The organism is Ketobacter alkanivorans, assembly GCF_002863865.1.
Taxonomy (GTDB): domain Bacteria; phylum Pseudomonadota; class Gammaproteobacteria; order Pseudomonadales; family Ketobacteraceae; genus Ketobacter; species Ketobacter alkanivorans.
In genome coordinates, this window is the sequence record NZ_CP022684.1 from 403700 (window position 1) to 461370 (window position 57671).

Annotated in this window: 52 protein-coding genes (2 of these 52 running past the window's edge); 15 read left to right on the plus strand and 37 right to left on the minus strand. The window is 48.6% G+C overall.

Translation table 11 applies throughout. The features are described from left to right. Positions 1-301, plus strand: the final stretch of a protein-coding gene (locus Kalk_RS01845) for a LutC/YkgG family protein (protein ID WP_101892586.1). The gene continues 323 nt to the left of window position 1, outside the view; the window shows 301 of its 624 coding nt (coding positions 324-624); the start codon falls outside the window, past its left edge; the stop codon is at positions 299-301. Here Kalk_RS01845 and Kalk_RS01850 read toward each other — a convergent pair. From Kalk_RS01850 to Kalk_RS01865, 4 genes are all read right to left on the minus strand, one after another. Further along, complete coding sequence (locus Kalk_RS01850) at positions 291-1583, minus strand: hypothetical protein (protein WP_101892587.1); 1293 nt, start codon at positions 1581-1583, stop codon at positions 291-293. The genes Kalk_RS01845 and Kalk_RS01850 overlap by 11 nt on opposite strands. Before the next feature lie 117 nt (positions 1584-1700). After that, a complete protein-coding gene (locus Kalk_RS01855; RefSeq protein WP_101892588.1) occupies positions 1701-2132 on the minus strand; it encodes a PaaI family thioesterase in 432 nt (143 codons plus the stop codon). Further along, positions 2129-2545 carry a PaaI family thioesterase gene (locus Kalk_RS01860; protein WP_101896173.1) on the minus strand — a complete coding sequence of 139 codons (417 nt, stop codon included), beginning with the start codon at positions 2543-2545 and terminating at the stop codon, positions 2129-2131. Before Kalk_RS01860 ends, Kalk_RS01855 begins: the two co-directional genes overlap by 4 nt. A 77-nt stretch (positions 2546-2622) precedes the next feature. After that, on the minus strand, positions 2623-3342 hold the full coding sequence (locus Kalk_RS01865; RefSeq protein ID WP_101896174.1) for a DUF599 domain-containing protein: 720 nt from the start codon (positions 3340-3342) through the stop codon (positions 2623-2625). 81 nt (positions 3343-3423) lie between these two features. Here Kalk_RS01865 and Kalk_RS01870 point away from each other — a divergent pair, with 81 nt between their 5' ends. The 7 genes from Kalk_RS01870 (at position 3424) to Kalk_RS01900 (ending at position 10196) form a co-directional block, all read left to right on the plus strand. Further along, positions 3424-4296: a DMT family transporter gene (locus Kalk_RS01870; protein WP_233716787.1), complete on the plus strand. Its 873-nt coding sequence runs from the start codon at positions 3424-3426 to the stop codon at positions 4294-4296. 62 nt (positions 4297-4358) lie between these two features. Continuing rightward, on the plus strand, positions 4359-5549 hold the full coding sequence (locus Kalk_RS01875; RefSeq protein WP_101892589.1) for an alanine racemase: 1191 nt from the start codon (positions 4359-4361) through the stop codon (positions 5547-5549). Positions 5550-5573: 24 nt separating this feature from the next. Continuing rightward, a complete protein-coding gene (locus Kalk_RS01880) occupies positions 5574-7004 on the plus strand; it encodes a GMC family oxidoreductase N-terminal domain-containing protein (RefSeq protein ID WP_101892590.1) in 1431 nt (476 codons plus the stop codon). After that, positions 7001-7414, plus strand: a complete 414-nt coding sequence (locus tag Kalk_RS01885) for a hypothetical protein (protein ID WP_101892591.1) — start codon at positions 7001-7003, stop codon at positions 7412-7414. The genes Kalk_RS01880 and Kalk_RS01885 overlap by 4 nt, the downstream gene beginning before the upstream one ends. Before the next feature lie 3 nt (positions 7415-7417). After that, on the plus strand, positions 7418-8962 hold the full coding sequence (locus tag Kalk_RS01890; protein ID WP_101892592.1) for an aldehyde dehydrogenase family protein: 1545 nt from the start codon (positions 7418-7420) through the stop codon (positions 8960-8962). 77 nt (positions 8963-9039) lie between these two features. Then, positions 9040-9462: an MbcA/ParS/Xre antitoxin family protein gene (locus Kalk_RS01895; protein ID WP_101892593.1), complete on the plus strand. Its 423-nt coding sequence runs from the start codon at positions 9040-9042 to the stop codon at positions 9460-9462. Next, positions 9462-10196, plus strand: coding sequence for an RES family NAD+ phosphorylase (locus Kalk_RS01900; RefSeq protein WP_101892594.1), 735 nt, complete (start codon positions 9462-9464; stop codon positions 10194-10196). The genes Kalk_RS01895 and Kalk_RS01900 overlap by 1 nt, the downstream gene beginning before the upstream one ends. 10 nt (positions 10197-10206) lie before the next feature. Here Kalk_RS01900 and Kalk_RS01905 read toward each other — a convergent pair whose 3' ends face one another. Next, positions 10207-11553 carry a cytochrome P450 gene (locus Kalk_RS01905; protein ID WP_101892595.1) on the minus strand — a complete coding sequence of 449 codons (1347 nt, stop codon included), beginning with the start codon at positions 11551-11553 and terminating at the stop codon, positions 10207-10209. A gap of 128 nt (positions 11554-11681) precedes the next feature. Here Kalk_RS01905 and Kalk_RS01910 point away from each other — a divergent pair, with 128 nt between their 5' ends. From Kalk_RS01910 to Kalk_RS01920, 3 genes are all read left to right on the plus strand, one after another. Next, positions 11682-12227, plus strand: coding sequence for a TetR/AcrR family transcriptional regulator (locus Kalk_RS01910; protein WP_101892596.1), 546 nt, complete (start codon positions 11682-11684; stop codon positions 12225-12227). 237 nt (positions 12228-12464) lie between these two features. Further along, positions 12465-12968 (plus strand): YfiR family protein, encoded by a 504-nt coding sequence (locus tag Kalk_RS01915; RefSeq protein WP_233716927.1) that lies wholly within the window; start codon positions 12465-12467, stop codon positions 12966-12968. Continuing rightward, complete coding sequence (locus Kalk_RS01920; RefSeq protein ID WP_101892598.1) at positions 12968-15382, plus strand: bifunctional diguanylate cyclase/phosphodiesterase; 2415 nt, start codon at positions 12968-12970, stop codon at positions 15380-15382. The genes Kalk_RS01915 and Kalk_RS01920 overlap by 1 nt, the downstream gene beginning before the upstream one ends. Here Kalk_RS01920 and Kalk_RS01925 read toward each other — a convergent pair. The 10 genes from Kalk_RS01925 to sdhC form a co-directional block, all read right to left on the minus strand. Then, entirely contained in the window at positions 15369-16214 is an 846-nt protein-coding gene (locus Kalk_RS01925; protein ID WP_101892599.1) for a lysophospholipid acyltransferase family protein, read from the minus strand. The genes Kalk_RS01920 and Kalk_RS01925 overlap by 14 nt on opposite strands. 155 nt (positions 16215-16369) lie before the next feature. Then, entirely contained in the window at positions 16370-17242 is an 873-nt protein-coding gene (gene sucD, locus Kalk_RS01930; RefSeq protein ID WP_101892600.1) for a succinate--CoA ligase subunit alpha, read from the minus strand. A 10-nt stretch (positions 17243-17252) separates the two neighbouring features. Further along, on the minus strand, positions 17253-18413 hold the full coding sequence (gene sucC, locus Kalk_RS01935; protein ID WP_101892601.1) for an ADP-forming succinate--CoA ligase subunit beta: 1161 nt from the start codon (positions 18411-18413) through the stop codon (positions 17253-17255). Positions 18414-18605: 192 nt separating this feature from the next. Beyond that, on the minus strand, positions 18606-20045 hold the full coding sequence (gene lpdA, locus Kalk_RS01940) for a dihydrolipoyl dehydrogenase (RefSeq protein WP_101892602.1): 1440 nt from the start codon (positions 20043-20045) through the stop codon (positions 18606-18608). Between the two features lie 70 nt (positions 20046-20115). Continuing rightward, positions 20116-21357, minus strand: coding sequence for a 2-oxoglutarate dehydrogenase complex dihydrolipoyllysine-residue succinyltransferase (odhB, locus tag Kalk_RS01945; RefSeq protein ID WP_101892603.1), 1242 nt, complete (start codon positions 21355-21357; stop codon positions 20116-20118). Positions 21358-21422: 65 nt separating this feature from the next. Continuing rightward, positions 21423-24254, minus strand: coding sequence for a 2-oxoglutarate dehydrogenase E1 component (locus Kalk_RS01950; protein WP_101892604.1), 2832 nt, complete (start codon positions 24252-24254; stop codon positions 21423-21425). A 334-nt stretch (positions 24255-24588) separates the two neighbouring features. Further along, positions 24589-25296 carry a succinate dehydrogenase iron-sulfur subunit gene (locus Kalk_RS01955; RefSeq protein ID WP_101892605.1) on the minus strand — a complete coding sequence of 236 codons (708 nt, stop codon included), beginning with the start codon at positions 25294-25296 and terminating at the stop codon, positions 24589-24591. Between the two features lie 11 nt (positions 25297-25307). Next, complete coding sequence (gene sdhA / locus Kalk_RS01960; protein WP_101892606.1) at positions 25308-27080, minus strand: succinate dehydrogenase flavoprotein subunit; 1773 nt, start codon at positions 27078-27080, stop codon at positions 25308-25310. Between the two features lie 3 nt (positions 27081-27083). Continuing rightward, positions 27084-27452, minus strand: a complete 369-nt coding sequence (gene sdhD / locus Kalk_RS01965) for a succinate dehydrogenase, hydrophobic membrane anchor protein (protein ID WP_101892607.1) — start codon at positions 27450-27452, stop codon at positions 27084-27086. Next, positions 27446-27820, minus strand: a complete 375-nt coding sequence (gene sdhC, locus Kalk_RS01970; protein ID WP_101892608.1) for a succinate dehydrogenase, cytochrome b556 subunit — start codon at positions 27818-27820, stop codon at positions 27446-27448. Before sdhC ends, sdhD begins: the two co-directional genes overlap by 7 nt. A gap of 562 nt (positions 27821-28382) precedes the next feature. Here sdhC and gltA point away from each other — a divergent pair. Both gltA and Kalk_RS01980 read left to right on the plus strand, forming a co-directional pair. Beyond that, positions 28383-29663, plus strand: a complete 1281-nt coding sequence (gene gltA / locus Kalk_RS01975) for a citrate synthase (protein ID WP_101892609.1) — start codon at positions 28383-28385, stop codon at positions 29661-29663. 83 nt (positions 29664-29746) lie between these two features. Then, positions 29747-30610: an NAD(P)-dependent oxidoreductase gene (locus tag Kalk_RS01980; RefSeq protein ID WP_101892610.1), complete on the plus strand. Its 864-nt coding sequence runs from the start codon at positions 29747-29749 to the stop codon at positions 30608-30610. Here the strand turns inward: Kalk_RS01980 and Kalk_RS01985 are convergent. The 15 genes from Kalk_RS01985 to Kalk_RS02055 form a co-directional block, all read right to left on the minus strand. Next, the gene (locus tag Kalk_RS01985; protein WP_101892611.1) at positions 30607-31260 is read right to left on the minus strand and encodes a TadE family protein; all 654 of its coding nucleotides are present in this window, start codon (positions 31258-31260) and stop codon (positions 30607-30609) included. The genes Kalk_RS01980 and Kalk_RS01985 overlap by 4 nt on opposite strands. Positions 31261-31281: 21 nt before the next feature. Continuing rightward, on the minus strand, positions 31282-31950 hold the full coding sequence (locus tag Kalk_RS01990; protein WP_101892612.1) for a PP2C family protein-serine/threonine phosphatase: 669 nt from the start codon (positions 31948-31950) through the stop codon (positions 31282-31284). Positions 31951-31955: 5 nt separating this feature from the next. Next, positions 31956-32483 (minus strand): tetratricopeptide repeat protein, encoded by a 528-nt coding sequence (locus Kalk_RS01995; protein WP_101892613.1) that lies wholly within the window; start codon positions 32481-32483, stop codon positions 31956-31958. Further along, complete coding sequence (locus Kalk_RS02000; protein WP_101892614.1) at positions 32483-34024, minus strand: FHA domain-containing protein; 1542 nt, start codon at positions 34022-34024, stop codon at positions 32483-32485. Before Kalk_RS02000 ends, Kalk_RS01995 begins: the two co-directional genes overlap by 1 nt. Before the next feature lie 59 nt (positions 34025-34083). Continuing rightward, the gene (locus Kalk_RS21735) at positions 34084-34449 is read right to left on the minus strand and encodes a DUF192 domain-containing protein (RefSeq protein WP_101892615.1); all 366 of its coding nucleotides are present in this window, start codon (positions 34447-34449) and stop codon (positions 34084-34086) included. Positions 34450-34452: 3 nt separating this feature from the next. Continuing rightward, complete coding sequence (locus Kalk_RS02010; protein WP_101892616.1) at positions 34453-35379, minus strand: type II secretion system F family protein; 927 nt, start codon at positions 35377-35379, stop codon at positions 34453-34455. Beyond that, complete coding sequence (locus Kalk_RS02015) at positions 35380-36255, minus strand: type II secretion system F family protein (protein ID WP_101892617.1); 876 nt, start codon at positions 36253-36255, stop codon at positions 35380-35382. It abuts the gene before it with no gap. Then, positions 36255-37916: an ATPase, T2SS/T4P/T4SS family gene (locus Kalk_RS02020; protein WP_101892618.1), complete on the minus strand. Its 1662-nt coding sequence runs from the start codon at positions 37914-37916 to the stop codon at positions 36255-36257. The genes Kalk_RS02015 and Kalk_RS02020 overlap by 1 nt, the downstream gene beginning before the upstream one ends. Before the next feature lie 21 nt (positions 37917-37937). Continuing rightward, complete coding sequence (locus tag Kalk_RS02025; RefSeq protein WP_101892619.1) at positions 37938-39212, minus strand: type II and III secretion system protein family protein; 1275 nt, start codon at positions 39210-39212, stop codon at positions 37938-37940. Between the two features lie 28 nt (positions 39213-39240). Further along, a complete protein-coding gene (cpaB, locus tag Kalk_RS02030) occupies positions 39241-40053 on the minus strand; it encodes a Flp pilus assembly protein CpaB (protein ID WP_101892620.1) in 813 nt (270 codons plus the stop codon). An 11-nt stretch (positions 40054-40064) separates the two neighbouring features. Further along, positions 40065-40262 carry a hypothetical protein gene (locus tag Kalk_RS02035; protein WP_101892621.1) on the minus strand — a complete coding sequence of 66 codons (198 nt, stop codon included), beginning with the start codon at positions 40260-40262 and terminating at the stop codon, positions 40065-40067. An 18-nt stretch (positions 40263-40280) separates the two neighbouring features. Next, positions 40281-40997 carry a hypothetical protein gene (locus tag Kalk_RS02040; RefSeq protein ID WP_101892622.1) on the minus strand — a complete coding sequence of 239 codons (717 nt, stop codon included), beginning with the start codon at positions 40995-40997 and terminating at the stop codon, positions 40281-40283. 17 nt (positions 40998-41014) lie between these two features. After that, positions 41015-41821 carry a hypothetical protein gene (locus tag Kalk_RS02045; protein ID WP_101892623.1) on the minus strand — a complete coding sequence of 269 codons (807 nt, stop codon included), beginning with the start codon at positions 41819-41821 and terminating at the stop codon, positions 41015-41017. Position 41822: 1 nt separating this feature from the next. Further along, positions 41823-43406: a pilus assembly protein TadG-related protein gene (locus Kalk_RS02050; protein ID WP_199767992.1), complete on the minus strand. Its 1584-nt coding sequence runs from the start codon at positions 43404-43406 to the stop codon at positions 41823-41825. Positions 43407-43563: 157 nt separating this feature from the next. Then, positions 43564-43860: a Flp family type IVb pilin gene (locus Kalk_RS02055; RefSeq protein WP_101892624.1), complete on the minus strand. Its 297-nt coding sequence runs from the start codon at positions 43858-43860 to the stop codon at positions 43564-43566. A gap of 385 nt (positions 43861-44245) precedes the next feature. Between Kalk_RS02055 and Kalk_RS02060 the strand changes: the two genes are divergently transcribed. Then, positions 44246-45229 (plus strand): serine/threonine protein kinase, encoded by a 984-nt coding sequence (locus Kalk_RS02060; protein WP_101892625.1) that lies wholly within the window; start codon positions 44246-44248, stop codon positions 45227-45229. Between the two features lie 3 nt (positions 45230-45232). On the opposite strand, the gene Kalk_RS02065 is transcribed toward Kalk_RS02060, so the two are convergent. The 5 genes from Kalk_RS02065 to Kalk_RS02085 all read right to left on the minus strand — a co-directional run bounded on the left by Kalk_RS02065 (position 45233) and on the right by Kalk_RS02085 (position 54026). After that, complete coding sequence (locus Kalk_RS02065; protein ID WP_158643262.1) at positions 45233-46333, minus strand: MORN repeat-containing protein; 1101 nt, start codon at positions 46331-46333, stop codon at positions 45233-45235. Between the two features lie 37 nt (positions 46334-46370). Beyond that, on the minus strand, positions 46371-49712 hold the full coding sequence (locus Kalk_RS02070) for an efflux RND transporter permease subunit (protein WP_101892627.1): 3342 nt from the start codon (positions 49710-49712) through the stop codon (positions 46371-46373). Continuing rightward, positions 49709-51364, minus strand: a complete 1656-nt coding sequence (locus Kalk_RS02075) for an efflux RND transporter periplasmic adaptor subunit (RefSeq protein ID WP_101892628.1) — start codon at positions 51362-51364, stop codon at positions 49709-49711. Before Kalk_RS02075 ends, Kalk_RS02070 begins: the two co-directional genes overlap by 4 nt. 224 nt (positions 51365-51588) lie before the next feature. Continuing rightward, the gene (locus tag Kalk_RS02080) at positions 51589-52398 is read right to left on the minus strand and encodes a thioesterase II family protein (protein ID WP_199767993.1); all 810 of its coding nucleotides are present in this window, start codon (positions 52396-52398) and stop codon (positions 51589-51591) included. Positions 52399-52733: 335 nt separating this feature from the next. Further along, on the minus strand, positions 52734-54026 hold the full coding sequence (locus Kalk_RS02085; RefSeq protein WP_158643263.1) for an MFS transporter: 1293 nt from the start codon (positions 54024-54026) through the stop codon (positions 52734-52736). A gap of 277 nt (positions 54027-54303) precedes the next feature. Here Kalk_RS02085 and Kalk_RS02090 point away from each other — a divergent pair, with 277 nt between their 5' ends. Beyond that, complete coding sequence (locus Kalk_RS02090) at positions 54304-55335, plus strand: hypothetical protein (RefSeq protein ID WP_158643264.1); 1032 nt, start codon at positions 54304-54306, stop codon at positions 55333-55335. Between the two features lie 18 nt (positions 55336-55353). Here the strand turns inward: Kalk_RS02090 and ectB are convergent, their stop codons facing one another. Together ectB and Kalk_RS02100 are read right to left on the minus strand one after the other, a co-directional pair. After that, on the minus strand, positions 55354-56604 hold the full coding sequence (gene ectB / locus Kalk_RS02095) for a diaminobutyrate--2-oxoglutarate transaminase (RefSeq protein WP_101896178.1): 1251 nt from the start codon (positions 56602-56604) through the stop codon (positions 55354-55356). Positions 56605-56618: 14 nt separating this feature from the next. Then, on the minus strand, positions 56619-57671 hold the 3' end of the coding sequence (locus Kalk_RS02100; RefSeq protein ID WP_158643265.1) for a non-ribosomal peptide synthetase. The gene runs 15390 nt beyond the window's last position; 1053 of the gene's 16443 nt are visible here — the last part of the coding sequence; the start codon falls outside the window, past its right edge; its stop codon occupies positions 56619-56621.

The window sequence follows — 57671 nt, forward strand, 5'->3', positions numbered from 1 at the left end:
GAGCGTAGCGTATTGCGCCATTGCGGATACTGGAACCCTGGTATTAAACTCGTCTACAAACAGCCCCGCCAGTTTGAACTTTTTACCTGAACACCACGTAGTGCTCTTAACGCAAGGCAGAACCGTTATGGGAAAACAAGATGTTTGGCAATTGATGAAACAGGAAAGGATTGAAACGCCGCGGGCAATCAACCTAATCAGCGGCCCCTCTCGAACCGCCGATATTGAGCAAACCATTCAATTGGGCGCACACGGCCCACGCACGCTGACGATCATTCTGATTGATAAAACTAGTCTTTGAGCCGAACTTCTTTAACTTCTCGACGCCTCACCATCATCGCGACTTCCCCACCACCCAAATAGGTCACCAAAGAGACATTATAGCGGTCCACTGAATCTAAAAGGCCCTCTCGAGTCTTGCCATCGCGGGTCACAATAGTCACATTTAGCCCCACTAGCTCATCAACCTCATCTGCCGAGAAAGTACGGGTTTGCACCAACACAGGCTTGGATGATATGGCAGCCGGTGGTTGTTCCTGAATGGTCTGTAACGCACTAATCAAATCCCGCACTGGTGATCGCTCCACCACCCAGCCTTGATCATTTTTAAACAGCTCAATCGCAATATTATGGGTGCTACCATCCACCATAGAAATCCGCACGTTGGTGTGGCCGGTTGAGTTTTCAAGATTGGTTTGGAAAAAGGTGCCGTTAAAATCCACGACCTCATCTAAAGATGATCCCAAATTATTCACAAGATACTGCTCGGTAATATATTCAATTGTGTCGTTAGAGTCGTATGAACGCTTAACTTCATCGAATTCCCACATCAAATCCTTGTCGGTCGCCGAGAACATGCCCGCCAGATAACTCTTCCTGCCATCGGGCAGCTTCAATTTCACCTGCCCTTCGTAACGACCGGTACCAATCCGGTCCACGATCAACTCCAACCAATAGCCGCGATCATAAGATTCAACCACCGGAACCGCTGAATTGTTTTGGAAAGTCATGACATGAACCACTGGGACAACCTGGGAATCTGGAGTGACATCCATGCCTAAACCACCGGCTTGCTCAATATCGTAATGACTTAGATCGATCACCAACTCCACAGGCTCCTGCGTTTCAAGCTGTTTGAAACGCAACACGCCATTGCTCAACACCACTTGTTGAAATTGAAGATCTTTGCCCGAATAACGCCCATAGCTGTACCGGGCATCTGCATCAACTCGCTTAATGTCATAATCCGAAGCGAATACGGGGGCAGAAAACTCCAGCGGAGACTGGCCAAACGCTGGAGCCACCCAATCACGCACCGGAGCCAAGGCATGCCCATCAAAAATAAAAGGATTGGCCCTGATGTATAGAGCACTGAACAGAACAAACGCAGCCAAACTCACTAAGTGCGCAACCCCTTGAACGCGATAGTCTCGCCAATTAAACCCATAGAACGTGAGCCAGGCTGGAGGAAACAGCAAGCACAAAAACCCCCATCCGAGGGATTTTGTAAAGGCCAGATGCAGGCAATTTAATGTCAGCCCTGCAAACAAAAACAGAGCAATGACGAGCAGTAAGGTCTCCATAATGCTTTTCTACACTGTTCCCTTTGGCTATCGATTTATTGGTAATCGATTCATTATTGGTGGCCCAAGCCCTGTGGCGCTGCGCCTTTGTGTCATAGGTTATACATTAACCAACTGTCACGATAGTAGCAAGTGGGTACGCGCTGTGGCCACCGGCTCATCCTTTTTGGCCTGCCATACGGTGACCGATACATTGGCGATGCGCCGCCCCATGCGCAGGACTTTACACTCGGCGAAGCTATCGCGAAACAATCCAGCACTTAGATAATCAATAGATAAATCAATCACTTTTGGAAAGGTTGGTTTCTCCATCAGCATAAGCAGATGTAACTGAGCAGCTTGCTCTATAAAGCCGCCCAACACACCGCCATGTATCGCAGGCAGAGTAGGATTACCGATATTGGATGGGTTGGCCGGTAGAGTAAATATCACCTCGTCGCCTGCTTTTATACAGCCCATACCGATAGTACGTGCGTAAGGTATGGCGTTGACCAGAGTTTCATAATCATTGCTTTCACGACATTGCTGAACGATGGATTCAATGCTCATTGGGCAGCCCCCTCATCCTTTTTGTTAGATTTCCAGGGCACCTTGCTCAAGCCCATTCGCATGAAGTTAGCAACACAGTGCGCGATAGGGTCTTCACGGTTGGTCTGATAGGCGACGCCGCGGGCAAACACCACACTACGGGTTTTACGATAGGCCTCGACATAGGCATATACATCCTTTCCCGGCTCTGCTGGCTTCATATAATCGATGCGTAAATCAATGGTGGGCGTAATGTCAAAATCAGGGGCGATAGCCTGAGCCACGGCCAACCCGCATGACTGATCCATAAGGCTGGTAATGGCTCCTCCGTGGATAACACCCGTGTCCGGGTTGCCCACAATTTTATCGGAATAAGGCAGCCGTACTATCAGCCCTTCTGACGTAATCTCTTCAAGTGTCATGCCCAGTTCCATGCTGTGCTTTACACCTTTTAGAAACAGATTCAGACCTTTCTCCAGGTTGAACGGTCTCTTCGGCTTGTTTTCTTCGCTCACAGACTCTCTCCACCAACTATGGCTTTGTTCGTGTTTAACAACGCTTTCAACGCTTTGGAGTGGAACTCCCTGCGGTACAATACACCAACCACCCAGGCGGTAGTAACCATGAAAATCCAAGGGTTGATAAACCATAACAGAAACGCCAAGCCAAAATAGTAAGATCGCAACCCCAGGTTGAATGCATAGGCTGCCCGCGACACCACGCGCGCGGCACTTTTGGCAAATGCTGCTTTATCCACAACATCCACTTTAGATGCCCCGGGAGCCATACCAATTACCACCGAGGCAAACCCATATTGACGCAGCGCCCAACTGAATTTAAAGAATGCATATACGAATATCGCCATCAATAGAAACAGTTTCAGCTCCCACGCCACTTTTGAAGCCTTATAGGTGAATGGCAATGCCTCGGACAGCGACATCACTCGATCAGTAGCACCCAATACCGTCAGAATACCTGCCAGTATGATGAGTGTAGAGGATGCGAAGAAAGAAACGTTACGCTCCAGATTAGCCAACAAAGAGGCATCAGCCACTCGATTCTCACGATCCAGCATTTCGCGCATCCAACCGCAGCGTTGAATATGCAGCACACTGGACAGGCAGTTTTTGCGGGATGCTGTGCGTTCAGAGTATTGGGTATAACCAATCCAGCACAGCAGAAACCAGGCAAACGCCAGAGAGTCTACTAAAGTCAGATCGAATAGAATGATGGTATGCAAGGAAGTTTGCCCGCTTGATTAAATTATTTGCAATAATAGCAAATGTTTAGATCAGTTTAAGCAAGGATTACCGTGTCAGGCCGCCAGACCAACCTTCGTACCGCTACACTGTTCGCTATCCTGACATCTTTGGTGGCCACCATGGCTGCCGCCGCCACCAAATACCTTACTGGGTACATGGATGCCAGCTTAGTGGTCTGCACCCAGTACTTAATTTGCCTGGTAACACTGCTGCCGTGGGTTAGCCGCACCGGCCTAAAAGGCCTGGCCACCGAGTTTCCAAAAGCACACCTTATTCGCGGCGTGGCAGGCTGGGCTTGTTTTTACACGTTCTATGTGGCGATCGGCAAGATACCCCTGGTAGACGCATCGCTGCTGCGCAACACAGCTCCCATCTGTGTCCCTTTTTTTACGTTCTTTTTATTCGGTAACCGCATCGGGCTACAAGGGGCAATCGGCATATTAGTGGGGTTTGCTGGGGTTCTTTTTATACTCAAACCTGAAGGTCAAAACATCAGCATGTGGCACGGAGTGGGGTTCTTGTCCGGGGTCACATTAGCCATATCTATGATCTACACTCGGGAGCTGGCCGCATCGGAGCCCTCCAATAGAATTCTGTTCTACTACTTTCTTATTTCGCTGGTGCTCAGCACGCCACTAGCCCTTGCCAACTATACCCCCATCCCAATAAAAGCTGTGCCTGCCCTGCTGTTCGTTGGTGTCTCCATATTTATCACCATGAAGCTCTACAACCACGCGTATACTCACGCACCCGCCAACGCCATCGCTCCCCTAACCTATTTTGGAGTTGTGTTCGCCGGACTGCTCGGCTGGATATTTTGGGATCACACACCTGATTCGAAGTCTCTGATGGGAATGGCATTGGTAATCTGTGGGGGTATAGTGGCCATTTTGGCAAAACAGGCAGAAGCCTCACAGAAATAGTGCTTTCTTCTATAAATCATTATGGTACCATCGTTCCATAACAACTATAAAGAACGAAACCAATGAGCCTATATCAGCAGTATTCCAATGCGTTAAACGGCATCACCAAGCCGTTAGCCTGGGTTGACATGGATCGTCTGGACCAAAACATTAAGACCAACCTTAAGCGAGCAAAGAATCGTTCAATCAGGATTGCTTCTAAATCCGTTCGCTGTGTGCACCTTCTGCGCTACATCCTCAACAGCAGTGAGCAATTCAACGGCATCATGTGCTACCACCCTAAAGAAGCGGCCTGGTTGGCAGAGGAAGGTTTTGACGATCTTCTGATTGCCTATCCAAGCCTCTGCGCTGAGAGCATTGTGTCGGCACTTACAGCCACCACAAAGCCCGCCAAAATATACTTTATGGTAGATAAGCTCGAACATGTGACCCTGCTCAACACCCTGGCCGGTGAACGGGGCGTAATCGCCAATGTATGCATTGACCTGGATATGTCGGTGCCCTTCCCTATGCTGAACTTTGGTGTGCACCGCTCCTGTATAAAAACCCCTAATGATGCGCTTAAGCTTTATCATAAAATTGCCGACCTAAAAAACATAAATCTGTGTGGGCTGATGGGCTATGAAGCACAGATCGCAGGCTTAGGTGACAATATCCCAGGTAAACTCATACAAAATCATATCGTACGGTATTTAAAAAAACGCTCATTACCCATTATTGAGGAACGCCGCACCGAAACCATATGGGCTTTGATCAACGCCGGTGCCAATATCACCTTGGTTAACGGCGGTGGAACCGGCAGCGTTGAATCAACTATCGAAGAACCATTGGTGAATGAAGTGACCATTGGTAGTGGTTTCTATTGTTCCCACCTTTTTGACTTTTACACTAATTTTCAACTGCAACCTGCTGCTGGATTTGTTACTACCGTGGCAAGGCAACCCGCCTCTAAAATCGTCACCTGTAATGGTGGAGGTTATGTTGCATCGGGTAATGCCGAAAGGATCAAAATGCCCAGCCCCTATCTGCCTGTCGGTCTAAAGTTGGATAGCAACGAAGGCACTGGTGAAGTTCAGACACCGCTGCATACCGGCCAAACCAAGCAACCACTGAAACTGGGGGATCCGGTATTTTTCAGGCACGCCAAAGCGGGCGAGCTGTGTGAGCATTTCAACACCATGCATTTAATTCGCGCGGGCAAAGTTATTGATGAGGTCAATACTTACCGAGGTAATGGCTGGGTATTCATGTGAATCCACGCCAGCAAAGGAACAACTATGAACAAAATACATGATTTTATCATCATCGGCTCAGGCGCATCTGGCTCTGTAATCGCCCATGAACTGACTCGTGCGGGCGCTGACGTATTGATGCTGGAAGCAGGCAAACGTTTTAGCGCTGCCAGCTTTCCTGATAATGAGCTCGATGCTAACGCAAACCTGATGTGGAACGGAGGAATGGATGCCAGCGCCGATGCATCCACCCTGTTTATTCGAGGTAAGGTTGTCGGTGGTGGCACTGTTATCAATCAGTGTTTATTAGATCGATTTGATGATGATGCGTTGGATAGCTGGCAGACCCAATCAGGTATTAAGTTTTTCAACAGTAAAATCATGGCCAAACATTACGATGCTGTTGAATCCAATCTAACTCTGCACAGCATGGAACAGAAAGATTGGAACAAGAACGCTGAACTTTACGTAAAAGGCTTTGAGAATAAAGGCTTTGAATGGGCCCCATTACGTAGAGGGCAGAGTAACTGCGGTGAAGGTAATGATTGCATGCAGTGTCTTGGCGGGTGTCCTCGACGCTCAAAGCAAAGTATGCTTGAAACCTTTCTGCCAAAAGCGGAGCAGGCAGGGCTCACTATTCAATCGGAATTTCTGGCAAGAGAAGTCATTCATGGCCCTTCTTTTGTAGCGGTTTCCGGCTATCAAGGCAACAAAGCAACCACTTTCTATAGCCGAAAAGTGATATTGGCCAGTGGTGCCTTGGGTACCACCGAGTTGCTGTTACGATCACAGCTCCAAGATAAACTGCCAGCCTTGGGCAAAGGCTTTCATTGCCATCCTCAATGGATGACGGTGGCACTTTTTAATGATGTCATAGATTCGCATAAAGGGGCGTTCCAAACCGTTAAGTCCTCAGATGCTCGTTTTCGCAAAGCCGGGTTTAAATTAGAGAATGTGTTTGCCGGCCCCATCGCCATCGGCTTGTTAAAGCCAGGATACGGATTCGATCATCAACGCTTTATGGCCCAGTACCGCAATATGAGCTGTATTGAAGTAGCTGTGCGAGATCAAGACCCGGGCACGATGACATTAGACAATCGTGATCGCCTTGTAATCAACAAACCGCTATCAGATGCAGACCGACAACGAGCCAGTAATGGTAATGCGCTGGTGCAGGATATATTTGAAGATCTTGGCGCTAAAGAAGTGATGACTTCACCGCTACAGATCGGTTTGCATTTAATGGGGGGCTGCGCAATCGGCACCAATCCAAATCATTGCGTGGTTAACGAAAGCTTTCAGGTACAGGATCACCCCAATCTCTATATAGCTGACTCTTCAATATTTCCTAATGCCCCAGGCATCAACCCTTCCCTGTCAGTCATGGCACTTTCCCATCGAGCAAGCCAATCCATATTAGCTGACTGCGGTATCAATCGGGCCAACGCAAGCCTACAGGAGCAAGCCACGTCATGAGCGATCATATCTCTAAGCTGTTCACTCAAAATCAGCTGCACGGGCTGAGAAAGATTGGTGACATCATGCTACCAGGGGGCAACGGCTTTCCCTCGTTCTCCGAATGTGGATGCATTGCAGCGGTAGACACTGCGATGAGCAGCGCCCATAAGGATGATATTCGAGACTTTGGCTATCTACTCCTTGCTTGCCACTATGCACCAACATCCATTGTTAAATTGATCATCAATATGGCAGACAATGCAGAACGCTTTCCAAGCTATATTGCCCCACTAATGAGAAAGTTGAATATAGGTATAAAAGGCGTCGTCATCAGCCTTTATTATTCTGGCAAACAGGGTTTTAGTAAGAGCGCCAACCCGCTGGATGTGATTGATTTCAACCTGACATGCAACACATCGGATCTTTAAGATATGAACCAAACCAATACAACCCAGCAACAACCCGATCAAACGTTCGCCCTTGTGGATGACATATCCGAATCACAAGCTGCAGATATTTTTGTGCAAGCCAGGCTCGCCAAACAACGATTGGACAAGCTCACACTCGATGTGCGCCTCGACAGTGTTCGAAAACTTATAGATTATATTGTTCAGAATCGGGATGAAATCATTGATGTACTGTGCAGGGAAACACGCAAATCCCGTACTGACGCGCTGGTTTCAGAAGTGTTGGGTGTGCTGGATAATTTTGAGTGGCTTCTGCACAATGCAAAATCTGTCTTAAAAGATAAGAAAGTATCTACACCTATCACCCTGCTGGGCAAAAAATCCAGAATTATCCACGCCCCGCTGGGCACAGTGTTGGTTATCGCCCCTTGGAATTATCCGCTGCATATCGGATTAACCTCCATTCTCGCAGCCTACGTTTGCGGTAACGCAGTTGTATTCAAGCCTTCCGAACTGACCCCCATGCAAGGGCTGTTTGAAAAGCTGTTCAGTATCGATCCAATACTGCAGCAAAGCATTCAGGTTGTGTATGGCACCGGTGTTACTGCCCAACGCCTCATAGACCAAAAGCCAGCGAAAGTGTTCTTCACCGGTAGCGCGCGTACTGGGCGTAAAATATTAAGCCAGTGTGCTAACGCATTGATTGCGGTTGACCTTGAGCTGGGTGGAAAGGATCAGGCCATCGTCTTTGAGGATGTAAATCTACGCAGAGCCGTGAAAGGCGTTATTTGGGGAGCGCTGACCAACGCAGGCCAATCCTGCAGCTCAGTGGAAAGGGTTTATGTACAACAACGGATCTACGATGAATTCGTTGAAATGGCTCAACAGGAAATCGACAGGCTGGTCATCAACAGCGGCGATGCCGGTAACGCAGATATCGGCGGCATGACCGCTGACTTCCAACTGGATATCGTACATGCCCAGGTTCAGGATGCCCGCGCCAAAGGTGCGCATATCCTGACAGGGGGTTCACCATTGGATGAAAATGAACTGTTCTACTTGCCAACATTGATAACGAATGTAGACAGCAGCATGTCGGTGACAAAGGAAGAAACCTTTGGGCCACTCATCCCGATAATGCCGTTTAGCACCGAAGAAGAAGTTATCCGGCTCTCCAATGACACTGAATTTGGACTCAGCGCCAGTGTTTGGAGTGCCGACTTAAAGCGCGCCAATAGAGTGGCACGCATGCTGGAATGTGGTGCGGTGTCCATTAACAATGTCATGCTGACCGAGGGTAATCCAGGTTTACCCTTCGGTGGCACCAAAAACAGCGGCTACGGTCGGCAAAAAGGCGTCGAAGGCCTGCTAGGCTACACCTGCTCCAAATCCATCCTGATTGATACAAATAGCAGCAAAATCGAACCAAATTGGTATCCATACACAAGATCCAAATATGTGCTTTTTGATCGGCTGATTGCCGCCCAGTTCACTAAGAGCCCTTGGAAACTGGTTAAAGCAGCTCTTATTGGTATGAAGCTTGAGGGGCTGGCCAGCAAAGACAGGTAGCCCCAAAATGGAATTTATATTGATATTTTCCCATTATGGACGCTATACTGTGGGCTAACTCCCCTGGAGATGGCCCTATGCATACGAGCACTGCAACCCAACACAGTTACGAAAACCGTGAAGATCGTATCAGCGCAGCCGCTTTACTCAATTTCTTCGGCATTACCGATGAATGGGGCTTGAGCAGCAAAGAACAGATGATACTGCTTGGCAACCCGGCAAAAAGCAGCTTTTATCGTATGAAAGAGTTCGCCGACGGCAAGTCCATGAGGCCAGTAAAATTGCCCCAGGACACCCTTGAGCGAGTCTCTTATATCATGGGCATATATAAAGCCCTCAACATTCTCTTACCTAATAACCAACGTGCAGCCGAATGGGTTAAAAAGCCCAATGTGGCACCGTTATTTGGTGGGCAATCGGCCTTGGATGTCATGCTGAAAGGGCGAGTTACCGATCTTAGTGATGTGCGCCGCTTTCTGGATGGTGAGCGGGGACATTAATGGAAGATCACTACAAGGAAGTCTGGGTTGAAGGGCCTCAATATCGGATCATTCCAACCAAGTTCCCCCCCATCAATTTCTTCGAGCGCTTTACCCCACCAGAACTGATGGAGGAAGCCTTCGAAATTGAATCGCTTACCAATGAACGTTTAATGGATCAAGTGGGAGAGCTCAGTCATGTAGCTCTGCGGGATCGAGTCAGTGGCCCAGGTGCAAGCGTGGTAATGGCTGCATTCACCCATACCGGTTACGCCAGCCGTTTTACCAACGGCAACTACGGAGTCTATTACGCAGCTCGAGATCTGGAAACCGCCATCAGGGAAACCGTCTACCACCGAGAGCGCTTTTTGGAATACACCGCTGAACCAGCATGCGAAGTGGATGTGCGCGTATATAAAGGCACTGTTGAAAAACCGCTTATCGACCTGCGTCACAGCCGATTCGCGCAATACATGCAGCCCGATCCAGAGCAATACGCATCGGCTCAGTTGTTTGGGGCAAAATTAAGAGCCACCGAATGCTACGGCTTGCTCTACCCCTCCGTGCGCAAACCTAACGGTGAGTGCATCGCCGCATTTCGGCCCACCGCGATATCACTGCCAGTGCAGAGCAAGTGGCTGGTGTATCACTGGGATGGCAAACGTATTGCCAAGGTCTATGAGAAGAAAGAAATACTGATCGATCTCGCCACCAGCGAGAAACCAGAGGAAGAACCAACCCTCTCCCTCTGTTAATGGGCCACCTTTAAATGAATTCCAACCTTACCGGTAGCTTGTCGCCTGGCACAGGTAATGAGGTCATATCCACGGGCATTGTATAACCTGGGTCTACAGACCATTTAAAACGCAGCAATATTTGGTGCAGTATTGCCTTCACCTGCAGATCAGCAAAATGCAGCCCGATGCACATGTGCGCGCCGCCACCAAAGGGCACCCATGCATAAGGGTGGACTTTATCCTCACGGCGATCCTCGGCAAAGCGATCAGGATCGAACTGCTTGGGATTCTTCCAGTATTCTGGCATATAGTGGGTGAAATAAGGCGAAACCACCACCAAACTGTCTTTCGGAATCAGAGTGTTTTTATACACAACATCTTTTACCGTTCGGCGAGGCACAGAGGGAACCGGAGCGCATAAGCGCAAAGCCTCCTTCATTACCTTGGTCATCCCTTCCATCTTATCAAGATCATCGTGTTCAAGATGCCCTTTACCCAGCGCGATGCTTTCTTGGCGCAACTTCTCCTGCCATTCAGGATTCTTTGCAAGGTGATAGAACATTGTGCACAAAGTGATGGTTGAAGTGTCGTGGGCCGCCATCATCAGAAATATCATATGATTAACTACATCATCATCACTGAACTTCTGACCGTCTTCAGTCTCTGCGCGACACAACTGACTGAACAGATCGTTACCGGTTGATGCACGCTTCTCCGCTATCTTCGACATGAAATAGGCTTCAAGAACTTTGCGCCCCTTGAGCCCCTTACTCCAACGTCCGCCAGGAACCGGATACCGAACCACTGAAGACCCTGCACGTACAGTATCGACAAATGCTTTGTTCAGTACACTTGCTTCCGAGCCAAGCTTTTCACCCATGAAGACTTCGGTAGCAAGATCCAGCGTCAGCTTTTTGATTGCAGTCAGCACAAAGAAATCATCTTGCGGCAACCACTTTTGGATTCCGCGTTCGATCGGATGATTCATTTCATCAAGATATTGCACCAATACCGGTTTTTTAAACGCGTTCTGCATGATTCTGCGATGGTGCCGATGCTCTTCAAAATCCAGCAGCATGATGCCGCGGCGAAAGAACTTGCCAATGAAGAAATCCCAACCCTGGCTGTTGGAAAACAGATCGCCTCGATTTTGAAACACAAACTGGTTCGCATCTGGACCAAACATACTGACCATGCGAGTACCGAAGGTATTGCTCCAGCTTATCTCACCGTATTTATCGTAGCGCTTACGGGAGAAGCCTAAAGGATCAAGCATCGAGTGAAGGGTATACCCAAGCAACGGCAAGCCCGGATCACCGGGGATCGGCTTTGCTTTGCCAAACTCACTTTCATGCAAGGTAGTAGATACAGTCATCTTCGTCTCCCGATTTTTATTGTGATAACGACAGCAACACTCAGTGACTCAACAGTCTGTTGATTTGCTCAGAATAGGAGTGTAAAACAAACAATACAACCCTGTATGTTTTCTATTAATGAGATTCTATGGCGAAATTAACTAGGGCCGATTGGGTCGCCGCTGGTGTCAATCAACTTAAAGAGTATGGCCCAACTGGGGTGTCAGGTGAAAAAATAGCCCGTAGGTTGGACGTTACGCGGGGCTCGTTCTATCACCATTTCACCAATATGGATGAACTGATTGCTCTGATACTGCAATATTGGGAACGCACCCAAACCACTGACATTCTCGCCAGAGCGCTGCAGCAGGACATCGATTTAAAGCTGAAAATGAGCGTGCTGCTCGAATCCGCATGGAATACCGACGCTGAACTGGAAATAGCCATGCGACAATGGGCATTTACCAACGAGACGGTGCAACAGCATGTAGAGCGAGTTGACAGAATACGCTTGGGTTATATCACTGCGGTTTACGTTCAGCTGGTAAAGGACGAAACAAGAGGCCGAAAGCTTGGAAAAATTGCATACTACGGTCTGCTTGGTGCGCTACACGCCTGGCCCAGATTCACAAAACCCCAGTTAAAAGAAACCATTTTAGAGATACAAGCCTTGATGACAGAAGGAATTGACTGACGCTACAAAAATCAACGTCAACAAACTTCAATATCTAATGTAACCCATTGTAAAATTTGCAAAATGTGAGATTGCAATTAAACTTGAACGGATAGCTAGTAAAGAGGGCTGGGATGCTGCTTCGCGATCCAAAAGTCTGGCCAAGGCCCCAAACACGGACAGAATACATTGAAAGTATGTAATTGCTTGGGGCATAAATTATCACTGAAAGCTCTGCTATTCTGCTTTGGCTTAATGATGTGTAAAGATGTCTTCAGTGCCGCTCCGGACGAGTACACGCTGAAACTGGTATACCTATACAATTTCACCAAGTTTATAAATTGGCCACCAGCTGAGCAGGGTGAGCACGAAGAGCCTTATAAGATCTGTATTATGGGCAGTATTCCAGCATCTAACGCACTTAAGCAACTGGAACAAAAACGCTCAAAAAATCGCCTCATTACAACCAGCCGTCGTAGCGTTGATCAAAATGCAGACGATTGCCACATCTTGTTCATTACCAAAAATATATCTCGATCCGATGTAAGCAGAGTTTTGGCATCACCTCTGGAAAATACCGTTATTGTTGGTGAAACCAACGCGTTTGCCAAACAGGCCGGAGACATAGGATTTGTGATCGATGATAACAATCATGTCACAATAGAGATAAACCTTAACAATACACAGAATAAAAATGTGAATATTCGGGCCCCACTGTTGGAAATAGCCCGAAAAGTTTACCGAGCCGAGGAGCAAGAATAATGCGTTATATAAGCTCCATGTCTCTGCGCTTCAAAACCATCATGATTGCCATGATCACCAGCACACTGGCCCTGACAACATCCGGTGTATTCTTTTCACTGTACGATTATCAAAGCGCTCATAAAAAAGCCGATCAGGAATTTCGGGTTATTGCCACCATCCTGGCAGATCGAAGCACCGTAGCACTGGAATTCCTGGATCAAGAAAGTGCGACCGACAACCTGGCCTCTCTCGATGCACATAAGGCCATCACCATGGCATGCCTATATGATGCAAATGACGCCCTGTTCGCCTCCTTCAAACGTAATTCCTACAACCTACACCGATGTTCAGCAAACCTACCGGAGTTTGTACCGAACAAGGTTGATCTGTTTCAGGAAGTCAGAGAGCCGGTAATTTTTGATGATGCCGTTATCGGTACGCTGTATCTACTGATAGACCAAGGCGATCTGCGTGAAACCATGTTCCTCCACATTACCACCAGTATCATCATCATCATCATCACCCTGTTTTTTACCTTCCTGCTTGCCGTGCGTCTACAGGCTTTTGTAACTGTCCCAATCAGAAAACTACAAGATACCGCCATCAAGATTCGACAGTCCGATAATTACTCATTGCGAGCGGATAAAACAACAGAAGATGAGTTGGGTAACTTGGTCGATGCATTCAACGGAATGGTTGCAAAAATAGAACACGACAACGTAGCACTCAGAGACAGCGAAGAGCGCTTCCGCACACTTACGGCTTCATCTCCCATTGGTGTATTTCAAACTGATGAGGACGGCCAGTATACCTACGTGAACGCCCGCTGGCGTGAGATCACCAATATATACGATATCCACCTGACACAAGAATCTTGGATAAAAACCTTGCACCCGGAAGAGCGATTCCAAGTGCTCTCCAAGTGGCGCGACTCACTGGAGAAAGGTGGCGAGTTCCGGATGGAGTACAGAATGCTCCGGGATGATGGCGAAGACGTAAACGTAATATGCCATGCAAAACCATTATACGAAGGAAACGGTGAGATTACAGGCTACCTGGGCAGCCTGTCGGACATATCAGAGCTGAAATCCGTTCAACTACAGTTAGAGCAACTGGCACTGTACGACCCCCTTACAAAACTGGCCAATCGGCACCTATTCCGTAACAGATTAGAGAAGGCCATCAAGCACGCAGAGCGTGAAGGAGCGATGATCGCCCTGCTCTTCTTGGACATTGATCATTTCAAGAAAATAAACGACACAATGGGCCACGATCAAGGCGATGAACTGCTCAAAGCCATTGCCCACAGACTTAGATTCTGTACCAGACCAGGTGATACTGTTGCTCGTATGGGTGGGGACGAATTTACCATACTGGTGCCGGAAATACATACCGATCACGAAGCGGATGCGATCGCTCGTAAAGTGCTTGATGTACTCAAGGTGCCAATAAGGCTGACTGGTTTAGAGGTCATCATCACCACCAGCATTGGTATCAGCGTTGGCCTGAAGGATGCCGAAGATGCAAATGCGCTTATGAAGAACGCGGATCTGGCAATGTATCGCGCAAAAGCGAGAGGCCGGGACAACTATCAGTTCTTCTCCGATGAAATGAATGTAGAGCTCACTCGTCAGCTGGCAATGGAAGCAGAACTGCGCATAGCGCTGCAACAGGATCAGTTCGAACTTTACTATCAACCTCAAGTCGATTTAAACACCGGAAAACTGATCGGCTATGAGGCACTGTTGCGTTGGATACATCCTGAAAAGGGATTTATACCCCCGTCAGATTTCATTCCTGTTGCAGAAGATTCCGGCTTGATTCTGCCATTAGGCGAGTGGGTGTTACGCAGCGCCTGCCAGCACATTAAACAATTTACCGAACGCGGACTGTTACCAAAAGATGGTCATGTAGCGGTGAACATATCGCCACGACAGTTCCATGATGCAAACCTGGTTACCGTCATAAGTGATCTGATTTCAACGACAGGAATCGAAAGTCAGCAACTGGAGGTGGAGATCACAGAAAGTCTGTTGATGGAGAATGTGGACTCAACCATTGCCACACTGAACATGTTGAAACAACTCGGCATCATCCTGGCCATTGACGACTTTGGTACGGGATATTCATCTCTGAATTACTTGAAACGACTGCCGATTCACGTTCTTAAAGTGGATCGCTCCTTTGTCATGGACATTCCCAAGGACAAGGATGATATGGAAATCACCAGCGCAGTAATTGCAATGGCTCACAAGCTAGGCCTGCGCGTAGTGGCAGAAGGGGTTGAGATCATTGAACAAGCAGACTTCCTAAAAGAAAATCAGTGTGATTTCGTACAGGGCTACTATTACGGTAAGCCCATGAGCGTAGCAGACCTATACGAAAACATCAGGAACTTCGATCAATGGCATTCCTCTACTACAGGCGGGTAAGAATTCTGCGCAAAATACCTTTATCGACATCATTCTCTCGAATGGACAGCAGTTCTCCGATCAGATCCTGAATTGAAAAGGCCACTTTATCCCGCAACTCAAACAAAACGTCTTGATCGTTCTCGCTCCCCTTAAGTTCGGAAACATCAATTTCATCACCGATGGCAAAATAAAAACGCTCCGGGCGAGGCAGAGAGGTTAACCCCAAGCCACGGGTAATCGGCATGATAATATCGCCACCGCGTAGTAAACCTTTCCTTTCCAGCAAGCCGGTTCTTTTTAACAGCTTACCCAAGGGCGACTGAACGATATCATCAGCATCCAGTAGAATGTCGTACATATCATCCGGGCCAACAGCGGCGAACGGCAATATATTATAGCCATGCTGGATAGCCATGCTGCAAAAGCCCGTACGACGCTTCCATGTCAGCTGATACTGCTCACCCTTTCGTTTACTCACTTCTCTGGCGCCGCCGGGGAACACCAAAATATGCTCGCCCAACTTCATTAACTCCGAGCAATTTTCACGAGTCCCCTCTACCCCTCCGGTCTTGTCCAGCATGTTACGCCACAAGGGTATATCGTAATGCTGATGATCCGCTAACGCACGAACCAGAACCCCTCGCTCTCGATAAATCTGTGCCAAAAAAACCGGCACATCCACTACACCATATATTGTGTGATTACCCACAAGTAAAGTCGGCTTGTTTGGATCCAACTTATCCAACCCATAAAATTTTGGACTGAAGTACGTCCTTAAGGGCGCTGTCAGTTTCCAAAGTTGCGCCTCAGAGAGCAATTCAGTGTCGAACGGTTTGTGTTGGTATCCCATATTTGGTCTCGTAGTCAGTGCGCAAGCAATACATTATTAAGAAATTGGTAGCTGCCTCACGGCAGGTGGAGACATTGTCTCAAATATCTCTAAAATAAAAAACCGGCTAACAGTTTCCCGCAGCCGGTTCTTATTGATCAAGTTAAAAGGCCGTATTACCAGCCGGTCAACTCTTTCAGCGCAACACCCATCTCGGAGGGGTTACGAACTGTTTTAACGCCAGCAGCTTGCAATGCAGCAAACTTATCATCGGCTGTACCTTTACCACCAGCGATAATAGCACCGGCGTGGCCCATACGCTTTCCAGCAGGAGCAGTCACACCAGCGATATAAGATACAACAGGCTTGGTTACGTTATTCTTGATGAACTCAGCAGCTTCTTCTTCTGCTGTTCCACCGATCTCACCAACCATGATGATCGCTTCGGTTTGCGGATCTTCCTGTAACAAAGCCAATGCATCAATAAAGGTAGTACCTGGGATCGGGTCTCCGCCAATACCAATACAGGTGCTCTGACCAAAACCTAGGGCAGTAGTTTGGTTAACTGCTTCATAAGTCAGTGTACCAGAACGAGATACAATACCGACTTTGCCAGGCTGATGGATATGGCCAGGCATGATACCGATTTTGCACTCTCCAGGAGTGATGATACCAGGGCAGTTAGGACCGATAAGACGCAGGCCTTTCTGAGTCACATATTCTTTCACGTAAAGCATATCCAAAACAGGAATGCCTTCAGTAATACAGACGATCAAAGGGATGCCAGCATCTGCCGCTTCCAAGATGGAATCCTTACAGAACGCAGCAGGCACATAAATCACAGTTGCATCACAGTCAGTGGCTGCTTTTGCTTCTGCCACGGTATTGAACACTGGCAAACCCAAGTGCTCGGTACCGCCCTTGCCGGGTGTTACACCGCCAACCATTTTAGTACCGTACTCAATTGCTTGAGTGCTGTGCAAGGTACCTTGAGCACCAGTGAAACCCTGGCAGATGACTTTAGTGTCTTTGTTAATTAAAACGCTCATGATTACCCTCTCACTTCACCGATGCAACGACTTTTTCAGCAGCATCGTTGAAACCGGTTGCTGCAATAATGTTCATACCACTTTCTGACAAGATCTTGGCACCAAGCTCTGCGTTATTACCTTCAAGGCGAACAACAACAGGAACCTTAACACCAACTTCCTGCACGGCCCCAATAACACCTTCAGCAATCAAGTCACAACGAACAATACCGCCGAATATGTTAACCAACACCGCTTCCACGCTGTCATCAGACAAAATGATTTTGAACGCTTCAGTCACACGCTCTTTAGTAGCACCGCCGCCAACATCTAGGAAGTTAGCTGGCTGGCCACCTTTCAGTTTGATCAGATCCATGGTGGCCATGGCCAAACCGGCGCCATTCACCATGCAGCCGATATTGCCTTCCAGCGCAACATAGTTCAGATCCCATTCAGCAGCACGACGCTCACGCTCGTCTTCTTGAGATGGATCATACATATCCGCAACATCTGGGTGACGCAACACAGCATTACCATCAATAACCAACTTGGCATCCAGGCAATGCAGATTACCTTCTGACGTGATAACCAGAGGGTTAACTTCGATCAAAGAAATGTCTTTCTCTTCGAACAGCTTTGCCAGCCCCATGAAAATTTTGGTGAACTGTTTAACCTGATCATTAGTCAGGCCCAACTGGTAGCCCAGATTACGCGCTTGATATGGCTGAGCACCGATCAGCGGATCAATCTCTGCCTTGAGAATTTTCTCTGGCGTTTCTTCAGCAACCTTCTCGATCTCAACACCACCTTCGGTCGACGCCATAAACACAACGCGACGGGTAGCACGATCCACGACCGCTCCCAGATACAGCTCTTGATCGATGTCTGTGCAGGTTTCGACAAGAATCTTATTAACAGGCTGGCCTTTCGCGTCAGTCTGATACGTTACCAGGTTGGTACCAAGCTTTGCTTTCGCAAACTCGATAATTTCCTCTTTAGAGCTGACCAGCTTAACGCCACCCGCTTTACCACGCCCCCCTGCGTGTACCTGTGCTTTAACAACCCAGCGATTACCCCCGATCACGTCAGCGGCTTCTGCTGCTTCATGGGGAGTGCTCGCTGCAATACCCTTGGAAACAGGCAGGCCGTACTGAGCGAACAACTGCTTGGCTTGATACTCATGTAAGTTCATTGGCTCACCATCGATCTGATTTTGTGTGGAACATCCACGTTAAACATGCATGACGCGATTATTTTCCCTCGCACCAGTTTGCGCGAATTGCGCGAAGTAGACGTTAATCTGCCTACTGTCTGAACAGTCGTAGTCCAGCAAAAAAGATAGGGTTAAGTCTCCCTAACCCTATCAAACTTTAAAACTTCATTGTTACTTCTTACGTTTGCGCTTGGCCGAGTGAATGGCCTTACCGTCAACATCCAAACAAGCCTCATGGAACACTTCAGACAACCCGGGATGCGCGAACACCATCATTTGGAGATCCTCGGTGCTAGCACCAAACTCCATGGCAATAATAGCCTGCATGATAATTTCAGACGCCTGCGGCCCAACTATGTGAACTCCAAGCACTCGGTCTGTATTCTCATCGGAAATAACCTTAACGAAACCACCGGTTTCGTTGGCGGCGGCGGCCCGCCCATTGGCAGCGAAGGCAAACACACCGGTTTTGTAGGCATCACCACTGGCTTTAACCTGCTCTTCTGTTACGCCAGCCCAGGCAACCTCTGGATGTGTATAAACAACAGAAGGAATACAGTCGTAATTAATTGCTGTGTTATGCCCACTGATGATTTCCGCAACCATCACACCTTCTTCAGTCGCTTTATGAGCCAGTGCCGGGCCACGAACAATATCACCTATCGCGTACACGCCAGGAACATCCGTAGCACAGCTTTGATTAACAAATATAAAACCGCGCTCATCCAGGTTAACACCACTATCGGCAGAGAATAATTCTTCGGTATAAGGACGACGTCCAACTGCAACAATCAATTTATCAACCACCATTGATTGATCGCTTTCAGAATCACTGAACTCAACCGTTACCTTGTTCTTTTCAACTTTGGTTCCAGTAACGCGAGCAGAAAGACGAACATCAATATTCTGAGCTTTCAGGTTTTTCAGCAGCTCTTTGCCAACCTGGCGATCAACCATAGGTAAAAAGGTATCCATAGCTTCCAGCACTACAACTTCAGAACCCAAGCGACTCCACACGCTACCCAGCTCCAAGCCAATGATGCCCGCGCCGATAACACCCAGCTTTTTGGGTACCTGAGTGAACTCAAGTGCTCCGGAATTATCAACCACAAGACCATCATGCAATGGTGCCATTGGCAATTTTATCGGTTCAGAGCCAGCCGCCAGGATCACATTTTCTGCCTGAAGCACCTCAACTTCACCTTCGTGGGGGGTAAATTCCACCTGCTTTCCAGACAATAATTTACCTCGCCCCTGCAACCAGGTTACACCATTTGCTTTCAGCAACATAGCCACACCATCGGCCTGCCTTTTAACGATGGCATCTTTGCGCTTAATCATTTCAGCAACGTTCATTTTAACGCTTTTTACATCAATGCCGTGTACCGCAAGCCCTTCCTGTGCTTCATGATACTTCCAAGAAGAATCCAATAATGCCTTGGAAGGAATACAGCCTACATTGGCACAGGTGCCACCCAGAGATGGTTTACCATCCTTGTTGATATACATGTCAATACAGGCGGCATTTAAACCAAGATGGGCAGCTTTGATTGCGGCAGCATAACCCCCTGGGCCACCACCGATTACAACGACATCAAACGACTTAGCCATGACAATTTCCCATTAATCATTCTGCATGAATTTGTGAACGCGCCCACCAATGTGAGCGCTCAAAATAATATTACAGGTCCAACAGCATGCGAGCTGGATCTTCCAATAGCTCTTTGATAGCTACAAGGAACTGCACTGCTTCCTTGCCGTCAATCAGGCGGTGATCGTAGGAGAGCGCCAGATACATCATTGGTAGAATTTCAACTTTGCCGTTAACAGCCATTGGACGCTCTTGAATTTTGTGCATACCAAGAATGGCGGTTTGCGGTGGATTCAAAATTGGAGTGGACCAAAGAGAGCCGAAAACCCCGCCGTTAGATATTGTGAACGTGCCGCCAGTCATGTCTTCCAGCGAGAGCTTGCCCGACTGAGCCTTGTTACCGTATTCAACGATTTTGCCTTCGATTTCCGCAAAGCCCATCTTGTCCACATCGCGCAATATAGGCACAACCAAACCACGCTCGGTAGAAACGGCTACGCCGATATCGTAGTAACCGTGGTAGACGATGTCGTTATCGTCAATAGATGCATTCACTGAGGGGTATTTCTTCAGAGCTTCGGTAGCAGCCATGGTAAAGAACGACATGAAGCCCAAGCGATGACCGTGCGCTTTTTCGAACATATCTTTGTAGTTCTTACGCATCTCCATTACAGGCTTCATGTTGACTTCGTTAAACGTAGTCAGCATGGCTGAATTATGCTGTGCAGCAAGCAGTCGTTCGGCAACCCTGGCGCGCAAACGAGTCATCGGAACTCGTCGTTCTTCACGATCACCAAAGTTGATGCCGGAGGCAGCCCCGGCTGGCATCGGAGCGGCTGACGTTTCAGTCTTGGGTGCAGATTCAGCAACAGCTGCTTTTGCAGCACCACCTTTGAGGTGATTGAGCACATCTTCTTTTGTAATGCGGCCACCTTTACCGGTGCCTTTGATCTTACTGGGATCGAGGTTGTTTTCTGATATCAGCTTGCGTACCGCAGGGCCCCAACCATCTTCAACTTTACCAGCATCGGCTTCTGCGGCTGGCGCAGCAGTTTCCTGAGCCGGTGCGGCAGGCTCAGAAGCTGCTGCTCCACTACCTTCTTCCAGATAGCCCACCAACTCCTGGCTTAATACCGTGTCACCTTCATTCTTCAGAATTTTTCCGACAACACCATCGTGAGGTGCGACTACTTCCAACACCACTTTATCTGTTTCGATATCTACCAAAAGCTCATCGCGAGAAATGGCCTCACCGGGCTTTTTATGCCAAGTCGCTACTGTACCGTCTGCAACCGCCTCTGGAAATTGTGGAGCTTTAATTTCAGTTGTCATTTGTGTTCCTTTATTACCAATTTCTTCACAACCAAATACTGGGTTTGCTACTAGTCTGTTTTGGTTTATATGTTGAAAGCGGTTTCAACAAGCCGATTTTGTTCTTCAAGGTGAAGCGACATATAGCCAGCCGCAGGAGCTGCAGACCCACCACGACCGGCGTACTGCAACAACAGATTCGGGCTGATGGTGTGGAAAACATGTCTCATGTGATGCTGACTGCAATACCAGGCACCCTGGTTCATGGGTTCTTCCTGACACCAAACAGCATGCTTGATTTTGCTGTATGGCTTCAGCATCGCCAGCATTTCCTGTTCAGGGAAAGGATATAATTGCTCGACCCGAAGAATCAGTGTGTTCTTGATGTCGTGATGCGCCCGATACTCAAATAGATCGTAATAAACCTTACCGCTGCACAGAATCACACGTTCAATTTGTTTTGGATCGTGTTCCCACGCATCGTCCAATACAACCTTGAAATGGCCATTGGCCAATTCATCCAAACTGGATTTTGCCAGTTTGTGTCGCAGCAGGCTCTTGGGTGACATTACGATAAGAGGTTTACGCAAAGGGCGTATCGCCTGGCGACGCAACATGTGGTACACCTGAGCAGGCGTAGAAGGAACGCATACTTGCATGTTGTGCTCTGCACATAATTGCAGGAAACGCTCTAACCTGGCAGAAGAATGCTCCGGCCCCTGCCCTTCGTATCCATGAGGTAGCAGCATGGTCAAACCGCATAAGCGCATCCATTTATGCTCACCGGAGGAAATAAACTGGTCGATAACAACTTGGGCGCCATTAGCGAAGTCACCAAACTGGGCCTCCCAGATAACCAGCCCCCCAGGAGATGTTGTGGAATAGCCGTATTCGAATGCAAGCACCGCTTCTTCTGACAGCAGCGAATCGTACAGATCAAAACGAATTCCTTTCGCAGGGATTGTTTTAAGCGGTACGTGAATTCCAGGTTCTTTCTGGTTATGCATCACCGCGTGACGATGGGAGAAAGTTCCCCTGCCTACATCCTGCCCGGTAAGTCGCACCGGGAAACCCTGATCAAGCAAGGTCGCGTAAGCCATCGTTTCGGCAAAACCCCAATCTATGGACAACGCGCCGGCGGCCATTTTCAAGCGGTCTTCACGGATCTTTGAAACCTGTCGTTGCACCGCAAAGCCATCCGGTACCAGGCTTAACTTCTGAGCGAGATCGTGGATAACCTTCACATCGACGCTGGTATCGTAATAGGCTTCATAATCGTGACCGATGTAGGGTGCCCAATCCACGAACAACTCTGTGTTTGGCTTTTTGACCAACGACTTAACCACATGCTGACCGTTGTCTAGAGCGCTACGATAGTCATCCATCATGGTAGCGATTCTTTGCTCTTCGAACGCTCCCTGCTCAACCAACTTATTGGAATAAATTTCGCGAGGGTTTTTCTTTTCGCGAATCACCGAATACATCATTGGTTGGGTTATTGAGGGTTCGTCAGCCTCATTGTGACCTCGAGCACGATAACAAATCAGATCTATAACCACGTCTTTCTTAAACTGCTGACGGAAATCAATTGCCATCTGCGTGACAAACAGCACGGCTTCCGGGTCATCGCCGTTAACGTGAAATATCGGTGCCTGAACCATTTTTGCGATGTCGGTACAGTATTCCGTCGAACGGGCATCGTGCCGGTTGCTGGTGGTAAAACCAACCTGATTGTTCACGATAATATGTAATGTACCACCCGTTTTGTAACCACGGGTCTGCGACATCTGGAAGGTTTCCATCACCACGCCCTGCCCGGCAAATGCAGCATCGCCGTGAATCAGAACCGGTACGACTTTGTCCCCTTTTTTGTCTTTGCGGCGATCCTGGCGTGCGCGTACAGAGCCTTCCACAACCGGAGAAACTATCTCCAGGTGCGACGGGTTAAATGCCAGAGCCAAATGCAACTCACCGCCGGGGGTCATGACATTGGAAGAAAAACCTTGGTGATACTTAACGTCACCGGAACCCACTTCATTTTTCTTGAGGCCTTCGAACTCACTGAACAGTTCGGCAGGATTTTTACCCAGAATGTTAACCAGAACGTTGAGACGGCCCCGGTGCGCCATGCCAATTACCAGCTCTTTAGCGCCATAACTTCCGGCCCGCTGAACGATCTCGTCCAGACAGGGGATTAAACTTTCGCCGCCTTCAAGGCCAAATCGCTTGGTGCCTGGATATTTCGTCGCCAACATTCGCTCAAGCCCTTCTGCGGCGATCAAACGCTCCAGCAAATGGGTTTTGACATCGGCACTGTAATTAGGATGGGATCTTACGCTTTCCATTCGCTGTTGGATCCAGCGCTTCTCTGCTGTATCAACGATGTGCATATATTCCACACCGATACTGGTACAGTAAGTTTTTTCAAGCGCATCGACAATCTCCCTGAGCGTGGCTTCTTCTCTGCCCAGGAACACGTTGCCGGTTTGGAACGTAGTATCAAGATCAGCACCGGATAAGCCGTGATGGGTAAGCTCCAGATCCGGAACGGATTCACGCTCCATGATGTTCAATGGATCAAGCTTGGCTTTCTGATGTCCACGAACCCGATAACCGGTTATCAGCTGCAGAACCTTTACTTGCTTCTTTTCATGCTCGGAAGAAACACTGCTAACGGATAAGGGTTGAACCCGATTCTTATTCTTGGCGAGATAAAGGAAATGTTCTCGAATCGTAGAGTGTGGAACGTCACTTTCAGTTCCATTTACGCGGGGGAGTTTGTCGAAGTTATCGCGCCATTGTTCCGGCACAGAATTGGGGTCTTTCAGATAAGCTTCGTATAGCTCTTCGACATAAGTAGCATTCGAACCTGAAAGGTGCGACGTACTCCATTGCCGATACATCAAACTATCATCCATTGCAGATCACCGTGTCGATCTAGGACACTACCTGCGAAGACGCGAATCAGCAACAGACACGTTAATACATGTTAGGTGTGCGACTGGCGGGTTGAGCCAAATGCGCTTCCAGATAGTTCGGTTTTACCGATAGCCCTAAGGTTTAATAATCAACCTGCATCCGCTTTTTGGGCGGATGCAAGGAAATTCACAGAGCGTGCCAAAACATTAGTTGACCGGCACCCCTGCATTCCCAACATCAAGTGTAGCGTCTTTTCACAAGACCACCTAAAGGGAATCGCTTAGGTGGCCAAGACCGCTGAATTATATAGACTTTTGACCAATAAACAAACGTTTATGTGCCTTGTTGCAACAGCAAAGAACGGATGTGACCAATTGCCTGGGTGGGGTTCAACCCTTTCGGGCAAACGTTCACACAATTCATGATTCCGCGACAACGGAACAAACTGAACGGATCATCCAGATCAGATAAACGCTCTTCTGTCATCGTGTCACGGCTATCTGCAATAAAGCGATAGGCTTGCAACAAACCAGCCGGCCCGATGAACTTATCCGGGTTCCACCAGAACGAAGGACAAGAAGTGGAGCAGCATGCACAAAGAATACACTCATAAAGGCCGTCCAGTTTGTCTCGCTCTTCTGGAGTTTGGAGGCGTTCAATGGCTGGGGCTGGCGTATTATTAACCAAATACGGCTTTATCTTTTCGTATTGGGTGTAGAACATTGTCATGTCCACCACCAGATCACGAACAACTGGCAAACCAGGCAGCGGGCGCAAAACCAACTTGCCCTTGCCTCCGGTCGCCTGGGAAATGGACGTAATACACGCCAAACCGTTCTTACCGTTGATGTTCATACCATCTGAACCACACACGCCTTCGCGACAAGAGCGACGATAAGCCATGGTGGTATCTTTGTCTTTAACCAGATTCAGGACATCCAGCACCATCAGGTCTTTACCACCAGTATCGATCTGGTAGTCCTTCATGTAAGGCTCGGCATCTGTGTCCGGATTGTAGCGATAAATACTAACCTGCAACATGGGGAATCACCTTAATAAGTTCTGACCTTGGGCTGGAATGTTTCAACTTGCTTGGGCGCGAAGTTTACAGCGCGCTTGGACAATGTCTTGGTGTTGGGATCATAGAGAGAATGGGCCAACCAGTTCTCATCATCACGATCCGGGAAATCATAGCGGCTGTGAGCGCCACGGCTTTCCTTGCGACCTTCCGCCGCGATCGCGGTAGCTTCCGCCACTTCCAACAGGTTATCCAGCTCCAGCGCTTCCACTCGCGCAGTATTGAAGGCACTACTCTTATCTACCAGATGGGTATTGGCAATTCGCTCACGCAGCTCTTCCAGCTTCTTAACGCCTTTCTGCATCAGATCACCCTTACGGAATACACCGAAGTTGTTCTGCATGTTGGTCTGCAGCTCTTTGCGCAGCGCGGCAACATCTTCACCCGAGGTGGATGCTTCCAGTCTATTCAATCGGCTATAAGCACGCTCCAGATCCGATTCAGAGGTGTTGCGATGCTCCACACCATCTTTCAGCGCTTTCTCAATAAAGATACCGGCAGCACGGCCAAATACCACAAGATCCAGCAATGAGTTACCACCCAGACGGTTGGCACCATGCACAGACACACATGCCACCTCACCCACGGCGTAAAGCCCATCAACGATCTTGTCATTGCCTTCGGAATCACGGGTAATCGCCTGACCGTAAATATTGGTTGGAATACCACCCATCATATAATGACAGGTTGGCACCACAGGGATCGGCACTTTCACAGGATCAGAAGCAGCAAAGGTTATTGCCAGTTCACAGATACCGGGCAGACGCTTATGCAGCACCTCCTCGCCCAAATGATCCAGCTTCAGGTATACGTGATCGCCATCAGGCCCACACCCGCGACCATCCAGTATTTCCTGCATCATTGAACGAGCAACAACGTCACGCCCGGCCAAATCTTTCGCATTAGGAGCATAACGCTCCATAAAGCGCTCGCCATCTTTGTTCACCAAATAGCCGCCTTCACCCCGACAACCTTCGGTGACCAGAACCCCGGCACCGGCAATTCCGGTTGGGTGGAACTGCCACATTTCGATATCCTGAACCGGAAAACCGGCCCGCAAAGCCATGCCCACACCATCGCCGGTGTTGATCAACGCGTTGGTGGTAGAGGAATAAATTCGACCAGACCCACCGGTAGCAAACACGGTAGCCTTGGCTTTAAAGTATACAGATTCGCCTGTTTCCATCGAAATGGCGATAACGCCGGTTACCGCACCATCCTGGTTGGTAACCAGATCAGCCGCATACCATTCATTATAGAAATTGGTGTTGCAACGCACATTCTGCTGATAAAGCGTGTGCAAAAGCGCATGACCGGTGCGGTCTGCAGCGGCACAGGTACGAGCTGCCTGAGTCGGATCGTCCGGCCCTTTTGACTGCCCGCCGAAAGGACGCTGATAAATACGACCTTCTTCTGTACGAGAGAACGGCAGCCCCATGTGATCCAATTCAAACACCGCTTCAGGACCGACACTACACATGTATTCGATCGCATCCTGATCACCGATATAGTCAGACCCTTTGACTGTATCGTACATATGCCAACGCCAATCATCATTGGGATCAGCACTTGCTATAGCACAAGTGATACCGCCCTGGGCAGACACGGTATGCGAACGAGTGGGGAAAACCTTTGAAATCAAAGCGGTTTTTTGACCGGACTGGGCAAGCTGCAACGCAGCACGCATACCGGCACCACCGCCACCTACGATTACGGCATCAAACGTCAAAGTACGCATATTGGCCATCTTTTAAATACCCCACAAAATCAGGATGCCCCACACCACATAAACCACTGTCACCAGGGCACACACGGCTTGAAAAGCAATACGAATGACTGTACCGGCAGCGCCCAATTGGCGAGTGGTGAGATAGTCGGTTGAAATGGTCCACAAACCAACCCAGGCATGAGCCGCCATGGACACCAATGCAATCAGAGTAAATACACGCATAAAGGTAGATGACATGTAGCTGCTCCACTGATCATAGGTTAGATCAGGAGTCGTCACTAAAAAGCCCATCATGCACAAAAAATAGACACCCAGCACAACCGCAGTAGCGCGCTGTATAACCCAGTCATAAAGACCATTCTTACCCAAACTAGTAACGCTGGTTACCATACCCATACCCCCGCAACAGCGATCAGAACAGCTGACAGAATCAGCACAGCAATTGACAAAGCCTTGGAACCCTCGAGGGTTTCAAAGTAACCGGCATCCATTAGCAAGTGGCGAACACCAGCAACGAAGTGATAGATGAAGCCTGCAAGAATCGCCCAAACGATGAGTTTGACGATCACGCCGTCCATACATTCTTTCAGCTGATCAAAAGATTCCTGACTTTCCAGTGAAAGGCCAAGGCCCCAGATAAGGAAAGCCATACCAAAAAAGATCGCCACGCCTGCAATACGATGCGTAATAGACGCGATCATTTGCGGCGTAAACTTGATAGTCGTGATATCCAGATTAACAGGTCGTTGACTTTTCACGGTTCTAACCACTGTGACTGTGGCTCCAAAACAGGAGCGTTGAAGGAAGTTCCGAGAACAGTTAGGCAAGAAAAATCAGGAAGTTATGTAAACCCCGAATTTTGCGCCCCTCTCTCATTCGGGGCCGAAGTATAGACTTATGAACATTGAAATACAAATGAACTATTGCCCTTGTATACGTTGATATACAAGTAGTTATCACCAGTTTGGGGCGACAAGGCCCATCCATGCACTATAATGGTCACAGGTAACTCAAACGCGCCGTTTTTGCATGTAAAACAATCGCTCAGGCCTGAAATAAATTGACAAACTTTCGTTGAGTGATTAGTTTTGGCCACCACTTCAGATTGACCTAATGTGGGCCCAAAGCTGAAGTAGTCATGATTTTCACGACAAAGCCAGCTACCGTGCCACAATCACCTCTGTGACACTGGGCTTGAAATGCAGAGGCTCCATATTTAAAGAGCACGTAGGCGCGATTACATTCCTATCAGGAAGATAATCGGTGGATTCGGCACAATTCCTGCCTGAACTGCCTACAAACCGAGTACAGGAGAGTAATATGACTGAGAAAAGCGCTCAGTTAACCCTAGGCGACAACACCCTCGAACTTCCCATTTATTCCGGAACCATCGGGCCCGACGTGATTGACGTTGGCCAGTTGACCGGTCAGGGTGTTTTCACTTATGACCCAGGCTTCGTTTCAACTGCCGCCTGCGAGTCTAAGATCACATACATTGATGGTGGCAAAGGCGTACTTTTACACCGCGGCTACCCCATTGATCAGCTGGCTGACCATTCAGACTATCTGGAAGTTTGTTATCTTCTCCTGTACGGAGAACTTCCAAGTGCAGCAGAAAAACTGCAATTTGAGAACACCATTAACAACCACACCATGGTGCACGAGCAACTGCGAAACTTCTATCAGGGTTTCCGCAGAGACGCTCACCCAATGGCCATTATGTGTGGTGTTGTCGGTGCCCTCTCCGCTTTCTATCATGACTCTCTGGAAATATCTGATGAGCGTCATCGTGAGATCGCTGCGTTCCGCCTGATTGCCAAAATGCCTACTCTTGCAGCAATGTGCTACAAGTACTCTTTGGGTCAGCCTTTCATGTACCCTAAGAATGAGCTGAGCTACTCTGAAAACTTCCTTCAGATGATGTTTGGCAATCCTTGTGAAGAGTATGTGGTGAATCCTATCGTGGCCAAAGCCATGGACAAGATCTTCATCCTGCATGCTGACCACGAACAGAATGCATCCACCTCCACCGTTCGCCTTGCAGGCTCATCTGGCGCCAACCCGTTTGCCTGTATCGCTGCAGGTATTGCCGCCCTGTGGGGACCAGCTCACGGCGGAGCTAATGAAGCGGTTCTGGATATGCTCACCGAAATTGGTGATGTATCTAACGTGGACAAATTCGTCGCCAAAGCGAAAGACAAAAACGATCCTTTCCGCCTGATGGGCTTCGGTCATCGTGTTTACAAGAACTACGATCCCCGCGCCAAAGTGATGCGTGAAACCTGTCACGAAGTACTCGGCGACCTGGGCATCCAGGATCCTCTGCTGGAACTGGCTATGAAGCTGGAAGATATAGCGCGTTCCGACAGCTATTTTGTCGAGAAAAACCTGTATCCGAACGTAGACTTCTACTCAGGTATCATTCTGAAGGCCATCGGCATTCCAACCAGCATGTTCACCGTAATCTTCGCGCTGGCGCGTACCGTAGGCTGGGTAGCTCACTGGCACGAAATGATCAGTGGCTCCTACCGAATCGGTCGTCCACGCCAACTGTACACAGGCTCGCCTCAGCGCGACTTTGTACCAGTGGACAAGCGATAATTAAAGAAGGGCTGCGCAAGCAGCCTTTTTTTTGCCTGAAATACGAGCATTAGATACCCCAACAGCATCGTGAGGACCCCTACATGAAACTCGCCTTCATCGGTCTTGGCGTTATTGGATACCCCGCTGCCGGCCATCTGTCGCGCGCGGGCCACAACATTACTGTTTTCAATCGAACCGCCAGCAAGGCAGCCAAATGGGTTTCGGAATATAACGGAGCTTCGGCTGCGTCGCCCGCAGCTGCCGCCACGAGCGCCGACGTAATCTTTACCTGTGTTGGTAACGACGATGACCTTAGAGAAGTAGTGATCGGTGGCGAGGGTATACTAACAACGGTAAAACCTGGCGCTATTCTAGTAGATCACACCACAGCATCTGCCGAAGTAGCAACAGAGCTAGCAGGAATCCTTAAGGAGCGGGACGCATGTTTTATAGACGCACCTGTTTCCGGCGGCCAACAGGGAGCCGAAAGTGGGCAACTTACTGTAATGTGTGGCGGTGATCCGAATGATTTCGAAAAAATCAGCCCACTAGTGAATGCCTACGCAAAGCAAGTCACCCTTATGGGGCCAGCAGGATCCGGACAACTGACCAAAATGGTCAATCAGATCTGCATTGCCGGACTCATTCAAAGCCTGGCCGAAGGCGTTCAGTTTGCCCAAAACGCAGGGCTCGATGTTGAGCAGGTATTTGATGTGATTGGCAAGGGAGCCGCTCAGTCCTGGCAAATGGACAACCGCCATAAAACCATGAACGATAAACAGTATGAATATGGCTTTGCCGTAGATTGGATGCGCAAAGACTTGGCAATCTGCCTCAATGAGGCACGAAAAAATGGCTCACACTTGCCAGTAGCAGCATTGGTGGATCAATTTTACTCAGAGGTGCAGAAAATGGGTGGCGGCCGTAGGGATACATCGAGCTTGCTTAAGCGATTGCTAAGCTAAGGCTCTGAGTAAATGAAAGGCTCATTAGCTAGCGTTAAACGTGCTGGTGACTGCATTCTGACGGTAGCGACCGCGGATATATCAATACCCTGATCCTCAGGGCGGGCCGCCGCCCCAGTAAGACGGATACGACTCAGGAAAGGAACCTTGCTGTCATAGGTGTAGGTGACGCGAATTCTTAAAATATTTGCATCCTGAATGCTCGCACCACGGCAGCTATTGTTAGGATCATTCCTATCATAAAACTGCATACCGAAATAAGGAATTTCGCAAGCCGCCGAAAAACAATCTGCTGGATTGGATGGTTGACGGCCACAATCGGCAAACATTCCACGGGTTGGATTAAGAACCTCAATTTGTATCTTTGCACGCTGATCAGCAACCACATCAGCATCGCCGCCGTCGACTGAGGTGGTAGGCCTCATGCGAAACTCAACCTCATTAATCATCTGTTGAATGTTAATACTGCTAGATGCCCCGACCCTGGCAGCCATCAATGCAGCGTACTCTAGATTCGACTGGGCCTGAAACACCAAACCACCGTGAACGATACCAAAGCCAACAATAAGCATGATTGGCAACATCAGCATCGCCTCAAACATCGAAACACCAGCTTGCTTATGACGCCCTTTATAATTGTTATTTTTCACAGCCAAGCTTCTCCTGCGTTATCAGAATACACACAACACTGTTTTATCGTCCTTTCCGCCCCTAGCCTCGCTTTCTGAAACCAACTGCAACACGCGATCAGAAACGGATCGATTCGCGCCGTTTAGGATTTCGCATATAACCGCATCATCAAGCACATCGGAAACACCGTCTGTCATCAAAAACAACAAATCCCCCGACACAAAATCAGATCGACTAATTTCAACTTTCACCGATTCTCTTATGCCCAGCGCATTGGTGACAACTTGCTTGCGAACATCATTGCCTTTCTCGACTATCTTGGAATGATCCTTAGTAAGCGGGGTTAATTGACCGCTACGGAGTCTGTATGCACGGCTATCACCCACATGACACACCATTAACGACTCTTGATCCAGCACCACAGCAACAACCGTTGTTGCCATACCATTCAACCTTGAATCCTGCGCCGCACTGAAAATTTTCTCGTTAGCGACCTGAATTGCGAGCAACAGATCCTCCTCCGAATGCTCGCCATCCCGACACATACTGTCTATTTCTTCCACCAGCGTTCTGGAGGCAAAATCGCCAGATGGCCCGCCACCGACACCATCGGCCACCACAAAAATACCTTTGCTAGCTAACGCTATACAGGCATCTTCATTCACCGAAGACTTTGTGCCTTTATGGCTGATTGATACAACATGCACCATAGTATTTATTTTTTTATGGTTGTGGCGAGGTTATCGAGAGTTTGCTCATTGCTGGGAGCAAGCTGCTTATTGTTGAACTTGTCTATGTCCGCCACTAACTGAGATACTTTTTGTATATCGGTGTCAGGATCGACCAGTGCAGCGTAGTATTTGAAATGATTCTCAGACTGCATCAATCTAATGGAGGCCAGATTAAAGTGTGCCTTAAAATGCTTGGGATTAGCCCTAATTGTATCCTCAAAATAAGCAGCGGATTTTTCATAGTCCGCTAACTTAAACGCTATCGTGCCCAATCTATAACAAGCGTTAGGCTCACCGGGGGTAAGCGCAAGCATCTTTAAAAATTCAGCCTCAGCTTCACCAAGCTTGCCCGCTTTGTATAAGCTCTCACCCAAATCATAGTGGGTCGATAGCTGCGCTCTTATTTTTTCTTGCGCAGTCTGCCCGTTAGCTTGCATATCACCTAACTTACTAGCATTGCTCGCACAACCGGCTATTAGAACGAGCGCCACAGCAATCAATAGTGATCGCATCAGCTACCCCATTTCTCGTACCAAGCCAATTTCGCGCTGGCTTTGGTGTTGTACTCTGTACCGGGGGGCAGCAACCTTGTCACTTCAGCCCACATAGCTTTGGATTTATTTGTATTTACATACTCAAGACGAAGCGCCTGCCTATACAGTTGCTGCGCCTTGTTATTCAAATTATCGATCGCTATTTTGGCGCTTACGCTGTCACCCAACTCGATAGCTTTGTTCCAGTAGTTATAAGCACCATGAAAATCTTCTTGGTTGAATGCCTGATTGCCACGCTCAACATACTCATCCATTACTTTGGTCACAATGGATCGACTGTAAGCGCTCTTCTGCCCTTTGAGCAAAGCAGATTCCTGCGACATAAAGTTGGTCCACGAGCTGAAAGCACGATCTTTGTCACCTGATGCATAGGCTTTTTGGGCATCTGTGTACTGAGAATACAATCCATCAATATCCCCGTAAGTGCTCCTGACCCGATCCTGATAGCTTTTCGAAACTGCTGCATTGCCAATGTACTGCTTTAACTCAGCAAGAGCTTGGGGTGCCTTCCCTTGAGAATATAGACTGATTGCCGTGCTACGGGCAGCATCCGCCTGGGAGTTTAAATTCGGCGATTGCTTTTTCGGAGCAGGCTTATCAGGAACACTGGCTTCCACTTCAGCAGCCCTTGGCGTTTCAACGCTCTTAGGAACCATTGCCAAACTAGGCGGAGGCGCTATGGAGCTGGCCGGTGGAGGTGTTGCCACCTGAGGGTTGGGGCTGGCAAAGGAAGGTGCAGCCTGCGGAGTGGCAGCGACTGCTGGCGATGGAGTCACAACACTTGGCGTAACGTTTGGTGAGGCTGCCTGTTGCTGCGACGGGGCAGATGCTGCCGCCTGCTGTGGCGGCGCCTGTAATCCAGAAGAACTTGCTCCGCCTTGGATAAAACCAAGGCCGACATACGCAAACACACCTATAGCCACTACAACGACCATCATGCCAGCGATTTTTTTAACTGGGCTGGGGCCGAATGTGTCGTCTTTTTCGGCGCCAGCGCTATCTCTTTTTGCAAACAACCCTTTCTTTGGCTCTTCTGAAGCTTCTGTAGCGCTACCGCCAGATGAATCACCGGAATGAAAGGTCAGTGTGACCTCGCCAAGCTTGATGACATCCTTTTCCTCAAGGATAACCCTGGCCACTTTGTAACCATTAACTTTAATGCCGTTTAAGCTTTCAATATCGTTAACAACAAAGCGCCCCGATTGAAACACAATTTCGGCATGCTTTCGTGATATGCCCTTACCCTGCATCACCAGATCACATTCAGTGCCGCGCCCAATAACAAAGGGGAATGTCGTTATTGGGTAAGATTCACCGGTATCAGCCACAAGCGAGGCAATAGCGTCAGAATCTTCAATATCTGCGTAGACCTCAGTACGATCTGCATCCCACGACTGGGCCGGCCCCATACCTTGCTCACTGTGATTTTCCAGACCATTTTTTTTCAGGTCTAGTACAGGAGTGGATTCCACAACGAAACTGTCAGATTTACGATTCATTACTCTACCTTGAACGCGACCCTTTCGAGCCAATATATTATTCTTCTAGTATTAATCATTTAATCAAATATAAGAATGTCATCCAAGCGAATTCCTGTGCGAGTAACGTTACCTTCTGCAACCTCAAGCACTGATTTAGTGCCACGCGGAGCCAACCTTACTCTATTAGGCTTTATCATCGTACTGAAGCCAAGCACTCGATTGTTAGCATCGAGAAATACCACATCAATCGGGAAACGCATAAAAAACGTGTGAATACTGGTACAAGGCGTGATCAACAGCCCCTCAGTAAGCCCAAGACTTGACCTGGACAGAAGACCTATCAGCCTTGACATAAATGTATTGGCGATTCGTACCTCGGGCAGCAATACACCCAACGCACCATCTGCGGATCGGCAACACCTACGTTGATTAGCTTCGCTCATACCTTAACTGGCCAGCAAGTCCATGATGAATTGGGGTAGGAGGTTGGAGTCTGCCACCTTCACAATCAAAACAAAACCGATCAGCATAAAAATGATTGGGAATAGAAACATCACCAACGGTAATAACATCTTAACAGGAGCCTTATTCGCAGCCTCCTCCGCCTCATTAAAACGCTCACTGCGCCTTTGCTCAGCCTGCAATGTCAGTACTTCAACAATTTCACCACCGGTTTCCTCGGCTTGATTGATAGCAGCGACAAAATTGCTGATAGACTTGGTGTTCATCCTGGCTGCAAGGCCCAGCAATGCTTCATGGCGAACCTTGCCTGCTCTTATCTCCCGCAGTAACTTGCCGAATTCCTCCTTAACCGGGCCATCTGGCAGACTGGATATAGCCTGGCCTAGAGAGGTGGAGTAGTTCAAACCAGCCCGCATTGAAAGCACGAGCAGATCAAGAAGGAACGGAAATTCCTTGGCAACCCTTGCTCTACGATGGGTAATTTTGTCATTAAGCCAAATGTCGGGGTAGAAAAAACCGATAGGCATTATGGCCAGAATGATCAGTTTAACTTCACTGCCCTGGTCAGAACCGCTTGAAAACAGCGAATAAGAGATCAAACAAGCAAAAGCCAAACACACGAACTTTAATGTATAGAACTCTTCAGCCATGATGGCGTAGTTCATACCACCTGTGCTCAATTTGGTATTCACTTTACTGTACAGTCGGTCTGACATCATAGACCTGACCTCAGACGCAAACAGACGCACAACCGGCTTAAACAATTTATAAATAAGTGGCGGTGGATCGCGCCAATCTTCTTTTTCTTTACTTCTGGTTTTAATGATCAGACTAATTAATGCGTAGGCACCCACCCCTACAGCCGACGCCATCAGAAAAACCGGAAAGTATTGCGATAGCAAACCCATCATCTAAACATCCACATTGACGATTTTTTGAATCATCAAAAAGGCCATTATTGCCATAACAACCATTATAGCGAGCCAAATCCAACCCAGCGTGCTGGTAAATAGCATAGACATTGCTTCGGGCTCCATCTTGTAAAACATGTAGCCAACAAATACGGGGAAGAAAGTAGCCAGTGTTCCCTGCGCTTTGCCCATTGAAGTCAGCGCTCGAATTTTCCCCTCGACTTTAGATTTCTCCCGCAGAGTTCGTGACAACACCTCAAGTGTATCCGCCAGGTTCCCCCCTACCGTTCTAGAAATCTTAATCGCAGAATTCATGAGCAGGATATCTTCCCGGTCAATTCGCTTGGCAAGCTGATCAAGAGAGTCACTTAAATCAGTCCCTACCCGGTACTCCACCAAAACCTGAGTGAACTCCTGGGCTAAAGGTTGCGGCTGATTTTTCGCAACTTGCTGGAAGGCTTTCACTAGGTTAAGACCAGACCTGAGAGATGATGAAATAGAGGAAAGCGCGTCGGGCAGCTGTTGAATAAACTCATCCGAACGCCGCTTTTTCATGATTTTCAAAACAACGCCGGGGGCAATAAATATAATCGCTCCAACAATTGCGGCTACGATCAGGTTGGTAACAAAAAAGACAACCGGAATAACAATTACGGCGGTCACCAGCGTAACCGTAAAAATTTGTCCTGGCTCCATCATTACCACGACATCACGCAGCCCTTTATCAACCTGCTGATAAAAACTCCGCTGGTAAAGGGCAAATAACTGTTGGCTGATCCCGGTCATTACCCAAGCGATGCAAAAGAACGCCACAGCGACCAATACAAAACTAAACAATTGGGCATTAGATTGGGCTAACTGCAACAATTTATCCATTAAATCACCGTTTCATCAATGTCGGCCTTGTCTGCATCGCCAAATAGCGATAGATCAAGCTCAACACCTTGGTCAATGGAATCCAAGTAGAACTTGGGAATATAACCTGTAGAGCGATAGAAACCGGTAATTTTGCCGTTAGCATCATAGCCTTTACGCACGAATTCAAAAATAGGCTCAAGCCGAATCCGATCACCATCAAAACCGGTCACTTCCATAATATGGGTGATTTTTCTGGTTCCATCTGCCAGCCGGCTCTGCTGCACAAGAATATCCACTGCCGATGCAATTTGCTCTCTGATGGCCCTGGAAGGCAGATCCACTCCAGCCATCATGACCATAACTTCCAGACGGCTGAGAAAATCGACGGGCGAGTTCGCATGGCCGGTTGTTAAGGAACCATCGTGGCCGGTATTCATCGCCTGCAACATATCGAGCGCCTCACCACCACGGCACTCCCCCACAACGATTCGATCCGGACGCATACGCAACGCATTGATTACTAGATCGCGGATGGATACTCTGCCTTTGCCTTCCGCATTAGCGGGTCGACTTTCCAGCGAAACCACATGGGGCTGGTTCAACTTAAGTTCAGCCGCGTCCTCAATGGTCAGGATCCGATCTTCGGAGCCAATGAAGTTAGAAAGAATATTGAGCAGGGTTGTTTTACCAGAACCGGTTCCTCCCGAGATCACCACATTCTGCTTCAGCTCCACAGCTGACTTAAGGAACAGGCCCATCTCTTCTGATATAGAGCCATAACGGATAAGATCCGACATAAACAGATTTTTCTTGGCGAACTTTCGAATCGTAATTGAAGGACCATTGAGTGCTAACGGCGGTATCACAGCATTAACACGAGACCCATCGGGTAAGCGAGCATCCACCATAGGGGAGCTTTCATCTATGCGGCGGCCAAGCGGTGCAACAATACGATCTATGACCGCAAGCAGCGATTGATTACTGGTGAACCGACTCTCGGATAGGGTTAACCTGCCATTTTTTTCCACATAGATTTGATCAGGGCCGTTCACCATGATTTCGGTGACATCGTCATCATTAACAAGAGGCTCAAGGGCGCCCAGCCCAACAGCTTCAGCAACGACTTGACGCTGTAGCTCTTCAGGGGTAATGCCCTCAGGAATGTTCTTGACGTGATCTCGAATGATATCGCGGGTGGCTTTTTCAGCCTCAATACGAAGCTCATCCTGACCCATGGTCTGGAGGTTGCCACGCTTTCTTAAATCCAGATAGTCCAATATAAGTGAGTGTATTCGGCGCTTAAGCGAAATAATTTCTTCACTTTCCTGCTTAACCGACTCTACTTTCTGGCGTCGATCGACGCCTTCTTCAAAAGCGGATTTTTTGGTTGGCGTATGGGTAATACGAACACCAATATCACCAAACCGAAGCAGATCGCCTTCAGTAAGCCTCAAATCGGATAAAAGCCGCTCACCATTCACCCACACTCCGTTGGTACTGTTAAGGTCTCTTAACGTAGCACCAACTGACGATACTTCAATTTCCGCATGATTTCTGGAAGCGTGACTGTCTGCCAGGATAACGTCACAGTGGTCACCCTTACCCAGCACCACCGTGCCGGCAGCGAATTCATACACTGACTTATTATTGTTGCTGTCAAATACTTCGAATTTCAGCATATATCCAACCCCGGAGAACCATCAGTCGTAGATACTGAACTTCAAATCATCGCCAGCGTCGGTACTAAGCTTATCAGCATATTCCAGCATATCTTTATTACGCTTACTATCCGGATCGACCAAATAGGGCGTTACGAAGATAACCAGCTCTGTGGTGTTTTCACGAAAATCTCTAGATTTGAACAATTCACCCAGTATCGGTATCGATCCCAAACCAGGTACTTTGGCAACGGATTTACCATCCTCAGCTTTAAGCATGCCCGAAATGACCATGGTCTGCCCTGTTTGTACGTTCATTTCCATATTGGTCTTTCGTGTTATAAATCCGGGAATATCCAAAACTTCAACGCTGTCATCAACGGCGCTGACTTCCACATTGATTTTGGTATTAATGAAACCATCGGGATCCGCCACAGGCTCAAAGTCAAGAATCACACCGACCTGCTTAAACTCGACCGTAAGCTCGCCATCTCCACCACGGATGGGTATGGGAATCTCGCCACCGGCAAGGAACTCAGCTTTAGATCCACTTTTGGTGACCAACTTGGGTTGCGCCAGTACACGTGCAATACCATTGGTTTGTAATAGGTTGATTGTAGAACCAATCTGTGTAGCGATGCCAAACACCGAGCTGGTTTTCTCAAAATCCAGCACACCGTGAAATTGGCCTGCCAGATTATAAAACGGGCCAGCTGCAGATCCGCCCCACTCGATTCCCGCGTTCATTAAGTCATCCCGGCGCACCTCCACCACCTGCACATCCAGCAGAATCATGGCCTGAAGGCTGACTTTCGGCCTTACAATGTTAAATACAACGGTTCCACTGCCAATCTCTTTCGACAGTTTCTTCTTCATGTCCTCGATAATGGGGATATCTTGTTCCCTTAGCACTCGCCCCTCGATAAAGATGATGCCGTTTTCCTCCCGTGCGTTGACACCCTCAACGTCGGCCAGAACAATATTAGCCACCTCAAGGATCTGAACCCACGAGTTATCAATAACCTTAAGCAAGTAACGTATCTGGGAACCACCCTCCTTCCAGATACGTAGGTCCGTAACGCCAGCCTTAAGACCGGTCAACAGTATTTCATCAGGGCCAGTGGGCTGCGCGTTGGCAACATCGGCATGCCCGATTGATACTCGGGTGACACCGGGGTAGGGCATGAGTCGTGTCTGCCCCTGGATAATATTAACAGTGCCCGCATAGCCGTCTGCAGCCATCAGCCGAGCGGAAGCAAGCAGAGATGCAACGGCAACCAGCGTTAGGAGTAACGCACGAGCGCAATGTCTAGACATACTTCTTTGGTCCTTATTCTTATTATGGTTATGAACGTTTGCCGCCCTTAATCACCTCAAATCCCCATGGTTGCTTTTGTTGAGGTGGTGGCTCCACTTTTTTAGCTTCGTTTGGTATATCCACAAGGTTATCAAGCGTTACGTAATCATCAAAGCGTTGTGCTTCATCCTCAGGACGCCGCAGCAGCAAACTAATATCTCCGACAGTCTGCGCATGGATAAGACGTGTGGCGTACAGTGGAGTAACGCCGAGTGTGATTTCAGAATAACGACGTTGGTTTTGATCAGGAATGCCATCGTCCAGATCCTTGCCCGTTGCCAGAATGCGAAGATTCTGGGCAAGAGGCACTGTTCGCTTGGCATCGCCATCCTTAAGCGTAATCATAAGATCCACAAAATCCCCAGGCGCTAAAAAACCCGAGAAAGTATCCAACGTTGACACCGGAATGGTAATAGCCCGCTCCCCTTCACGCAGCAGGCTGGACAGTCCATCCACTTTCACTTTGCTGACGTGTAATGCCAGAATAGGTTGCCCAGCCCTGACAGGGTGCAGTAACTGACGACCCTGGATCATTGAAAACTGGGCCGGGGACATGGCCTCGGACTGAACATAGGCTTTGGGAATTTTACGAATAGAGGCACTGGTGGTGTTAATCTCATCACCGATACTGAGGTCACGTTTAGCGACTATAACCTCAAGTGCCTCCCGCTCAGACTCAAAGCTGGATTTATAACTGGAAATTTCGCTTTGAATATGATTTTTTGAAAGATACCAACCGCCAGCACCCGCTGCGACTGCACATACCAAAAGAATAATACTGTTTTTATTATTGGACTTCATAACAGCTACCACTAGGGCTGATAAATATCACGAGCAAATTCATGCTGCTGATCGTTTAGAACGGAAATCACTGACAGATCGGGCTCATCCTGATCTTCATCTGAGCCAAATGGCGAACCCATCATTAAGAACAAGATCACCATCGACAAGAAACCGAACACCAAAAGGTATTCTGTCATAACCGCGCCACACTGATTAGACTTATTCATTTTGTTATTCTTATAAGGTTATTTAACCCAGTTTATTAGCACCTGGCTAAAACTACTGTTGCGACCTTGTAATCCCTTTATGCTCAACTGTAACAGTTCTCCCTGCCTTTGGAAACCAAGTACAGCACCGGTGCGGCCATCTCCCGACGAGGAATACTGCTGCCAGCCGTCTGCAAGCAATTGATCCGTATAAAAATGCACTATTTGCTCCACACCCAGCGATGAATCCAGCGTCAATGACTCTGAACGCTTACCCATCTCTAACGACTCAACCTTACTGGAGACCTTGGTTCTGGGAGGCAGCGGAAAACTGGTTTTGCGATGGGAATGGTAGTTTAGCGGCGTAGGTGAAACCACTATTTTGCCATCTACCCCCGCGCCTTGCTGTGAAAACTGAACTGAATATTGAAAACCATCCAGCTCGTATCCAAGAATAGTGAGATCACCGATCGATTTCTGAGAAAGCTTGCCATGGCCACGCACCTTCCATCGGCCAAGATAATATTTCAGAACATCATCCGCCTTTCCAGGATAGGAAAATAACTTAACCGACATCGGGATATTATCCACGGCCATCCGTCTGCCCGCCCAATACCATTGAGCACCAGGCATCACCTCCAGTTCTGGCAGATCCACCGCCAGAGGATCCCGTTGTGCGGCCAAACAGGGCACCGAAACCACAAAGCACAATAAAACAACAATGCAGCCAACAAGCCGATTTGGAATCGGAGTCATTTTAAAACCTTATGATTCTATGGCTCGTAAGCTTCTAACGAGGAAGGTAAGGCTGAGGACTGAGTTGGAGATACCATGTCGAATGAGTATTCTGGATCATCCTCATTAATAAACATTTTTTCTCCGATTTCATCAAACACACCCGCAATAGCCCGAGTCGCAGGCGTATTCTGATACCAGCGTTGAGCCCGACTGTAAATAGACTCTCGCAGCCCGTCGACACGATCGGAAAACATCCTGTCATTGCTGGGTGCCCAACTATCAGCTACCAGCACATAGGATGAATTAACATGAGGGACAAACCCGGCATTATCAGACAACGCGTAATTATTAGTGGTAGAGAAGTCAACCTGCAAGGTATCTACAGCAGCGGTGTTAATTTCCACACCACTTCGCTCCCTCATCCAATTTACCTGGGATGAGCTGGAGTCTAAAAAGTCAACAGCCTGGCCCTGAAATGAATCAGCATCGGCAACCCCAACCAACCGAACTCCGCCATCAAGTTCAATAATGGAGTTTTTAGACTCCCAATCTAACCAACTTCTGGCGGAGCCGACACTGCCTGAAGAAAACCCCACACCACCGTTCACAAAAAAACGACTCGTGACTTCCGCATCAAATCCGTTAATGGGGTCGCTCAATTTCGCCTGGTAATCATCGCCAGAATACGCGGTTCGCTCCCACGCAACATAACGGGCCGCTTTGTGGGCCTCAGTCTGAACCTTAAGCATGTTGGATATTGCGACGACCATAAATATAAATGGGATAGCCCAAACCATCGACATCAGAAACTCGGACATAGCCTGACCGCGCTGCAAATTCATACTAGCCCCCTCCCCCGGTCGCGACAAGTCGAGCGTGCCAGAAAGGGTTAAACAGATTGGGAACCTCGACAGCCCCTCCATTTAAACGACTGAAGCCATTATCATTAGGGCTGCAGGTGGTGTTGCCCTCCTGATAACAATCTGGCCGCTGAAAATAGACATCAGCCTTGCCGATTGCGTACACGTTCTTGCCACAAAACTGCTCTTTATCTTCAAAACGCTGTAAACCGTCACTCCAGCCTTCTTGTCGAACACCACTTTCATCAAAACCAATACCGTCGGAGCAGTTATCTTGACTCAAAAAAGCCGTTACGGTTGCTCGCCGCCGATTTGGATCCAAAGCCGCATAACGCTGTATAGAATCGTAGGACTCATTTGCAAGCTCGTTACAATCAACCGCAGCATCATCGTCACCACACAGCCCCAACAACCGCAAAGTTTGAATCGCAGCATTATCAATCAGCGAAGTAGCCTCTGCCACATTCAAAGCAGCATCACCACTCTCAGATGTTCGTAGAATCTGAACACCCGCAAGCCTAAGGGAAAGACTGTCGTCTGCTGCCACCCAGTTAAGCTGATCGGTGCCAGCATTGTACTCAATTTGGGTTTGCCCACTTCTGCTACCACGAAGAAGCCCACCCATACCGAGAGAGTAGTTATTTACATTTCGATCCCTGATCCAAGTCCCATTATCCATTTCATTAACAGTCTGACGTATGGCATCAATCATTAAGCCGCCATCAGCCTCAGGCTGCAATGACGAGCCAGGAACTGACCCGGTTGAGGATCCACCACCCACCAACATGGAGCAGCTTTGCGATCTTGCCCCAAATGCGGTTCCAAGGGGGTTACCGGACTCTACTCCTGGTCGGGCGAACAGGATCATTTCGCACAGTGTTTGCGCAGTGCTCCCCGCCTCACGCGCGGAATTCGACACATGAGGATCATCCGAGCCTTCAAACAAATAAAGTGTATCGGGATCATTGACGCGTATGGGTGCAGTACCTCGATCAATATAAGAGGATGCAACCACTCCCATTGTTTGATCGACTATAGTCATCCCCGTTGCGGGATCCACCTGAATAAGATCTTGGTATGCCTGTTGTTGGAAATTTGAGAATGTTGCATTGTTGGCATCCAGCATTAACGTCAGCATACCGGTAACAACTTTAGAGCTATCAACCACAGGCTGGGCAATTGCCGCAATAAAATCCAACGAATCCTGGATAGCGCCATTCCAAAACAGGTCGATAAACCAAATGATAAAGTTTACTAAAGGGCCTCCACCACTGACTCCCTCCTGAATCACATTGCCCAGTATCTGGGTTTCGACCTGGAAGCTGTACAGATGGCCTATGGCAGCCTCATTGGCGATCATGGCACGGTTGGTATAAGCCATAAAATTAAGATGGCGAGCAGCGATCTGCGCTCCGGAATAGGCACTGGCATCGGCAGCGTTAACAAGGTTGATTTTTTCGTTGACCGCGCGACTGCTGTTGAACATAAGCAAGAAGGTGACACAGGCAATCGCAATGATACCCAGCGTGAGGGGCATAACCTGGCCGTGCTGCTTATTTTTGGACAATTCGAACTTCTCCCGCACCTTGTCGTAACCTTTCTATTTATTTTAAGTGATAGGGCGATGGAATTAACCGATTAAACACGAAGTACAAACTAACAATTATTACAACGCAAGGCCATGCCTCAGGCATAACCTTGCGAGATCAAAGCATGGCAATTAACTAAGGAGTAGCTACAGGCAATACTCTGTCGTTATCCGCAGCGTAAGTAGTCAGGTTGCCAATCGCAGCATCACTGGAGTCATCAGCGGTATCCGAAGCTTCTGACCGAATGGCTTCAGAGTTTCCACCAGCCATCTCTGACGCAAAAGCTGCCAACGTCTGACGAATAGAACCACCCATCAGGCCCATCGCACCGATACCAACAACAGCGATCAAGCCAACGATAACCAGATACTCTGACATACCCTGGCCAGCGGATTTTTTATTAGATAATTTGCGAGAAATATTAACGTTCACAGGATTTAGCCCCTTTATAGTTGTTTTCTTATATTTGTACCGAATGAGACATGCTCATTGGGTACTTTACTTACTTTCGAGTTATTTGGCTAGCCACTACATCAACATGACGTCAACAAGATAGACAAACACCGATGATTGATATACTGCGTACTGACGCTTTAGTAGTCAATAGTTTCATACAAAAACCGCCTCATATTTCCGACGAACGAGCAAAATGAACCGCTCAATCCGCCGACTATTTGACACAAAAAAGCGATTTAATGCACTTATTAAACACCGCCTTAGTTTGTTTGCGAATCACGATATACCGTGTAAACTATTATGTTATCTAACAAAAACAACCCATTACTCCAGTTTGCGTTTTTAAGGGCTTTTCCGATCTATGAATCTGACCTGGCTTTTCTCTTGGCGATCAAAAAAACAGCAGGATGAGCCTAAGCCGGTGCCCCCTGCCAGCAGCAAGGAGAAACCAGCCGCCTCCAAAAGGCCTCAAACCAAACAGCCCGCTTCCAGCACACCGGCACCACAACCGGTTCAACGCCCATTTGAAGTTCAGTTAAATATTGGCCGCTATCGCATGGAACCCTTTACCGAGGGGGGCATTTGTATCGTTATGAAGGGCATCCCTCTTGAGCAAGGCAAACCTAAGCTAGCGGTAAAAATGGTGCGGGAACAATGGCTTAACCACCAAGCAGTGCGCAGACAGTTCACCACAGAAAGCCAAATAGTGCGGGAATTACACCACCCACAGCTGCCAAAATACCGGTCCCGCGGGCTGATAGATGGCAAAGCCTATTATGCTTATGAGTTTATTGAAGGTTTTCAGCTTATAAACCTGTCTCAGGAGCAACAGCGCTTTCCACCAGCCCTGGTGAAAGAGCTGGCAAAAGATATTGTGAGTCAGCTGCTGGAGCAATTGCATTATCTTCACACCAGCCTAAAACCAGTGGTTCATGGCGACATCAGCTCTGAGAACATCCTGATAGACACCAAGCAAAAAATCTATCTTGTAGACTTTGGCTGCTCTCATTTCCAGAAACAAGCCAATAAAGAAGCCTACCAGTGGTTAGCCAAGCCTTCGTTTATTTCCCCGGAACAGGCTCGTGGCGATAAATGGGATCATCGCAGCGATTTATACCAAGCAGGAATTTTGTTGTACGAGCTATTACGAAACCGGCGCTGGAACGAAGGGTCCACAAAGCGTGATAAGGTGCTTTTTGCGGCCTCAAACCAAAGACAGGCTGATGACTTTCTATTAGACGTTACTGATGCCAAAACATCTTTGTTTGTGGCCAAGATGCTTGATCCGGATCCGGATAAGCGTTACCAAACGGCCAAGGAAGCCTTGGCCGCGCTGAAAGCCTGATTGTTATTCGATTCGCACACCCCGATCGAAGCGACAAGGCGTATCGGCTCCATCCATCGAGCAAACCCCACGACCGTGCAAGGCATTCTGCTGAAAGCCACCGACGTATTTGCTGCCGTCCGGCCATGTAAACACGCCGCGACCGTCTCGCATTCCATCAACAAAATCGCCTGAATACTTTTCTCCGGATGGCCACACCAACGAGCCCTTACCTGAGCGCTTGCCCTGCTTAAACTGACCATCGTATACGCGGCCATCAGAAAAAGTCAGCACGCCTTTTCCATCCATGACTCCGGACTGGAATCGGCCCTCGTAGCGATTACCACCGGGCCACACTTTAGTGCCTCGCCCCTGTGGAAGATCATTGATAAACTCACCCTCATAGCGTTCTCCGGTGGGCCATTCCATTACGCCCTGACCACTGGCCATGTCATCCACGAAATCACCCTCGTACACGACGCCATCGCTTTGGGTTCGACTGCCACGACCAGCACGGATACCATCAACAAACTGACCGTCATAAAGCTCACCGTCTGGAAACAGCATTTTGCCGTGCCCGGTGCGCTGGTCGTAACGAAATTCACCCATGTATTTTCTGCCATCGGGCCAGGTATAGGTGCCGCTACCACTCTTTAGATCCTGTTTGAATTCGCCACGATAAACTCGTCCATCGGCCCATTCATAGGTGCCGACTCCGTCTTTTTTGCCCTCTACAAAACCGCCTTCATATCGCGAACCACTGGGCCAACGGTAAACGCCACGCCCGTGAAATACACCATCTTCCCACTGGCCTGAATATATATGGCCTTGCGCATCTTCAAAGGTGCCCTGCCCTGACATTACTCCCTGCTTCCACTCACCATCATATCGGTCGCCATTGGGCCAGATATAGATGCCTTGCCCGTTTTTCTCGCCATTGACAGTCTGACCTTGATAGGTGCTTCCATCTTCAAGCCGATGGACTTCCGGTGTAGGCTCACCTGATACAGCAGCCGCAGATGTGGCTTTTGCCAAGCCCCCATCATCATCCGAGCATGCAGCAATCAGCACGCCAGCACTGCACAGCACCGCCACACCGAGCCGCCTTATTATTAAACTTGGCACTGACCTCTCCAAATTTTTACTGTTCAATACCTTCACCTCAGGTAGATGCATTACTGCTGGTGAGAAACTCTTCATTGCCATCATCCCAACCGGCTTCCCAGCTAGCAGAAAGTACTTCCAACTCAAAAGGCGATACTCGGGGCACGTCACCCTTAAGGCCTTCTTTGTGCCCCAGATCGTAGGCTTCGTCCAAACCCACATGCCATTGAAGTTTCTCTGAGTCGTCTTCTGTACCACCTTCAAAGGTTCTATCAACCTCCTCTGCGATGGATGAAGCTGCCTTTTTCTCGCCACTGAAGAAACGTGCCACATCTTTTATGCTCAGATTGACATCATAAAGAATGTGGTAGGTGGCCGGCACCAGAATCAGACTCACCAATGTTGCAAACAAAACCCCAAATGCTATTGATATCGCCATGGGAATTAGAAATTGAGCCTGCAAGCTGGTTTCCAACATCAGCGGAACCAATCCACCGAATGTTGTTAAAGATGTCAGCATGATCGGCCTGAATCGGGCAGCACCTGCGCGCCTAATGGATTCCATCAGATCAATGCCACGCTCTTTATTGCGGTTCATAAAATCAACCAGGACAAGGTTGTCATTCACCACAATACCACTCACGGCGATCATCCCCACCAGAGACCACAGAGTAACATCCATGCCGACCACTAGGTGCCCCACTAGTGCCCCGATTATTCCAAACGGTATGGCAAACATAACCATGAGGGGTTGCGCATAAGACCGGAACAAGGTCGCCATCATCACATACATACCAAGAATAGCGATCCAATAAGCCTTGAACAGGTAGTCTTTGAATTCATCCTTCTCTTTCTGCACGCCAGAAACATCCCAATTCATTCCAGGAAAGCTTTCTGGAATACTATCGAGGTATTCTTTTTGAATGGCCATCATGACTTTCGGTGTACTGGTGACGTTATCGTCCAATTTGGCCCTGACACGAATAACCCGGCGGCGATTGTGGCGGTTGATCTGCGCTGCGCCCTCACCATATTCAATATCAGCGATAGTCAATAACGGTACGGTTGAACCATCCCGCATCCGGATAGACATGTTTTCGAGATACCACAGCGAGCTGCGCTCTTCTGCAGGGTAACGAACCACTACTTTGATATCCTGCTCGCCCCTCTGAATATTTTGCACATCTGCGCCGTGATAGGCCTGCCGAACTTGCATGGCAACGTCATCCAGACTTAGCCCCATATTCCTTGCCAGCGGTTTAAGTTCTATCAAAAGCTCCTGCTTGCCGCGTTGGAAGGAGTCAGTAATCTGATACAGGCCATTTATACCAGCCAGGCGCTCTTTTAGGCCGTCAGCTGCCAGTTTCAAGTCACTGAGGCTGCTGGAGGACAGTTCGATATCCAACATGGAACCGGGTTGATTCAACGTGGCTTTAAACTCAAGCTCGACTACATCATGAATATCGCCAACACGATCCTCCCAGCGGCGTATCATTTTCTGGCCGGACAGCTTTCTGTTCTCTGAAGGCGCCAGCTCCACAACTAAACGCCCGGTGGTATCGCTGGTAAAGGATGTGAACACGTTGAGAATCTGCTCAGTACCGGTTTCCGATCGCAGCTCATCTTTTAACTCTAAAGCAGCCCTTTCTACTCTTTTGATTCCGCTTCGAACAGCCTCTGGCGTGGTGTTTTGGGCAAAACTGATAGAGGCACTGGCGGTGTCCGCTTCAATGGTGGAGAAAAACACGACCTTCAGCCATCCTGAGGCCATCAACGACAACGCAATAATCAATACACCAACAAACCCGAACAGGGTGGTATAACGCCACCGCAAGCATACCTCGAGAAACGGGCTATAGATCTTCTCGACAAACATCTCCAAGCCATTGGAGAACTTACGTTGTACGTACCCGATAACCGGTATGCGGTCAAACTCGTCAGAGGAAATACCGGAGACATGGGATGGCAGAACCAACAACGATTCAATCAGCGAAAAAATCAATGTGCAGATGACGACAATAGGAATCACCTTCATCAGCTTGCCTTCCGGGCCAGGCAGCATGACAAGAGGCGCAAATGCGATAATGGTGGTCAGCACAGAAAAGATTACGGGCTTTTGCACTTCCTGAGCGCCCAAGATCGCACCCCGCACACCGGCGATCCCCTCCCGATGCTTACTGAACACGTTCTCCCCAACGATAATGGCATCATCCACCACTATTCCCAGCACCAAAATAAAGGCGAACAGGGAGATCATGTTAAGAGAGCCGTCGAAGTATGGGAGCATCATGAATGCTCCCATAAAGGAGATCGGGATTCCTAAACTCACCCAAAAGGAAAGTTTCGCCCGCAAGAACAACAATAGAATAATAAACACTAGAGCCAAGCCGCTGATGGCATTCTCACTCAGCAGATCCATTCGGCTTTTAAAATATACCGAAGAATCCTGCCAAACATCGAGATGGATGCCTTCCGGGATGTACATCGTTGGGCTGTTGACGTACTCGTGCAGCTCCTTGGATACATCGAGGATACTTTGATTCCCTACCCTATAGACGGCCAGCGCTACAGCTGGGCGCCCGTTGAACTCACTCAGAGACACGCCTTCTTTGAAGCCATCTTGCACTGTCGCGACATCTCGAATCAGTACCTGCGCTCCATCAGGCAGAGCACGAATGACAATATCTTCAAAATCGTCACCCCAATAAACCTGCCCCTTAGCCTTAACCGACACATTACCTTGCGCAGTTTTGATTACACCGGTTGGCAGATCAATGGAGCTCTGCCTGACTGCATTAGCAACCTCAATAAAGCTCATGCCATATCGCTGCAAGGAGGCTTCGGATACTTCAATGGCAATCTCATAGGGGCGACTCGCAGCCAACTCAACCTGTGAGATATTTGGTCTGGTGGTGAGATCATCCTTTATCTGAGCGGCCAGGTTCTTGAGGCTGCGCTCATCCGCGTTACCCGATACGATAACGTACGCAACCATATTGCGAACGGATATTTCACGAACTATGGGCCGCTCTACATCAGCGGGAAACGTTCCGATACCGTCAACTCTGGCCTTGATCTCATTCAGCAAATGCTTGCTGTCTTGACCATAAGCCACTTCGAGGGTAAGCAACCCCAAATGCTCAGTTGCTTTCGATGAAAGTGACTTGATACCTTCCAGATCATATATTGCAGACTCGATGCGGTTGAGCACCGACTTCTCAACATCCTCAGGAGATGCGCCAGGATACGGCACGGTAATCGTGATGAGATCTAGTGAAATGTTAGGCAGAATTTCTTTTCGCGTATCTTGCAGGCTGATAACACCTGCAATAACCACAAACATCATCAGAAGGTTGGCGGCAACTTTATTCTCCGCAAACCAAGCTATTATTGCATTCATTGTATCGCTTCCACCAAAGGCTCAGGAGCAGACACAATAGAGATGGTTATGCTTCCTCCTCCAGCTGGTTTAGAGGACCTGGCTACAGGAGCAGGCTCTATCTCAGGCTGCGCTTTTGTCGGTGGCGGGCTACTTTCGATATCTGCTGCAATCTGCGCTGCGAGCGGAGACATTTCTGGTTCGGCTTGTACGACTGGCTGAGGTTCTACTGGATCGGGCCGTGAGGCTGGCTCCTGAATCTCAATTTCTCTGGGTTTTGGCTGCAAAGCTACCTGCAGGTTTTGGGCTTGTTTGAGCATCTCCTTAGCGCTTTGCTGTATATCCTGCTTTTGCTTGGCATCAAGGTTCTCATACATATCCTTGGCCTTGGCCGCCAATTCCTGCACTTTAGGGTCGTTCAGATCAGGAAGTTTAACCGATGCGGGCTCCGCCGACTTTGGTGCCTGGGTTACGCCAAACAAGTTGTTATTTTTCTCTGGCTCTACTTCGTATTGGAAGTCTTCCTCAACCTTGGTTCGCACAGTCATGCCATCAACGGCGATGTCCATCTGGCTTAATACAACCTTGTCACCACTCTCCAAACCCGAGCTGACGTAGATGCTGTCTTTGCCTTTATAGATAATGGCCACATCCCGTTCACGCAGCTGATTGTTTTCATCAACCACCCATAATTGAGCACCATTGCGCAGGGCTTTTCTTGGCACTTCAAACACCCGCTCAAAACGGCGACCATCTATGGTTGCCTCAACAAAAGAGCCGGAAACAAGCTCGGGCCTGCCAGGCTGATTCGGATCTGCTGCATAGGGATCACGCACCTGGGCAACGACATAGAGCAAGCGATTGCGCTCATCTACCCCACCCTCTGCACGAACCACCTTTCCTTTCCAAGTGTAAGTACGACCGGCAAATTTCTCAGTAAGCGTTACTTCAGGCAACGTTTGATTCAGGGAATCCTGGAACCGTGAGGGTACGTCAACCAGCCCAAGCTGACGATCAGATAGTGGCAACCTGATCTCAGCGACATCGACCGCGTAGATTGCACCCATCTGCAGACCCGGGCGAACGTACTGCCCTACGTTCAGCGCTGCCAGACGAACCCGCCCATCAAATGGCGCACGCACGGTAGTTCTATCACGCTGCAGTTTTACAGCCTCTAATTCGGCCACAGCAGCTTCGTACTGGGCTTCTGCCTGGCGATATTGAATATCGTAATTGGCCAATCGGCTGGAGCTGGTGTTCTTAACCCGGCTGCGTGCCTTTTTTTCTGCCTCTGCTTGCAATTTGGCTTGGTAAGCCTGGGCTTTACTGGCTTCTGCCCGTTTGATATTCACTTCGTATTCTATGGGGTCGATGCGAATCAGCACCTCACCCTTACGAAAGAAGCCACCGTTAGCAAAATTAGGAGAAAGCTCTAAGACCTGACCACTTACTTCGGACATTAATTGGATTTCAGTACCTGGCGTTACCGTGCCACGGGTAAAAACTGGAATACTTTTACTCTGAGGCTGCACCTCAGTGATGGTCACCAACGGCGCTTTTATATTGAGCGGCTTATGCTCAACTTCCGGGCGGGATACAAACAATAAAACGGACACTGCCAAACCCACAACGATTGCCGCGATGGGCAACACAAACTTTAAAGCTTTATTCATTTTATTATCTTCTTGTTTGGATCCTTCATTGCGCTACAGACTGGATATCAGGCCGGGCCATCAATGGAAGTTAACTGGGTGGATGCTTGACCACCAAGTACCGCATCTTATCCGAAATACTGTTGATTTTTAAATAGATGCGACAACTATTTGCGATACTCATTACTCTAGCAGCGAACCGCTAACTCGGCTAGTTGATATAGGGGGCAAAAGGAATTGAATTATCAGGAAGTTTTTCGGTTAGCCAACACACCGTCAGCCCGACCGAGTACGGTTTCAATCGCCTGATTGACCGTATTCAAAAGTGTATCTGTTGCCTGATTGATGAAGAAATGATCACCAGAAAACAGCTCCAAGCAGAATGGGCCTTTGGTTACCTTCTTCCAATCCTCCAGATCGTCCATCGTGACCTGCTTATCTTTAACGCCACCCAAAGCCAATACGGGCACATCAATAGGATCAGATGGCTGATACACCCAGGTTTCGATCAGCTGGAAATCAGCCCTCAGTATCGGGCTCACCAGATCCATTAGCTCTGGATTGTTCAAAGCCTCCTCCGGCGTTCCATTAAGACGGCGGATCTCATCCCGAAACTCGGCTTCAGGCAATGAATAAATGGGTTTCGATTTTTTGCTGCGCTGAGGCGCACGACGCCCTGACACAATCAGGCACTTAGGCTGCTCAAGCCCCTTATCACGCAGCTTTCGAGCCAGCTCGAACGCAACCTGAGCCCCCATACTGTGGCCGAAAAAAGCATAAGAAGTTTCGGTATAGGGCGCAATCTCGGCAACAAGGCTGGTTAAGAGACTATCAAGATCAGTAAAGGCTTTTTCTTTGAAGCGGCTACCACGACCGGGGAGCTGGATTGAGCAGACTTCAACATCTTCAGGGAGCCGCTTATGCCACTCACGATAAGTTGAGGCATTACCCCCTGCATATGAGAAACAGAACAGACGCAAACGCGGGCTGACAACGGGTCTAGCCACCTGAAACCAATTACTACGCACCGGATTAGTTGAATGGTTCGCCATCATACCTTGCATCACCGCTTTTTTATTGTTTGAACTTGGCTAATAAGGCTTATATCGAAACTGCATGTCATGATGATGAACGGCCTCATGGTTACCCCATCCTCATCTACTAATAGCATGACTAACTGCGCTCGATTAATAACCGATAGTAACTGAACGTTCGTCCCAAGTCCATTTGCTACGCAATTCTGTATAGTTAAGTGAATTAAACGCCCGCTATGGCTCGACGTCAAACGGTTGATACGATAAATGGGAAATGTTTACACTTTAAAAACAGCGTGTTACACAACTTACAAAGATGTGCCAGGAACGCCAGTAAGATGCCAAGCCAGGCTTATCTAGGAAGGCTGCTGGCTCAGGTTCTCATCCGGGAGCGCGGTGTCGGCCAACCGAATGCTGCGCATATTCCATGCAAGCAACACGATTACGACGCTTAAGATGCCGAACAGGCTGATTAATAACGCAATTCCTCGCCCCTCACCGATGCCCCAGACAGGGCCAAACACCCTTGCCAACAGCTCTCCTTCGACCATCATGGGCTCGAAGATGCTCTGGTATAGGAATCCTGCACTTAAAAAAGCAGCCGGCTGGGCAGCCTTCATTATTGTATTTCTGAGACTGAACGCACGCCCATGAAAATGCACTGGCACCTTTCGTTGCCACAGCGTTTGGCTGCATACCGTCGCTATCGGTGCTAACGCCATAATGACAAACGCCCAAAAACCTATCCAAATCAAACTGGAATAAATCGGCAGCAGCACCAACACCACCGCAATGGCCAGCGCAGCACCTAGAATGCCATACATTCTTCGCTCCGGGCCTTTCCAACCCATCATAATAGCGCCGCCAACCAACGCGCCAACTCCGGCAACGGACATAATCAAACCGGCTTCACTGGGAGTGGCATAGGAAAGCACCAACGGCGTGATCAGCGCCTGGACTGCAGATACATTGAACCAAATCAGCGTAAAGAGGTAGAGGCCGCCCAATACTCCAGGCTTAGACTTCAGGAACCAGTAGGCCTCCTTAACATCCGCCCAGGCGGAGGACTTGGTTTGATTGGGTTTAGGCGGAGGGGATGGCACGCTGGCAACAAACAAAGTGCCCAAACCGAACAGGAAACTGACGATATCCAGTAACAGAATGGTCGATATTCCAATGGTATCCAGCGCCTTACCCGCAAGAAACGGCCCTGCCAATTGAACGATTCCTAACACCATTCCGAGCGCTGCATTGGCTTTACTTAAATCGCCCGGTGACACCATTAAGGTAACAGTGGAAGTAAACCCAACTTGCAAAACGGTAGCGAACACGGAACCAAACGATACGATGATAGCAATGTGCCAAAAAGCCAGCACATCAAAATGATACAGAACCGCCAGGGCGACGGTTACCAAGGCGCTACCGAACTGCGCACCGATTAGCAGTGATTTTCGATCAAGCCGATCAACCCACGACCCTACAAACGGCCCCAGAATAATGCCTGGAAGCGTCGAAGCAACCAGAATCGAGGTGAATTCCATAACCGAAGAGCTGGTTTGATAAACCCAAACGCCAAGCGCAAAGCCGGTAAGCGAAGACCCAAGCAATGAAACCGATTGACCGAAGAGAATAAAATAGAAAAGCTTCAAGCCTGACATCTAAATACAGGACCATTGTTATTATTTTGATTCGATCCAGAATGGTACCCTATAATCCAGACATGGTATAGTTACTCTTTGCGCGAACAATAATAACGATATTATGAGCTTTTATCGAACACCCTCACCGCTTGAATTTACCTACATTGCGGCCGATCTCCCGGACTATTCGCCCCTAGTAAATCAATTTTTTGTCATTGGCGAGGGTGATATTGACAGCGATCTCCTGCGAAGAGCATCGGCCAAAGCCGTGGAAGCAAACCCCGGCATGAAATTAAGATTAAAAGGCTACTGGGGCCTGAGGCAATGGGACGATGATGGACTGAATCCCACAGTAGACGAAATTCAGGCAAACGATTGGGACAGCAGCACATCAGAAGGTGCCCCTTGCCTGGGCGCGCCAATCAATCTGAGAACAGAATCACCCTGCCAAATAACCAAAATCTATACTGCCAAGGGCACCCACATTCTGTTCAGAACTCATCATGCGATCACCGACGGCCGCGGCACCGTGCATTTTATGCAGGACGTATTTCGCATTCTCAGGGGCGAAGAACCAATAGGTTCAACCTCACGCATAACTGAGTGGGACATCGCGATGCGAGAACAGCGCCCCGACTACAGCGTGGCAGAAGATGACTGCCTACCGGTCATTAAAGGTTCCGTAAACCCCGAGCTCACTGGATATCAATGGCATCGATTTGACTGGACTGGAGACAAAAACAAGCTTGCTGCAAAGCTTATCTACGCCTGTGCCGAGCTGGCAAGGAATCACTTTGGTGAAGGCAAAGTATTGTTCAGAATTCCTGCGGACCTGCGCCGCTACATGAACGAAAGCGAGGGTTTCACCGTTGCAAACTGCAGCGGAGCAATCGACTTGGAAATTGAAGCCACCACCAAGCTCAATGAGATCCGGTCACAGATTGTCAAGGCAATGAGAAATAAGCTGGACCTTGCCCCATTCAAGGAAAACCACAAATACGTAAAATGGTTGCCCAAGTCGCTGTTTCGGGTGCACCCAGATTCGCTTAAAAGAATGCACAGAGAGCAGCGTTATCGGATGTCAGGGATAATGAGCTATATGGGTGAAGTGGATAACGATCAGTTTCGTTGTGACGGTTTTACACCATTCTCCCAGTTTGGCGTGCCTATTCCATTTGAAAACCGCCCGATTTTTGTGGCGGCCTGCACCTATAACAACATTTCAAATATCATTATTGGCTGCCCTCGATCAGCATGTACGATGAGCGAGCTTAACGAATTCTGTAAACAGCTATCTGACTCACTGGATAACCTGTAAACCTACATGAAAAAAGCCCTAAAGGGCTTTTTTCATGGATCGCTCAATGATTTCCAACCCTAAGCTCAGCTCATCCATGGTAACAGTCAGTGGTGGAAGCAATTTCAGAACCTGCCCTTTCCGGCCTGCATTCTCAATAATCAAGCCTGCGTCGAAACAGTTCTCCGTGATCACGTCGATTAGCTTCTCATTCTTCAGTGGTGATAAATCCACACCCCAAATCAACCCCAAACCGCGCAGCTCCATGCGAGGGTCAACCCTCTCAATGATGGCGGCAAGCTCACAACCAACGAATGCTGACTTTTCCTCTACCTGTTTTGGAATGTTCAATTGTTCGAAAAGCTCTATACCAGCAACACCACTGACAAAAGCCAGCTGATTGCCACGGAACGTACCGTTATGCTCTCCCGGCAGCCACTTATCCAGCTCCGGCTTTAACAACACAATGGCCAATGGCAGGCCGCTTCCACTGATGGACTTTGAAAGGGTAACAATATCGGGGACAATGCCAGCACGCTCAAAACTGAAGAACCCGCCTGAACGTCCACAGCCGACCTGTATATCATCCACAATCATCAGGATGTCGTGTTTATCACACAGCGCCCTGATTTTTTGCAACCATTCAACAGGAGCGACCACCACACCGCCTTCGGCCTGTATAGTTTCCAGCACCATGGCAGCAGGTTTATCAACACCAGAGCTGGTATCAGACAATACGGCATCAATATAAGCGATCGTATCGATGTCCTTCATTGCGCCGAACGGATACGGCATGAAGGTAACATCCGGCAGAGCCGTACTTGCTCCTTTGCGATTGTAAGCGTTACCGGTACAAGCCAACGCTCCCAGAGTCATGCCATGGTAACCACCCTGAAATGCAAAGATGTTACGTCGACCTTTAACCTTACGAGCAATCTTGAGGGCAGCTTCTACAGCATTGGTTCCGGTGGGGCCGCAAAACTGAACACGATAATCCAGCTTCCTGGGAATTAGAATCCGTTCCTGCAACGACTTCAGAAAATGCCCCTTGGCATCGGTATACATGTCCAAGCCATGCAAAATACCATCCTGCTGGAGATACTCGATGAGACGTTGCTTAACCAAATCAGGGTTATGCCCGTAATTCAGAGCGCCCGCACCAGCAAAGAAATCCAGATAGCGAGTGCCATCTTCACAGTGGATATGCGCACCCTTGGCTTTGGTAAATACTTTAGGAAAAGCCCGACAATAGGAACGCACTTCGGATTCATACTGCTGAAACACATCAATTAGCATTCAATGCCTCATTCATTATTGTTGTTATCTGATTTAAGCCGCGAAATGATAGCCTGACCCAACGATTCCGCATGTTCACCACGCATCATGGACTCATGACCGCCAGGAACAGCGGTAGATTCCAGGGTTGGCATCACCTGTTTCCAGCTATTCCCTGAAGGTTCGCCCGTTACATTATCAGCAGCCGTAAAATGATGCACATTTGCGGTAATATTTTCCACTTCATATTGTGATGCAAACGTATGATTTTGTACTGTAACTCGATAGATACACGCGAACTGATCAGCGGGCATTTCTTCAGGAATGACACCAGCCTGTCTAGCAACTTGATATAATCGCGCTAGGTAAGCAGTTGAATCAGCGTGATTTTCTCCGCTGGCAACTTGGTCGGCTCTATCCAGCCCAGTAACAGATGTCACTCCCAATGCTTTAGTCACTATCTCAGATTCTGTAGCCCCAGCAGCACTAAGATGCTGAGGGCTGTACGTGTCCAGCATCACAACATGGCTAACCACATGCCCTGCGGCCTCAAGCCTCGCTGCTACAGCTATAGCAAGAATCCCACCAAGGGACTGACCAAGCAGGCGATAAGGCCCGACTGGCTGCTGGTCCATTATGGCTTCCACATATCGGGAAATCATCTCCGCCAGAGAGGGGGCAAGATCCGAATGCCCGTCCAGCCCTTGCGCACGTACTCCGTAGACAGAAAACTCAGAGCTTAGTGTCCTGGCAATGTCTGCATAACAAAGCACATCCCCGCCAACCGGGTGAATCATAAATATGGGAGGCTTTTCACCAACAGCGATGGGCACGATGGGAGAAGCACTATGAGTTTCATCACCCACTAACAATGCCAGCTTCTCGATCGTTTGAGTGGTCAGCAGCGCCGCTACCTGTAGTTGGGTACCAAAAGCTTTATTTACCTTGGCCATGATCCGGACCCCGATGAGTGAATGGCCACCAAGCTCGAAGAAATTATCGGTCACGCCGATTCGCTCCACGGGCATTAGCGACTCCCAGATCTGGACCAATTGCGCCTCTGCATCGGTTCTAGGGGCGAA

Excerpts from the sequence above, each read along its gene's own strand:
- Kalk_RS01850 (WP_101892587.1), bottom strand. The coding sequence starts at position 1,583 with ATGGAGACCTTACTGCTCGTCATTGCTCTGTTTTTGTTTGCAGGGCTG.
- Kalk_RS01855 (WP_101892588.1), bottom strand. The coding sequence starts at position 2,132 with ATGAGCATTGAATCCATCGTTCAGCAATGTCGTGAAAGCAATGATTAT.
- Kalk_RS01860 (WP_101896173.1), bottom strand. The coding sequence starts at position 2,545 with ATGGAACTGGGCATGACACTTGAAGAGATTACGTCAGAAGGGCTGATA.
- Kalk_RS01875 (WP_101892589.1), top strand. The coding sequence starts at position 4,359 with ATGAGCCTATATCAGCAGTATTCCAATGCGTTAAACGGCATCACCAAG.
- Kalk_RS01880 (WP_101892590.1), top strand. The coding sequence starts at position 5,574 with ATGAACAAAATACATGATTTTATCATCATCGGCTCAGGCGCATCTGGC.
- Kalk_RS01885 (WP_101892591.1), top strand. The coding sequence starts at position 7,001 with ATGAGCGATCATATCTCTAAGCTGTTCACTCAAAATCAGCTGCACGGG.
- Kalk_RS01890 (WP_101892592.1), top strand. The coding sequence starts at position 7,418 with ATGAACCAAACCAATACAACCCAGCAACAACCCGATCAAACGTTCGCC.
- Kalk_RS01895 (WP_101892593.1), top strand. The coding sequence starts at position 9,040 with ATGCATACGAGCACTGCAACCCAACACAGTTACGAAAACCGTGAAGAT.
- Kalk_RS01900 (WP_101892594.1), top strand. The coding sequence starts at position 9,462 with ATGGAAGATCACTACAAGGAAGTCTGGGTTGAAGGGCCTCAATATCGG.
- Kalk_RS01905 (WP_101892595.1), bottom strand. The coding sequence starts at position 11,553 with ATGACTGTATCTACTACCTTGCATGAAAGTGAGTTTGGCAAAGCAAAG.
- Kalk_RS01910 (WP_101892596.1), top strand. The coding sequence starts at position 11,682 with ATGGCGAAATTAACTAGGGCCGATTGGGTCGCCGCTGGTGTCAATCAA.
- Kalk_RS01915 (WP_233716927.1), top strand. The coding sequence starts at position 12,465 with ATGTGTAAAGATGTCTTCAGTGCCGCTCCGGACGAGTACACGCTGAAA.
- Kalk_RS01920 (WP_101892598.1), top strand. The coding sequence starts at position 12,968 with ATGCGTTATATAAGCTCCATGTCTCTGCGCTTCAAAACCATCATGATT.
- Kalk_RS01925 (WP_101892599.1), bottom strand. The coding sequence starts at position 16,214 with ATGGGATACCAACACAAACCGTTCGACACTGAATTGCTCTCTGAGGCG.
- sucD (WP_101892600.1), bottom strand. The coding sequence starts at position 17,242 with ATGAGCGTTTTAATTAACAAAGACACTAAAGTCATCTGCCAGGGTTTC.
- sucC (WP_101892601.1), bottom strand. The coding sequence starts at position 18,413 with ATGAACTTACATGAGTATCAAGCCAAGCAGTTGTTCGCTCAGTACGGC.
- lpdA (WP_101892602.1), bottom strand. The coding sequence starts at position 20,045 with ATGGCTAAGTCGTTTGATGTCGTTGTAATCGGTGGTGGCCCAGGGGGT.
- odhB (WP_101892603.1), bottom strand. The coding sequence starts at position 21,357 with ATGACAACTGAAATTAAAGCTCCACAATTTCCAGAGGCGGTTGCAGAC.
- Kalk_RS01950 (WP_101892604.1), bottom strand. The coding sequence starts at position 24,254 with ATGGATGATAGTTTGATGTATCGGCAATGGAGTACGTCGCACCTTTCA.
- Kalk_RS01955 (WP_101892605.1), bottom strand. The coding sequence starts at position 25,296 with ATGTTGCAGGTTAGTATTTATCGCTACAATCCGGACACAGATGCCGAG.
- sdhA (WP_101892606.1), bottom strand. The coding sequence starts at position 27,080 with ATGGCCAATATGCGTACTTTGACGTTTGATGCCGTAATCGTAGGTGGC.
- sdhD (WP_101892607.1), bottom strand. The coding sequence starts at position 27,452 with ATGGTAACCAGCGTTACTAGTTTGGGTAAGAATGGTCTTTATGACTGG.
- gltA (WP_101892609.1), top strand. The coding sequence starts at position 28,383 with ATGACTGAGAAAAGCGCTCAGTTAACCCTAGGCGACAACACCCTCGAA.
- Kalk_RS01980 (WP_101892610.1), top strand. The coding sequence starts at position 29,747 with ATGAAACTCGCCTTCATCGGTCTTGGCGTTATTGGATACCCCGCTGCC.
- Kalk_RS01990 (WP_101892612.1), bottom strand. The coding sequence starts at position 31,950 with ATGGTGCATGTTGTATCAATCAGCCATAAAGGCACAAAGTCTTCGGTG.
- Kalk_RS01995 (WP_101892613.1), bottom strand. The coding sequence starts at position 32,483 with ATGCGATCACTATTGATTGCTGTGGCGCTCGTTCTAATAGCCGGTTGT.
- Kalk_RS02000 (WP_101892614.1), bottom strand. The coding sequence starts at position 34,024 with ATGAATCGTAAATCTGACAGTTTCGTTGTGGAATCCACTCCTGTACTA.
- Kalk_RS21735 (WP_101892615.1), bottom strand. The coding sequence starts at position 34,449 with ATGAGCGAAGCTAATCAACGTAGGTGTTGCCGATCCGCAGATGGTGCG.
- Kalk_RS02010 (WP_101892616.1), bottom strand. The coding sequence starts at position 35,379 with ATGATGGGTTTGCTATCGCAATACTTTCCGGTTTTTCTGATGGCGTCG.
- Kalk_RS02015 (WP_101892617.1), bottom strand. The coding sequence starts at position 36,255 with ATGGATAAATTGTTGCAGTTAGCCCAATCTAATGCCCAATTGTTTAGT.
- Kalk_RS02020 (WP_101892618.1), bottom strand. The coding sequence starts at position 37,916 with ATGCTGAAATTCGAAGTATTTGACAGCAACAATAATAAGTCAGTGTAT.
- Kalk_RS02025 (WP_101892619.1), bottom strand. The coding sequence starts at position 39,212 with ATGTCTAGACATTGCGCTCGTGCGTTACTCCTAACGCTGGTTGCCGTT.
- cpaB (WP_101892620.1), bottom strand. The coding sequence starts at position 40,053 with ATGAAGTCCAATAATAAAAACAGTATTATTCTTTTGGTATGTGCAGTC.
- Kalk_RS02035 (WP_101892621.1), bottom strand. The coding sequence starts at position 40,262 with ATGAATAAGTCTAATCAGTGTGGCGCGGTTATGACAGAATACCTTTTG.
- Kalk_RS02040 (WP_101892622.1), bottom strand. The coding sequence starts at position 40,997 with ATGACTCCGATTCCAAATCGGCTTGTTGGCTGCATTGTTGTTTTATTG.
- Kalk_RS02045 (WP_101892623.1), bottom strand. The coding sequence starts at position 41,821 with ATGAATTTGCAGCGCGGTCAGGCTATGTCCGAGTTTCTGATGTCGATG.
- Kalk_RS02060 (WP_101892625.1), top strand. The coding sequence starts at position 44,246 with ATGAATCTGACCTGGCTTTTCTCTTGGCGATCAAAAAAACAGCAGGAT.
- Kalk_RS02070 (WP_101892627.1), bottom strand. The coding sequence starts at position 49,712 with ATGAATGCAATAATAGCTTGGTTTGCGGAGAATAAAGTTGCCGCCAAC.
- Kalk_RS02075 (WP_101892628.1), bottom strand. The coding sequence starts at position 51,364 with ATGAATAAAGCTTTAAAGTTTGTGTTGCCCATCGCGGCAATCGTTGTG.
- Kalk_RS02080 (WP_199767993.1), bottom strand. The coding sequence starts at position 52,398 with ATGATGGCGAACCATTCAACTAATCCGGTGCGTAGTAATTGGTTTCAG.
- Kalk_RS02090 (WP_158643264.1), top strand. The coding sequence starts at position 54,304 with ATGAAATTAAGATTAAAAGGCTACTGGGGCCTGAGGCAATGGGACGAT.